At 70.2% G+C, this 41,623-nt stretch carries 40 protein-coding genes; 24 read left to right on the top strand and 16 right to left on the bottom strand.

Annotated elements, in window-relative coordinates; all coding sequences use genetic code 11:
* On the top strand, positions 1 to 490 hold a 490-nt coding region (locus G5C60_RS25500), incomplete at its 5' end, for a TrmH family RNA methyltransferase (protein WP_165263240.1).
* Positions 491 to 507: 17 nt separating this feature from the next.
* Here G5C60_RS25500 and paaN read toward each other — a convergent pair.
* Positions 508 to 2,202 (bottom strand): phenylacetic acid degradation protein PaaN, encoded by a 1,695-nt coding sequence (gene paaN / locus G5C60_RS25495; RefSeq protein ID WP_165263239.1) that lies wholly within the window; start codon positions 2,200 to 2,202, stop codon positions 508 to 510.
* 148 nt (positions 2,203 to 2,350) lie between these two features.
* Between paaN and G5C60_RS25490 the strand changes: the two genes are divergently transcribed.
* The gene (locus tag G5C60_RS25490; protein ID WP_165263238.1) at positions 2,351 to 3,865 is read left to right on the top strand and encodes a 3-hydroxyacyl-CoA dehydrogenase; all 1,515 of its coding nucleotides are present in this window, start codon (positions 2,351 to 2,353) and stop codon (positions 3,863 to 3,865) included.
* Complete coding sequence (locus tag G5C60_RS25485) at positions 3,862 to 4,452, top strand: TetR/AcrR family transcriptional regulator (protein ID WP_165263237.1); 591 nt, start codon at positions 3,862 to 3,864, stop codon at positions 4,450 to 4,452. Before G5C60_RS25490 ends, G5C60_RS25485 begins: the two co-directional genes overlap by 4 nt.
* Positions 4,453 to 4,477: 25 nt before the next feature.
* Here G5C60_RS25485 and G5C60_RS25480 read toward each other — a convergent pair whose 3' ends face one another.
* Positions 4,478 to 4,963 (bottom strand): Lrp/AsnC family transcriptional regulator, encoded by a 486-nt coding sequence (locus tag G5C60_RS25480; RefSeq protein WP_165263241.1) that lies wholly within the window; start codon positions 4,961 to 4,963, stop codon positions 4,478 to 4,480.
* A 188-nt stretch (positions 4,964 to 5,151) separates the two neighbouring features.
* On the opposite strand from G5C60_RS25480, the gene pdhA (G5C60_RS25475) reads away from it, so the two are divergent.
* From pdhA (G5C60_RS25475) to G5C60_RS25445, 7 genes are read left to right on the top strand one after another with little or no spacing between them, the layout of a single operon-like run.
* On the top strand, positions 5,152 to 6,303 hold the full coding sequence (pdhA, locus tag G5C60_RS25475; RefSeq protein ID WP_165263236.1) for a pyruvate dehydrogenase (acetyl-transferring) E1 component subunit alpha: 1,152 nt from the start codon (positions 5,152 to 5,154) through the stop codon (positions 6,301 to 6,303).
* Positions 6,300 to 7,304 carry an alpha-ketoacid dehydrogenase subunit beta gene (locus G5C60_RS25470; protein ID WP_165263235.1) on the top strand — a complete coding sequence of 335 codons (1,005 nt, stop codon included), beginning with the start codon at positions 6,300 to 6,302 and terminating at the stop codon, positions 7,302 to 7,304. The genes pdhA (G5C60_RS25475) and G5C60_RS25470 overlap by 4 nt, the downstream gene beginning before the upstream one ends.
* Positions 7,304 to 8,836 carry a dihydrolipoamide acetyltransferase family protein gene (locus tag G5C60_RS25465; protein WP_165263234.1) on the top strand — a complete coding sequence of 511 codons (1,533 nt, stop codon included), beginning with the start codon at positions 7,304 to 7,306 and terminating at the stop codon, positions 8,834 to 8,836. The genes G5C60_RS25470 and G5C60_RS25465 overlap by 1 nt, the downstream gene beginning before the upstream one ends.
* Positions 8,837 to 8,861: 25 nt before the next feature.
* Positions 8,862 to 9,815 carry an NTP transferase domain-containing protein gene (locus G5C60_RS25460; protein ID WP_338145920.1) on the top strand — a complete coding sequence of 318 codons (954 nt, stop codon included), beginning with the start codon at positions 8,862 to 8,864 and terminating at the stop codon, positions 9,813 to 9,815.
* A complete protein-coding gene (locus tag G5C60_RS25455) occupies positions 9,812 to 11,095 on the top strand; it encodes a molybdopterin molybdotransferase MoeA (RefSeq protein WP_165263232.1) in 1,284 nt (427 codons plus the stop codon). Before G5C60_RS25460 ends, G5C60_RS25455 begins: the two co-directional genes overlap by 4 nt.
* A 36-nt stretch (positions 11,096 to 11,131) precedes the next feature.
* The gene (locus tag G5C60_RS25450) at positions 11,132 to 12,238 is read left to right on the top strand and encodes a potassium channel family protein (protein WP_338145919.1); all 1,107 of its coding nucleotides are present in this window, start codon (positions 11,132 to 11,134) and stop codon (positions 12,236 to 12,238) included.
* 54 nt (positions 12,239 to 12,292) lie between these two features.
* Positions 12,293 to 13,273: an NAD(P)H-quinone oxidoreductase gene (locus G5C60_RS25445; RefSeq protein ID WP_165263230.1), complete on the top strand. Its 981-nt coding sequence runs from the start codon at positions 12,293 to 12,295 to the stop codon at positions 13,271 to 13,273.
* Between the two features lie 79 nt (positions 13,274 to 13,352).
* Here the strand turns inward: G5C60_RS25445 and G5C60_RS25440 are convergent, their stop codons facing one another.
* Complete coding sequence (locus tag G5C60_RS25440) at positions 13,353 to 13,925, bottom strand: hypothetical protein (RefSeq protein WP_241267055.1); 573 nt, start codon at positions 13,923 to 13,925, stop codon at positions 13,353 to 13,355.
* 167 nt (positions 13,926 to 14,092) lie between these two features.
* Between G5C60_RS25440 and G5C60_RS25435 the strand changes: the two genes are divergently transcribed.
* Positions 14,093 to 14,632, top strand: coding sequence for a bacterial proteasome activator family protein (locus G5C60_RS25435; RefSeq protein WP_165263229.1), 540 nt, complete (start codon positions 14,093 to 14,095; stop codon positions 14,630 to 14,632).
* A gap of 83 nt (positions 14,633 to 14,715) precedes the next feature.
* On the opposite strand, the gene G5C60_RS25430 is transcribed toward G5C60_RS25435, so the two are convergent.
* The gene (locus tag G5C60_RS25430; protein WP_165263228.1) at positions 14,716 to 16,365 is read right to left on the bottom strand and encodes a protein kinase domain-containing protein; all 1,650 of its coding nucleotides are present in this window, start codon (positions 16,363 to 16,365) and stop codon (positions 14,716 to 14,718) included.
* 334 nt (positions 16,366 to 16,699) lie between these two features.
* Between G5C60_RS25430 and G5C60_RS25425 the strand changes: the two genes are divergently transcribed.
* Complete coding sequence (locus G5C60_RS25425; RefSeq protein WP_165263227.1) at positions 16,700 to 18,271, top strand: protein kinase domain-containing protein; 1,572 nt, start codon at positions 16,700 to 16,702, stop codon at positions 18,269 to 18,271.
* Positions 18,272 to 18,401: 130 nt separating this feature from the next.
* Here the strand turns inward: G5C60_RS25425 and G5C60_RS25420 are convergent, their stop codons facing one another.
* The gene (locus G5C60_RS25420) at positions 18,402 to 19,427 is read right to left on the bottom strand and encodes a phosphotransferase (protein ID WP_165263225.1); all 1,026 of its coding nucleotides are present in this window, start codon (positions 19,425 to 19,427) and stop codon (positions 18,402 to 18,404) included.
* A 449-nt stretch (positions 19,428 to 19,876) separates the two neighbouring features.
* Between G5C60_RS25420 and pdhA (G5C60_RS25415) the strand changes: the two genes are divergently transcribed.
* From pdhA (G5C60_RS25415) to G5C60_RS25405, 3 genes are read left to right on the top strand one after another with little or no spacing between them, the layout of a single operon-like run.
* A complete protein-coding gene (pdhA, locus tag G5C60_RS25415) occupies positions 19,877 to 21,043 on the top strand; it encodes a pyruvate dehydrogenase (acetyl-transferring) E1 component subunit alpha (protein ID WP_165263223.1) in 1,167 nt (388 codons plus the stop codon).
* A gap of 2 nt (positions 21,044 to 21,045) precedes the next feature.
* On the top strand, positions 21,046 to 22,026 hold the full coding sequence (locus G5C60_RS25410; RefSeq protein ID WP_165263221.1) for an alpha-ketoacid dehydrogenase subunit beta: 981 nt from the start codon (positions 21,046 to 21,048) through the stop codon (positions 22,024 to 22,026).
* 10 nt (positions 22,027 to 22,036) lie between these two features.
* Positions 22,037 to 23,536, top strand: a complete 1,500-nt coding sequence (locus tag G5C60_RS25405) for a 2-oxo acid dehydrogenase subunit E2 (protein WP_165263219.1) — start codon at positions 22,037 to 22,039, stop codon at positions 23,534 to 23,536.
* A gap of 464 nt (positions 23,537 to 24,000) precedes the next feature.
* Here the strand turns inward: G5C60_RS25405 and G5C60_RS25400 are convergent, their stop codons facing one another.
* The gene (locus tag G5C60_RS25400) at positions 24,001 to 24,480 is read right to left on the bottom strand and encodes a peptidoglycan-binding domain-containing protein (RefSeq protein WP_206439983.1); all 480 of its coding nucleotides are present in this window, start codon (positions 24,478 to 24,480) and stop codon (positions 24,001 to 24,003) included.
* Positions 24,481 to 24,928: 448 nt separating this feature from the next.
* On the opposite strand from G5C60_RS25400, the gene G5C60_RS25395 reads away from it, so the two are divergent.
* Positions 24,929 to 25,924 carry an aldo/keto reductase gene (locus G5C60_RS25395; protein WP_165263215.1) on the top strand — a complete coding sequence of 332 codons (996 nt, stop codon included), beginning with the start codon at positions 24,929 to 24,931 and terminating at the stop codon, positions 25,922 to 25,924.
* A gap of 313 nt (positions 25,925 to 26,237) precedes the next feature.
* Here G5C60_RS25395 and G5C60_RS25390 read toward each other — a convergent pair whose 3' ends face one another.
* From G5C60_RS25390 to G5C60_RS25380, 3 genes are all read right to left on the bottom strand, one after another.
* Complete coding sequence (locus tag G5C60_RS25390; RefSeq protein ID WP_165263213.1) at positions 26,238 to 26,453, bottom strand: ATP-binding protein; 216 nt, start codon at positions 26,451 to 26,453, stop codon at positions 26,238 to 26,240.
* 50 nt (positions 26,454 to 26,503) lie between these two features.
* On the bottom strand, positions 26,504 to 27,304 hold the full coding sequence (locus G5C60_RS25385; RefSeq protein WP_165263211.1) for an inositol monophosphatase family protein: 801 nt from the start codon (positions 27,302 to 27,304) through the stop codon (positions 26,504 to 26,506).
* 183 nt (positions 27,305 to 27,487) lie between these two features.
* Positions 27,488 to 28,387: a D-alanyl-D-alanine carboxypeptidase family protein gene (locus tag G5C60_RS25380; RefSeq protein ID WP_165263209.1), complete on the bottom strand. Its 900-nt coding sequence runs from the start codon at positions 28,385 to 28,387 to the stop codon at positions 27,488 to 27,490.
* A 236-nt stretch (positions 28,388 to 28,623) separates the two neighbouring features.
* Here G5C60_RS25380 and G5C60_RS25375 point away from each other — a divergent pair, with 236 nt between their 5' ends.
* The 3 genes from G5C60_RS25375 (at position 28,624) to G5C60_RS25365 (ending at position 31,352) form a co-directional block, all read left to right on the top strand.
* Entirely contained in the window at positions 28,624 to 29,274 is a 651-nt protein-coding gene (locus tag G5C60_RS25375; protein ID WP_165263207.1) for a GntR family transcriptional regulator, read from the top strand.
* A complete protein-coding gene (locus G5C60_RS25370) occupies positions 29,271 to 30,584 on the top strand; it encodes an MFS transporter (protein WP_165263205.1) in 1,314 nt (437 codons plus the stop codon). Before G5C60_RS25375 ends, G5C60_RS25370 begins: the two co-directional genes overlap by 4 nt.
* 246 nt (positions 30,585 to 30,830) lie before the next feature.
* On the top strand, positions 30,831 to 31,352 hold the full coding sequence (locus tag G5C60_RS25365) for a hypothetical protein (protein ID WP_165263203.1): 522 nt from the start codon (positions 30,831 to 30,833) through the stop codon (positions 31,350 to 31,352).
* 71 nt (positions 31,353 to 31,423) lie between these two features.
* On the opposite strand, the gene G5C60_RS25360 is transcribed toward G5C60_RS25365, so the two are convergent.
* On the bottom strand, positions 31,424 to 32,248 hold the full coding sequence (locus G5C60_RS25360) for a maleylpyruvate isomerase family mycothiol-dependent enzyme (RefSeq protein WP_165263201.1): 825 nt from the start codon (positions 32,246 to 32,248) through the stop codon (positions 31,424 to 31,426).
* Positions 32,249 to 32,385: 137 nt separating this feature from the next.
* Here G5C60_RS25360 and G5C60_RS25355 point away from each other — a divergent pair, with 137 nt between their 5' ends.
* Positions 32,386 to 33,177, top strand: coding sequence for a nitrilase-related carbon-nitrogen hydrolase (locus G5C60_RS25355; protein WP_165263199.1), 792 nt, complete (start codon positions 32,386 to 32,388; stop codon positions 33,175 to 33,177).
* A 66-nt stretch (positions 33,178 to 33,243) separates the two neighbouring features.
* Here G5C60_RS25355 and G5C60_RS25350 read toward each other — a convergent pair whose 3' ends face one another.
* From G5C60_RS25350 to G5C60_RS25340, 3 genes are all read right to left on the bottom strand, one after another.
* Positions 33,244 to 33,477, bottom strand: a complete 234-nt coding sequence (locus G5C60_RS25350) for a hypothetical protein (RefSeq protein ID WP_165263198.1) — start codon at positions 33,475 to 33,477, stop codon at positions 33,244 to 33,246.
* A gap of 88 nt (positions 33,478 to 33,565) precedes the next feature.
* Positions 33,566 to 34,063, bottom strand: coding sequence for an LURP-one-related/scramblase family protein (locus G5C60_RS25345; protein ID WP_165263196.1), 498 nt, complete (start codon positions 34,061 to 34,063; stop codon positions 33,566 to 33,568).
* Positions 34,060 to 35,058, bottom strand: a complete 999-nt coding sequence (locus G5C60_RS25340; protein ID WP_165263194.1) for a GlxA family transcriptional regulator — start codon at positions 35,056 to 35,058, stop codon at positions 34,060 to 34,062. The genes G5C60_RS25345 and G5C60_RS25340 overlap by 4 nt, the downstream gene beginning before the upstream one ends.
* Before the next feature lie 52 nt (positions 35,059 to 35,110).
* On the opposite strand from G5C60_RS25340, the gene G5C60_RS25335 reads away from it, so the two are divergent.
* A complete protein-coding gene (locus G5C60_RS25335; protein WP_165263192.1) occupies positions 35,111 to 35,503 on the top strand; it encodes a cupin domain-containing protein in 393 nt (130 codons plus the stop codon).
* A 15-nt stretch (positions 35,504 to 35,518) separates the two neighbouring features.
* Here the strand turns inward: G5C60_RS25335 and G5C60_RS25330 are convergent, their stop codons facing one another.
* The 3 genes from G5C60_RS25330 to G5C60_RS25320 all read right to left on the bottom strand — a co-directional run bounded on the left by G5C60_RS25330 (position 35,519) and on the right by G5C60_RS25320 (position 39,183).
* Positions 35,519 to 35,773: a DUF6458 family protein gene (locus G5C60_RS25330; RefSeq protein ID WP_165263190.1), complete on the bottom strand. Its 255-nt coding sequence runs from the start codon at positions 35,771 to 35,773 to the stop codon at positions 35,519 to 35,521.
* Positions 35,774 to 35,927: 154 nt separating this feature from the next.
* Positions 35,928 to 37,226 carry a M18 family aminopeptidase gene (locus G5C60_RS25325; RefSeq protein WP_165263188.1) on the bottom strand — a complete coding sequence of 433 codons (1,299 nt, stop codon included), beginning with the start codon at positions 37,224 to 37,226 and terminating at the stop codon, positions 35,928 to 35,930.
* Between the two features lie 130 nt (positions 37,227 to 37,356).
* Entirely contained in the window at positions 37,357 to 39,183 is a 1,827-nt protein-coding gene (locus G5C60_RS25320; protein WP_165263186.1) for an acyl-CoA dehydrogenase, read from the bottom strand.
* 547 nt (positions 39,184 to 39,730) lie between these two features.
* Between G5C60_RS25320 and G5C60_RS25315 the strand changes: the two genes are divergently transcribed.
* From G5C60_RS25315 to G5C60_RS25305, 3 genes are all read left to right on the top strand, one after another.
* A complete protein-coding gene (locus G5C60_RS25315) occupies positions 39,731 to 40,204 on the top strand; it encodes an SseB family protein (RefSeq protein WP_165263184.1) in 474 nt (157 codons plus the stop codon).
* Positions 40,205 to 40,315: 111 nt separating this feature from the next.
* On the top strand, positions 40,316 to 41,287 hold the full coding sequence (locus tag G5C60_RS25310; RefSeq protein WP_165263182.1) for a pirin family protein: 972 nt from the start codon (positions 40,316 to 40,318) through the stop codon (positions 41,285 to 41,287).
* Between the two features lie 152 nt (positions 41,288 to 41,439).
* On the top strand, positions 41,440 to 41,623 hold a 184-nt coding region (locus tag G5C60_RS25305; RefSeq protein ID WP_165263180.1), incomplete at its 3' end, for an ATP-binding cassette domain-containing protein.

Below are 41,623 nucleotides of genomic sequence, written 5' to 3'. Positions count from 1 at the left end.
CCGCCCAGCCCCCGTCGTGGTCCTCGACAACCCCCGCAACCTGGGCAACACCGGAGCCGTGATCCGTCTCGCCGCCGGCTTCGGAGCAACCGGTGTGGTCACGACGGGCACGCTCGACCCCTGGCATCCCACGGTCGTACGCGGCGGAGCGGGACTGCACTTCGCGACGGCCGTGGAGCGGCTGTCCGTGGACGAACTGCCCCCGGGCCCGGTGTTCGCACTCGACCCGGAGGGCGAGGACATCCGCGGCCTGAAGCTCCCGGACGACGCCGTGCTCGCCTTCGGCTCCGAGCGCAGCGGCTTGTCCGCCGAACTGCGCGCCCGCACCGACCACTTGGTGTCCCTGCCGATGCGGCCCCAGGTCTCCAGCTACAACCTCGCGACCAGTGTGGCCATGACGCTGTTCCACTGGAGCGCGACCGGGGGCGGAGCCGGAAATGGGGCCGGAAGCGGGGCCGTGCCGGGCGGCCCTGACGCCCGCCCGGCATAGCGCCTCGAAGAGACGGCTCACGCCTCCCTGCGGACCTCCACCACCCGGAAGCGGTTCGCCACGAACGCCCCGTCGCACAGCGCCGAGTTCGCCGCCGGGTTTCCGCCCGAGCCGTGGAAGTCCGAGAAGGCCGCCGTCTGGTTGACGTACACCCCGCCGGTCAGGTTCAGCGAGAGCTGGGCGCACTCCTCCAGGCAGGCCTCCCGCACGGACTGATCGACCTCTTCCGAGGTCGTGTACGCGCCAACCGTCATCGCGCCCTTCTCGCTGATCGTCCGCCGCAGCAGTTCCACGGCGTGCGCGGCCGAGTCGACCGCGACCGCGAAGGAGACCGGCCCGAAGCACTCGCTCATGTAGGCCGCCTCGGCGTCCGGCTTGGCGCCGTCCAGTTTGACGATCACCGGCGTACGGACGACCGCGTCCGGGAACTCGGGGTTGTGGATCTCCCGTGAGGCGAGGGCGACTTCACCGAGCCCGGACGCGGCCTCCAGGCGGGCCTTCACGTCCGGGTTCACGATCGCGCCGAGCAGGGCGTTCGCGCGCGCGTCGTCCCCGAGGAGTCCGCCGACCGACTTCGCGAGATCGGCGACCACCTCGTCGTACGACTTGGGTCCCTCCTCCGTACGGATGCCGTCGCGTGGGATCAGCAGGTTCTGCGGGGTCGTGCACATCTGGCCGCTGTAGAGGGACAAGGAGAAGGCCAGGTTCGACAGCATCCCCTTGTAGTCGTCGGTCGACTCCACGATCACCGTGTTCACGCCGGCCTTCTCCGTGAAGACCTGCGCCTGCCGGGCGTTGTTCTCCAGCCAGTCGCCGAACGCCGTCGAGCCGGTGTAGTCGATGATCCGGATCTCCGGGCGCATGGCCAGCGTCTTGGCGATGCCTTCCGAGGGGCGCTCGGCGGCCAGCGCCACCAGGTTCGGGTCGAAGCCCGCCTCGGCGAGGACCTGGCGCGCGACCTGGACGGTGAGGGCGAGCGGCAGCACCGCGCGCGGGTGGGGCTTCACGAGGACCGCGTTGCCTGTCGCCAGGGAGGCGAACAGGCCCGGGTAGCCGTTCCACGTCGGGAAGGTGTTGCAGCCGACAAGGAGCGCGATGCCGCGCGGCACCGGCGTGAACTGCTTGTTCAGCGCGACCGGCTCGCGCTTGCCCTGGGGCTTGGTCCACTCCGCGGTGTCCGGGGTGCGGACCTGCTCCACATACGCGTAGGCCACCGCCTCCAGGGCGCGGTCCTGGGCGTGCGGGCCGCCCGCCTGGAACGCCATCATGAAGGCCTGCCCGCTGGTGTGCATGACCGCGTGCGCGAACTCGTGCGTGCGCGCGCTGATCCGCTTGAGGATCTCCAGACACACCACCGCGCGCGTCTCCGCGCCCGCGTCGCGCCACGCGCGCTGCCCCGCGCGCATGGCGGGCAGCAGGACGTCGATGTCCGCGTGCGGGTACGTGATGCCCAACTCGATCCCGTACGGGGAGGCCTCGCCGCCCACCCAGTCGTCGGTGCCGGGCTGGCCCAGGTCGAGGCGGGTGCCCAGGAGGGCGTCGAAGGCGGCCTTGCCCTCTGCCATGCCCAGGCTGCCGTTCTCGCCGTACGCCTTGGGGTGCTCGGGGTGCGGGGACCAGTACGCGCGCGTGCGGATCGCTTCCAGCGCCTGGTCGAGGGTGGGACGGTGCTGAGCGATCAGCTGGTGCGCGGTGAGTTCGGCGGCGGCCATCAGGGACCAACTCCTCGTCTCAAGAGCTCTCCGTTGAGCTCGCGACCTGGGCAGAAATGGGCGGTCAGGGTTAGAGTAACCGAACGATCGGTCGGGACAAGGGGGTCCGCTGAACCTGTGGAAAACCCCGTGCGGGAGGATCGCGAGCATGACAGCACTCGACCTCGCCGACCCGGTGGCCGTCGTCGGCACGGGCACCATGGGCCAGGGCATCGCCCAGGTCGCACTGGTCGCGGGCCACCCCGTGCGGCTGTACGACGCCGTTCCCGGCCGTGCCCGGGACGCGGCCCAGGCCATCGGCGCCCGCCTCGACCGGCTCGTCGAGAAGGACCGGCTGACCGGCGCGGAGCGGGACGCCGCGCGCGCCCGCCTGCGTCCCGCCGAGAACCTCGCCGAACTGGCCGACTCGCATCTCGTCGTCGAGGCCGTCCTGGAACGACTCGACGTCAAGCAGCAGCTGCTGCGCGAGCTGGAGGAGATCGTCACGGACGACTGCCTGCTCGCCACCAACACCTCCTCCCTGTCGGTGACCGCCATCGGCGGCGCCCTGCGCAGTCCCGGCCGCCTCGTCGGGCTGCACTTCTTCAACCCCGCGCCGCTGCTGCCCCTCGTGGAGGTCGTCTCCGGGTTCGCGAGCGACGTCACGTCGGCCACGCGCGCGTACGAGACGGCACGCGCCTGGGGGAAGACGCCGGTCGCCTGCGCGGACACCCCCGGTTTCATCGTCAACCGCATCGCGCGGCCCTTCTACGCCGAGGCATTCGCCGTGTACGAGGCCCAGGCCGCCGATCCCGCCACCATCGACGCCGTCCTGCGCGAATCGGGCGGCTTCAAGATGGGCGCCTTCGAGCTGACCGACCTCATCGGGCAGGACGTCAACGAGTCGGTCACCCGCTCCGTCTGGGAGGCCTTCTTCCAGGACGTGCGTTTCACGCCCTCGCTCGCCCAGCGGCGGCTCGTCGAGTCGGGCCGGCACGGCCGCAAGACGGGACGGGGCTGGTACGCGTACGGGGACGACGCCGAGCGTCCCGAGCCGCACACCGCGGAAAAGGCCCAGCCGCCCGCGTACGTCGTCGCCGAGGGCGGCCTGGGCCCCGCGGCCGAACTGCTCCCGCTGATCCGCGAGGCGGGCATCCAGGTCCGCGAGGACGAGGAGGACCACGGCACCCGCCTGGTGCTGCCCAGCGGCGGCCAGCTGGCCCTCGCGGACGGCCAGACCTCCGTCGAGTTCCGTGACGTCGTCTACTTCGACCTGGCGCTCGACTACCGGAAGGCGACCCGGATCGCCCTGTCCGCCTCACAGGACACCCAGCCTGGCACCCTCGCCGAGGCCATCGGGCTCTTCCAGGCGCTCGGCAAGGACGTCAGCGTCATCGGGGACGTACCCGGGCTGATCGTGGCCCGTACCGTGGCCCGCATCATCGACCTGGCGCACGACGCGGTCACCAAGGGAGTGGCCACCGAGGAGGACATCGACACGGCGATGCGCCTGGGCGTCAACTACCCGCTGGGGCCCTTCGAATGGAGCCGCAAGCTCGGCAAGGGCTGGGCGTACGACGTCCTGGAGGAGCTGCATCTGCGCGACCCCTCCGGACGGTACGCACCGTCCCTCGCGCTCTACCGCCACGCGTACGCATCCGAGAAGCGGGAGGGCACCCCATGACCACCGCCAAGCGCGACACGTACACGCCGGAGACGCTGCTCTCCGTCGCCGTGCAGGTCTTCAACGAGCGCGGCTACGACGGCACGTCCATGGAGCACCTCTCCAAGGCGGCCGGCATCTCCAAGTCGTCGATATACCACCACGTCGCGGGCAAGGAGGAGCTGCTGCGCCGGGCCGTCAGCCGGGCGCTGGACGGGCTCTTCGGAATCCTCGACGAGGAGCACGCGCGCGTGGGGCGTGCCGTGGAGCGCCTGGAGTACGTCACCCGCCGCATGGTCGAGGTGCTCACCGCCGAACTGCCGTACGTGACGCTCCTGCTGCGCGTGCGCGGCAACACCGGCACCGAGCGCTGGGCCCTGGAGCGGCGCCGGGAGTTCGACCACCGGGTGGCCGAGCTCCTGAAGGCGGCGGCCGCAGACGGGGACGTACGCGCGGACGTGGAGTTCGGGCTCGCCACCCGGCTGGTCTTCGGGATGATCAACTCGCTCGTCGAGTGGTACCGGCCCGACGGCCGGGGCGTGGGCGAACGCGAAGTCGCCGACGCGGTCGTGCGGCTGGTCTTCGAGGGGCTGCGCAAGGAGGGGTGACGTCCGGGCCGCGCGTCCCGGCAGGTCAGCCCTCCGGCTCCACGTCCTCCTCCTCGAAAACGAGCAGCGTCCGGGTGCTGAGCACCTCCGGGATGGACTGGAGCCGGGTCAGCACCAGTTCGCGCAGATTCCTGTTGTCCGGCGTGTGCACCAGGAGCAGCACGTCGAAGTCCCCGCTGACCAGGGCGATATGGGCCACTTCGGGGAGTGCGCGGAGCTGTTCGCGCACCGTGCGCCAGGAGTTCTGCACGATCTTCAGGGTGATGTACGCGGCGGCGCCCTGCCCGGCCCGCTCGTGGTTGATCCGGGCGCCGAAGCCGAGGATCACGCCGTCCTCGATGAGCCGGTTGATGCGCGCGTACGCGTTGGCCCGGGACACATGGACCCGCTCGGCCACGGACCGTATCGAGGCACGGCCGTCCGAGCGCAGCATCTGCAGGATGTCCTGATCGATGGCGTCCAGTGGACGCGGAGGCACGTCGGCGCGGCCGCCCTCCGGCTCCTCGGCCATTTGTTCAGGTGCCATGTCCCCCCGCCTCCATACCATGGACGTACTGCGTCCATCCCAGGCTGTGGAGAACCGTTTGTCCACAGCCTGAAGGTGCCTGTAGCCAAAATGTGCCGACGACCGAACAATCGGTAGGTGAGGCGCATCACAACCGGTGTGCCGCCGAACCACTCCCACGAGGAGGTGCCGTCATGACGGTCATGGAGCAGCGGGGCGCCTATCGGCCCACCCCGCCGCCTGCCTGGCAGCCTCGCACCGACCCCGCGCCGCTGCTGCCCGACGCGACTCCGTATCGCGTCCTCGGCACGGAAGCGGCGGCCGAGGCCGACCCCGGGCTGCTGCGCCGCCTGTACGGGCAGCTGGTGCGCGGCCGTCGCTACAACGCGCAGGCCACGGCCCTCACCAAACAGGGCCGCCTCGCGGTCTACCCCTCCTCCACCGGCCAGGAGGCCTGCCAGGTCGCCGCCGCGCTCGTCCTTGAAGAGCGCGACTGGCTCTTCCCCAGCTACCGCGACACGCTCGCCGCCGTCGCCCGCGGCCTCGACCCCGTCCAGGCCCTGGGCCTTCTGCGCGGCGACTGGCACAGCGGATACGACCCCCGTGAGCGCCGCATCGCGCCCCTGTGCACCCCCCTCGCGACCCAACTCCCGCATGCCGTGGGTCTCGCGCACGCCGCGCGCCTTCAGGGCGACGATGTGGTCGCGCTCGCCCTGGTCGGCGACGGCGGCACCAGCGAGGGCGACTTCCACGAGGCGCTGAACTTCGCCGCCGTCTGGCAGGCCCCGGTCGTCTTCCTCGTCCAGAACAACGGCTTCGCGATCTCCGTCCCGCTCGCCAAGCAGACCGCCGCGCCCTCCCTCGCCCACAAGGCGGTCGGCTACGGCATGCCGGGCCGCCTGGTCGACGGCAACGACGCGGCCGCGGTGCACAAGGTCCTCAGCGAAGCCGTGGCCCACGCGCGCGCGGGAGGCGGTCCGACGCTCGTGGAGGCGGTGACGTACCGCATCGACGCGCACACGAACGCCGACGACGACAAGCGCTACCGCGGCGACGCCGAGGTCGAGGCCTGGCGCGCGCACGACCCGATCGCCCTCCTGGAGCAGGAGCTGACCGAGCGCGGGCTCCTCGACGAGGACGGCATACAGGCCGCACGGGAGGACGCCGAGACGATGGCCGCGGACCTGCGCGAGCGCATGAACCAGGACCCGGCACTCGACCCCATGGACCTCTTCGCGCACGTCTACGACCGGCCCACGACCCAGCTCCTGGAGCAGGAGGCGCAGTTGCGGGCCGAACTGGCCGCCGAGGAGCGGCAGCACGAGTCGGAGGGAGCGTCGCGATGACCACGGTCGCGGTGAAGCCGGCCACCATGGCGCAGGCCATCGGGCGTGCGCTGCGCGACGCGATGGCGGACGACCCGACCGTCCACGTCATGGGTGAGGACGTCGGCACCCTCGGCGGTGTCTTCCGGGTCACCGACGGGCTCGCCAAGGAGTTCGGCGAGGACCGCTGTACGGACACGCCGCTCGCCGAGGCAGGCATCCTGGGGACCGCCGTCGGCATGGCGATGTACGGGCTGCGGCCGGTCGTGGAGATGCAGTTCGACGCCTTCGCGTACCCGGCCTTCGAGCAGCTGATCTCGCATGTGTCGCGGATGCGCAACCGCACGCGCGGGGCGATGCCGCTGCCGATCACGATCCGTGTCCCCTACGGGGGAGGGATCGGTGGCGTCGAGCACCACAGCGACTCCTCCGAGGCGTACTACATGGCGACTCCGGGGCTCCATGTCGTCACGCCCGCGACGGTCGCCGACGCGTACGGGCTGCTGCGCGCCGCCATCGCCTCCGACGACCCGGTGGTCTTCCTCGAACCCAAGCGCCTGTACTGGTCGAAGGATTCCTGGAACCCCGAAGAGCCGCCGGCCGTTGAACCGATAGGCCGCGCGGTGGTGCGGCGCTCGGGCCGGAGCGCCACGCTGATCACGTACGGGCCGTCCCTGCCCGTCTGTCTGGAGGCCGCCGAGGCGGCGCGGGCGGAGGGCTGGAATGTCGAAGTCGTCGATCTGCGCTCCCTGGTGCCGTTCGACGACGAGACGGTCTCCGCGTCCGTGCGGCGCACGGGGCGGGCCGTCGTGGTGCACGAGTCCGGGAGCTTCGGCGGACCGGGCGGTGAGATCGCCGCGCGGGTCACCGAGCGGTGCTTCCACTACCTGGAGGCGCCGGTGCTGCGGGTGGCGGGGTTCGACATCCCGTACCCGCCGCCGATGCTGGAGCGGCACCATCTGCCCGGCGTCGACCGCATCCTGGACGCGGTGGCGCGTCTGCAATGGGAGGCGGAGAACTGATGCCCCAAGTCCTCGAATTCAGGCTGCCCGACCTCGGCGAAGGGCTGACCGAGGCCGAGATCGTCCGCTGGCTCGTCGAGGTCGGCGACGTCGTCGCCGTCGACCAGCCGGTCGTCGAGGTCGAGACGGCCAAGGCACTGGTCGACGTGCCGTGCCCGTACGGCGGCGTGGTCACGGCCCGCTTCGGCGAGGAGGGGACGGAACTGCCCGTCGGGGCACCCCTGTTGACGGTGGCGGTGGGCGCGTCCGCCGCCGGCGGTGAGGACGAAGGGTCCGGCAACGTACTGGTGGGCTACGGCACGGGAACGCCGCCCGCCCGGCGCGGCAGGGTGCGGCCGGCAGGCCCCGCGGCTGCTGGGCGGCAACCGCAGGGTGAGCCCACGGAGGGATCCGCCGGCGCGGACGCCGCGTCCGCCGGTCGCGGTGCGGACACATCGGCCGCCGACCGCGACGAGGGCGGCGTTGCCGTGGGAACGGCGGCGCACGACACTGCCGCCCGCCGCCTCGCGCAGGACGTCGCATCCGCCGAGAGCCGGCCAGGTGCCGAGGACGGAAGCCGCATCGACGGCCCCGTGCCCGTGATCTCCCCGCTCGTACGCCGGCTGGCGCGGGAATACGGCCTGGATCTGCGGGAGTTGGCGGGATCCGGACCCGACGGACTCATTCTGCGGGCGGACGTGGAGTACGCGGCGCGGGCCGCCGGCGCACGCGGCCGGGCGCCGAAGACTGATACCGCGCCGTACGTGCCAGGGGCGCCCGAGTCCTCGGCCGCCCCTCACGCGCGCGTGCCTGCCGCGCCCGTTCACGAGGCACCCGCGTCCGCGCCGAGCGTTCCCGCGGCCGCGGGCACTCGCATCCCCCTGCGGGGCGTACGCGGTGCCGTCGCCGACAAGCTGGCCCGCAGCCGTCGCGAGATCCCCGACGCGACCTGCTGGGTGGACGCCGACGCGACGGAACTCATGCACGCGCGCGTGGCGATGAACGCGGCCGGGGGACCGAAGATCTCCCTGCTCGCGCTGCTCGCCCGTATCTGCACCGCCGCGCTCGCCCGCCACCCCGAGCTCAACTCGACGGTCGACATGGACGCCCGGGAGGTCGTACAGCTCGACGAGGTGCACCTCGGGTTCGCGGCACAGACCGAGCGGGGGCTCGTCGTGCCGGTGGTGAAGGACGCGCACACGCGGGACGCGGAGTCGCTGAGCGCGGAGTTCGCGCGGCTCACCGAGGCGGCGCGGACCGGAACGCTCACGCCCGGGGAACTCACCGGCGGGACCTTCACGTTGAACAACTACGGCGTGTTCGGCGTCGACGGCTCCACGCCGATCATCAACCACCCCGAGACGGCCATGCTCGGCGTCGGCCGGATCGTCCCCAAGCCCTGGGTGCACGAGGGCGAGCTGGCGGTACGGCAGGTCGTCCAGCTCTCGCTCACTTTCGACCACCGGGTGTGCGACGGCGGCACGGCGGGCGGATTCCTGCGGTATGTGGCGGACTGCGTGGAACAGCCGGCGGTGCTCCTGCGTTCCCTGTGATCGCTGCGGCACGCATACTCGGAGAGTGACCGCGTACCAGCCCCCCGGCGACCCCGACGCCGACGTCCACGACGCCGTCGTGCTCGCCGGAGGTGCCGCCCGGCGGCTGGGCGGGGCGGACAAACCCGGACTGCGCGTGGGCGGCCGCCCCCTGCTCGACCGGGTCCTGGCCGCCTGCTCCGGTGCCGCCACCACCGTGGTCGTGGCCGACCGCAGGACCACCACCCGCCCCGTGCGGTGGGCGCGCGAGGATCCGCCCGGCGCGGGCCCACTGGCCGCGCTCGACGCGGGGCTGCGAGGGACCACCGCGGAGTACGTCGTGGTGCTCTCCGCCGATCTGCCGTTCCTCGACGAGGGGACGGTACGGCGACTGCTGACGGCCCTTCGGTCGACCGAAACCGAAGGCGTGCTGCTCACCGACCCCGGCGGCCGCGACCAGCCGCTCGTGGCCGCGTACCGGAGTTCGGCGCTGCGTCGCGAGCTGGCGGCGCTCGGCGCCGAGCACGGCTCTCTGGCCGGGCTGCCGCTGCGGCGGCTCACCGGTGCGCTCGACCTCACCCGTATCGCCGACCCCGTCGCGTCCTTCGACTGCGACACCTGGGACGACATCGCTGCCGCCCGGGCACGTATCAGGGAGCATGGGCACGTGTTGGATGAATGGATTTCCGCAGTCAAGGACGAGCTGGGCATCGACCTCGACGTCGACACCGGCGTCCTGCTCGACCTCGCTCGCGACGCCGCGCACGGTGTGGCCCGGCCCGCGGCGCCGCTGACGACGTTCCTCGTCGGATACGCGGCTGCTCAAGCCAAGGGGGGCCCCGAGGCGGTGGCCGAGGCCGCCCGCAAGGCGACGGCACTAGCGCTGCGCTGGGCCGAGGAGGACACCACCGCGGCCCGGCCGGGCACGGCAGCCACGGACTCCGCGACCTCGTCCGGCGGCGGGGCCACGGAGCCCGACGCCCGCCCGGAAGCCGGATGACCGCCCGCGGGCACTACGAGGACGTCGACCTCGACGTCGAGGAGGCCCTCGCCTTGGTCAAGGACAGCGCTGCCCAGGGGCACAGCGATGCCACCCCCTGGCCAGAAGCCCGCGCCATCGCCGAGCGAGCTCCCCGCCCCCTGGCCGCCCTCGGCGCCGTCCGCCTCGACGCCGCGCTGGGCCTCGTCCTCGCCGCCCCCCTCACCGCCCTCACCGACCTCCCGTCGTTCGACACGTCCGCGATGGACGGCTGGGCGGTCGCCGGTCCGGGACCGTGGGTCGTCCGGGCGGACGGGGTGCTCGCGGGACATGCCGAGCCGGAGCCGCTCACCGACGGCGAGGCGGTCCGGATCGCGACCGGCGCGCGCATCCCGCAGGACGCCACCGCCGTCCTGCGCAGCGAGCACGGAAGCACCGACGACAAGGGGCGACTGCACGCGACCCGGGAGGTCGTGCACGGGCAGGACATCCGCCCGCGCGGCCAGGAGTGCCACTCCGGCGACACCCTCCTGCCGCCCGGGACGCTGGTCACCCCGGCCGTGCTCGGACTCGCCGCCGCCGCCGGATACGACACCGTCTCCGCCGTTCCCCGCCCGCGCGCCGAAGTCCTCGTCCTGGGCGACGAGTTGCTCACCGAGGGACTGCCCCACGAAGGCCTGATCCGGGACGCGCTCGGCCCCATGCTGCCGCCCTGGCTCCACGGATTCGGTGCGAACGTCATCGCGGTGCGCAGGCTCGGCGACGACGCCGAGGCCCTGCACAAGGCTCTGCAGAACTCCGACGCCGACCTCATCGTCACCACCGGCGGCACCGCCGCGGGCCCGGTCGACCACGTGCACCCCACCCTGCGCCGCATCGGAGCCCAGCTCCTGGTCAACGGCGTCATGGCGCGCCCCGGCCACCCCATGCTGCTGGCCCGCATCAAGAAGGACCAGCACCTCGTGGGCCTGCCCGGCAACCCCCTCGCCGCCGTCTCCGGCCTGCTCACGCTCGCCGAGCCCTTGCTGCGCACGCTCGCGGGACGCGCGGCCCCCGAGCCGTACACGCTGCCCCTCAAGGACGCGGTGCACGGGCATCCGTACGACACCCGGCTGATCCCCGTCGTGCTGCGCGAGGACCGGGCCGTGCCGCTGCACTACAACGGCCCGGCCATGCTGCGCGGCATCGCTGTCGCCGACGCGCTCGCGGTCGTCCCGCCCGGCGGCGGACGCTCCGGCCAGGAACTGGAGATCCTCGACCTGCCGTGGACGACGGCCGGGATCGGGGCATGCCTCACATGACCGGGTTGGGGTCTCTCACATGAACCGGATCGGGGAGTGTTTCACGTGAAACTTCCGGGCCATGACGCCATCGCCCGCCAGGCAGACGAACGTCTTGTGACCCACCGGGTGGCACTTCCCCGCAGAACGGTGGAGCGCCCGATACGGCAGGTCACCAAACGGGTCGCGATGGCGCTGCTGCTGCTCGTCGGCACCGCCTTCATCGTCTACCTCGACCGCGACGGCTACAACGACAACTCCGACGGCTCGGTCGACCTGCTCGACGCCTTCTACTACGCGACCGTCACCCTCTCCACCACCGGGTACGGCGACATCACCCCGGTCAGCGACGCCGCCCGGTTCACCAATATCTTCGTGATCACGCCACTGCGCGTGCTTTTCCTGATCATCCTGGTCGGCACCACTCTCGAGGTCCTCACCGAACGCACCCGGGAGGAGTGGCGACTGAACCGCTGGAGGACCGCCTTGAGGGAGCACACCGTTGTCATCGGGTTCGGCACGAAAGGCCGCTCGGCGATCCAGACCGTGTGCGCGACCGGGCTGAAGAAGGAACAGGTCGTGGTCGTCGACCCCAGCTCGAAGGTGATCGACGCGGCGACGGCGGACGGGTACGCGGGCGTGGTCGGCGACGCCACGCGCAGCGACGTACTCCTGCGGGCCGAGCTGCAGAAGGCACGGCAGATCATCATCGCGACCCAGCGCGACGACACCGCCGTGCTCGTCGCGCTGACGGCCCGGCAACTCAATCGCGGGGCGAAGATCGTGGCCGCGGTCCGCGAGGAGGAGAACGCGCCGCTGCTGCGCCAGTCCGGCGCCGACGTCGTCATCACCAGCGCGAGCGCGGCCGGACGGCTGCTCGGGCTCTCCGTGCTCAGCCCCAGCGCGGGCATGGTCCTCGAGGACCTCATCCAGCAGGGCAGCGGCCTCGACATCGTCGAACGCCCGGTCGTCAAGGCCGAAGTGGGGCTCGGGCCTCGGGAGGTGGACGACCTGGTGGTGAGCGTCGTACGAGGGCACCGGGTGCTCGGATACGACGAACCGGCCGTCGGAAAGCTCCAGTTGACGGACCGCCTGATCACCATCGTGCGGGCCACGCCGCATACGCAGATCGCACCCGACACCCGGCGGCTGCCCAAGGACTAGTCACCGGCAGGACCAGCCATCGGCCTGGCGAACCCCCGGGAGTAGCCTCGCCGCATGCGTGCGATCACGATTCCTGAACCTGGTGGACCCGAGGCACTGGTGTGGGACGAGGTCCCGGATCCGGAGCCCGCAGAGGGCGAAGTGCTGGTCGAGGTGGTGGCCGGGGCGGTCAACCGCGCCGATCTGCTCCAGCGGCAGGGGTTCTACGACCCGCCGCCCGGCACATCCCCGTACCCGGGACTCGAATGCTCCGGACGGATCGCCGCGCTCGGCCCCGGTGTCTCGGGGTGGGCCGTCGGCGACGAGGTGTGCGCGCTGCTCGCGGGCGGCGGGTACGCCGAGAAGGTCGCCGTACCGGCGGGACAACTGCTGCCCGTGCCCACAGGCATTGAGCTCCGCCAGGCTGCCGCGCTGCCCGAGGTGACCTGCACCGTCTGGTCCAACGTCTTCATGATCGCCCATCTCCGCCCCGGCGAGACCCTCCTTGTGCACGGCGGCGCGAGCGGCATCGGCACCATGGCGATCCAGCTGGCGAAGGCGGTCGGCGCGAAGGTCGCCGTCACGGCGGGCAGCAAGGAGAAGCTGGCGTACTGCGCGCAGCTCGGCGCGGACGTCCTCATCGACTACCGCGAGCAGGACTTCGTCGAGGAGATCAAGACCGCCACGGACGGCGCGGGCGCGGACGTCATCCTCGACATCATGGGCGCCAAGTACCTGGACCGGAACATCAAGGCCCTCGCGACCAACGGCCGCCTCGCGATCATCGGCATGCAGGGGGGCGTCAAGGGCGAGCTGAACATCGCCACGCTCCTCAACAAGCGGGCCGCCGTCACCGCGACCTCGCTGCGTGGCCGCCCCGTCGCCGAGAAGGCGGCGATCGTCGCGGCCGTACGCGAGCACGTCTGGCCGCTGATCGCCGGCGGTCATGTACGCCCGGTCGTCGACCGTGAGCTGCCGATGAGCGAGGCGGCCGAGGCGCACCGTGTGCTGGAGGAGAGCGAGAACATCGGGAAAGTGCTGCTGACCCTCCCGTAAGTCCCAAGTCCCAAGTCCCACGGCAGGCTCCCGCAAGGCCCACTCGGCACCGCCCACAGCGACGCTCACGTACGGCGTCTCAGCCGCGCCGTACGCGCAGGGCCAGGAACGCGAGTCCCAGGCCGAGCCCCATGAGGACCAGGCCGCTGCCCAGGGGAAGGATGCGCAGCACGGGTTCCGTGGGGGCCGGCGGCGCGGCGTGCGGTGACGGCTCGGGATCCATGTCGGAGCCGCTGGTGGTCTCCGGGCTGACCGGGACATCCGGCACCTCTGGCACCTCCGGGACGCCGGGGTCGACCTCCGGGCGTGCCGCGGCGGCGTCGTCCTCCGGCGCCGCCTCCCGCCCCGGCCTCTCCCGCCCCTCACCCGCGCGGCTGCCGGCGCGGTTGCCGACGCGGTTGCCGACGCGCGACTCGGCGGGGACGGGCTCGACGGCGTATGACGAGGCAGAAGGGGTGGACGGGGCGACGGACGGGGCGTACGAAGCGGTGGGCGAGGTGTACGAGGCATGGGCGGGGGCTGCCGCCAGGACGAGCAGCAGGCCGGCTGAACTCAGCGTGCGAAGCCACGGAGTCACGTCGATGACCCCCTCCCGAAGCTCGGGCGGCAAGATCGACCCCACCAGCGTCACACGGGCCACGCATTCCGGCATCTCGGTCACGTTCGGTGACACTCTTGGCGCCCACAGGCCCAACAACCGCCTGCCTGAAGCGAACCCCTGCCGTCCGCCCGACGCGAACACCGACTCCGTACACGGTGGATCACTTACTTGAGGGGGCACCAAGGTGGTGAGGTGTACGGGTGCGAGAGAATGGCGGCATGGAGATGCCGAGGAACGAAAGGTCGCCGGAGAATCCCCAGATCCTGGTCGTGGGCCAGGACGGGATGGCTCTCGGCGGCGGAGGAGACGACGACTCCCGCGAAGTCCCGGTGACGGAGATGGTGGAGCAGCCCGCCAAGGTCATGCGGATCGGAAGCATGATCAAGCAGTTGTTGGAGGAGGTGCGCGCGGCACCTCTGGACGAGGCGAGCCGGGTCCGCCTCAAGGAGATCCACGCCAGCTCGGTGAAGGAGCTGGAGGACGGTCTCGCTCCCGATCTCGTCGAGGAACTGGAGCGGCTGTCCCTGCCGTTCACGGAACAGGCGGTCCCCTCCGACGCCGAGCTGCGCATCGCGCAGGCCCAGTTGGTGGGCTGGCTGGAGGGCCTCTTCCACGGGATCCAGACGACCCTGTTCGCCCAGCAGATGGCGGCCCGGGCCCAGCTGGAGCAGATGCGCCGCGCCCTGCCGCCGGGCGTCGGCGGCGAAGGCGACGACGAACACCACCCGGGCGGCCGCTCGGGCGGGCCGTACCTGTAGGGCACAGCGCGCAGACGAAAGGGGCCCGGCACGGATGCCGGGCCCCTTCGCGTATCGCGTATCGCGCGTCCGGAGGATGAGGATCAGGCGGGGTTGCCGGACGAGACCCCGAGCTGGATCTTGGGCATTTCCTTCGGGTCGACGTCCGTGTCGGCCGCCGGGAACTGGTTCATGATCGTGCCGTCGCCGTAGGTGTTCTCCTCGACGGGCTTCTCTTCGAACTGCCAGCCCGCCTGCTGCAGGCACTTCTTCACCGAGTCGATGTTCTTGTAGGTGAAGTCGGGCATCTTGATCTTCTCGGGGTCGTTGTACGACTCCTCCGGCTCGGTGCACTCCGTCGCCTCGATCGTCTTCGAGGGGTCCGGACCCTTGTACCCGGCCTCCTTCGTCACCGAGGCCGACGCGTCGACCTCGCCGCCGCCCCCGCCCTCCTCTTCGCCGCCGCCACCGAGGTTCAGCGCCAGGATCAGGCCGACGACGGCGGCGAGCGCGACGAGGCTCGCACCGATGATCACCGGCAGGTTGCTCTTGCGGCCACCGCCGCCGGAGGCAGGCGTCGAGTGCTGCGGGGAGATCGCGTACGGCGGCGGGGTCGACAGGCCCTGCTGCGGGGAGTACGCGGCGGTCTGCGGCGGCGTCTGGTAGCCGCCCTGCTGCGGATAGCCGTACGCCGGGGACTGCGGCGCGGGCGAGGGGGTCGGCGGGCCGTACGGACCGGGCGTGTACGGCGTCTGTACGTTGCCCGCCGGACCCGGGGCCGGGGCCGACTGGCCGATCGGCGGGAACACCGCGGAGCCGACCCCGGCGCCGCTCGACGTCTGCACGCCCGGGACGATGCTCGGCGCGGCCGTGTGGAGCGACTGGGCCACGCGGTGGCACTCGTCGCGCATCGACTCGGCACTCGGGAAGCGCTCGTTCGGGTTCTTCTTCAGCGCGCGGGCGACCAGGGAGTCCATGGCCGGCGGCAGCGAGCGGTTGATCGAGGAGGGCGCGACGGGCTCCTCCTGGACGTGCGCATACGCGATCGCCAGAGGCGAGTCCGCGTCGAACGGCAGCCGTCCGGTGATCAGTTGGAAGAGCATGATGCCGACGGAGTACAGGTCGGAGCGCGCGTCCACGCCACGGCCGAGCGCCTGCTCCGGGGAGAGGTACTGCGGCGTACCGACCACCATGCCGGTCTGGGTCATGGACGTGACGCCGGACTGCATGGCGCGGGCGATGCCGAAGTCCATCACCTTGACGACGTTCCGCTTCGTCATCATCACGTTGCCCGGCTTGATGTCCCGGTGGACCAGGCCCATCTCGTGGCTGATCTCCAGCGCCGCCAGCACGTCCGCGGTGATCTTCAGAGCCTTGTCGGCCGGCATCGCGCCGTACTGTGCGATGTCCGCGTCGAGGACCGAGCCGAGCGGCTTGCCCTCGATGTACTCCATGACGATGTACGGAGTGGTCGCACCGTCAAGGTCGTCCTCGCCGGTGTCGAAGACCGAGACGATGTTCGTGTGCGTGAGTTTGGCCACTGCCTGGGCCTCGCGGCGGAAGCGCTCGCGGAAGGCCTGCTCCCGCCCCAGCTCGGTGTGCAATGTCTTGATCGCGACTTGCCGGTCCAGCACCGAGTCGTACGCGAGATGCACCGAGGCCATGCCGCCCTCGCCGAGCAGATCGCGGAGTTGATAGCGGCCGCCGGCGACCGCACGCCCCGCGTACCGGCCCTGTGCGCCGTCCTGGCTCATGTTCTGCGTCCCCCATCAGCATGCGCCGTCGCGGGCGAAAGCTGCTGGCGTGCTCCCGCGGTCGGTGATCCTTTGACCTATTCCCGGCCAAGTCTGCCGGAGGGCACTGACACGTCAAGCTCGGTGCCCGATCCGTGACCGTACGCGAAAGAAGAGTCGCGGAAGCGTTACAGGTGACGTGCGGCCGGTACACAGAATTTGCACCCGGAGACCTGCTACGGGTTTCATGGCCCGTCCATCTCGGACCGGCACCTCACGTGGAGGCTGTAGCGTGGCCCGACGGAGACCGTAACAACCACCGCGCGGACGCGGGCTGAAACGACGGCGAGGACTGATGGCACAGCAGCAGCGCGCTCAGGGCCCGTCCGACCCCGAGGCGACTGGCGGCGGTATGTCAGATGCGCCGGAATTGTGGGGCAACGGCGGGCTGGTCGGGGACGGCCGGTATCGGCTGACCAGCAGACTCGGCCGGGGCGGCATGGCCGAGGTGTTCGCGGCCGAAGACGTACGTCTGGGACGTACGGTCGCGGTCAAGCTGCTCCGCTCCGACCTGGCCGAGGACCCCGTCTCCAAGGCCCGCTTCACGCGCGAGGCCCAGTCGGTCGCGGGCCTCAACCACCACGCGGTGGTGGCGGTCTACGACTCCGGCGAGGACGTGATCGGCGGCAACACCGTGCCGTACATCGTCATGGAGCTCGTCGAGGGCCGCACCATCCGCGATCTGCTGCTCAACGCCGAGGCCCCCGGGCCCGAGCAGGCGCTGATCATCGTCTCCGGTGTGCTGGAGGCGCTCGCGTACTCGCACCAGCACGGCATCGTGCACCGCGACATCAAGCCCGCGAACGTGATCATCACCAACACCGGTGCGGTGAAGGTGATGGACTTCGGCATCGCGCGCGCCCTGCACGGCGCGCAGTCGACGATGACCCAGACCGGCATGGTCATGGGCACGCCCCAGTACCTCTCGCCCGAGCAGGCGCTCGGAAAGGCGGTCGACCACCGCAGCGACCTGTACGCGACGGGCTGTCTGCTGTACGAACTCCTCGCGCTGCGGCCGCCGTTCACGGGTGAGACCCCGTTGTCGGTGGTCTACCAGCACGTTCAGGACATCCCGGTCCCCCCGTCCGAGGCCTCGGACGTGGCGCCGCCGGAGCTGGACGGCCTGGTCATGCGCTCGCTCGCGAAGGAGCCGGACGACCGGTTCCAGACCGCGGAGGAGATGCGCGGGCTCGTCCAGTACGCGCTGCAGATGCTGTACGACCAGGGCGGCCACACCGGCACCTGGAACACCGGCCCCGTGGACATGCACGAGGGCGGGCACACGCCGGCGATGGGCATGGCGGGCACGAACGTGATGCCGCACCCCAGCGACTCCGGCACCTCGCAGATCCCGTCGCCGATCCTGCCGCCGAGCCGCGGCGGAGGCGGGGACGACGGAGGCTTCGACGGCAACGGCAACCGGGGCAGTGGCCGCGGCAAGCTGTGGATCCTCGCCGTATTCGCGGTGATCGCCATCGCGGCGGGCGTCGCGCTGGCCCTGCAGGGCGGTGACGGCGGCGGCGGCGGGGGCGGCGGCACCAAGGAGACGCCGACGACCTCGCAGACCGACAAGGACACGACGCCGAGCGAGAGCGCCACGGACGAGCCGACGGACGAGGCCACGCAGAGCGACGACGCCGGGACGGGTGAGAACCCGGACTACACGCCGTCGTACACGCCGTCGCCGAGCCTCACCAATGAGCCGAGCGGGCAGCCGTCCAAGCCGTCGGACGAGCCGACGGACAAGCCGACGGCCTCGCAGTCGCAGCCTACGGACCCGGAGCCGAGCAATTCGGAGCCGAGCGGCGTGGAGTCGAGCGACGTGGTGCCGACGGAGTCGAACGGCGCAGGCGGCGGCGAGAACTGACGCCGAAACACCCTCACACGCGCGCGTGCGACCCGAAAACGGGCTCCACGCGCGCGTGCCGTTCGCCGGCCGGTGGACGGGAGCCGCCTTGTGCACAGGGCTCGTGGACAGGGCTTGCGCGCACAAAGCCTCATCCCACGAACGCCTCGCACACCGAGCCGTACTCCCGGGTCCACCACACCGCCAGCGCGGAAACCGCCGGGAACTGCGGGTCCGCGCGGGTGTCTCCGCGCTCGTAGTGCCAGCGCAGTATCCAGAAGTCGTTGAGCCGCTCCCACCACACGCGGTGCACGGCGGCCGCGAGTTCGGCCGGGGTGGCATGCGCGGAGCGCCGGTACGCGCGCGCGTAGGCCCGCACTTTCGTCAGGTCGAGCGTGCCGGCGGGACGTACGAAGAAGATCACCGCGGCGCGTACGGCCTCCTCCGCACGCGGCTGGACACCGAGGCGGTCCCAGTCGACGATCGCGGCGGGAGCGTCCCCCTTGTAGAGCACGTTGAAGGGATGGAAGTCCCCGTGCACCCAGCCGACCGAGCCGCCCTGCGGAGGCCGCCGGTCCGCGTGTCGCTCCAGGAGGGCACGCCGTTCCAGGAGCCGGTGGCGGGCCAGCTCGTCGAAGGCGTCCGGCGGGCGGTGGCGCCGCACCCGGGCGAGCAGGTCGTCGATGAGCGCGAAGGTGTCGGCCGGATCGGCGCTCTCCGCCCGTGCCTCGGACCGGCGCGGTGGCATCACGTGCTCCAGGGACGCGTGTACGACGCCCAGGAGCGCCCCTAGGCGCCGGCACTGCTCCGTGGTCAGCTGGGCGCCACCGCGATGGCGTCCGTCGATCCAGGGGTGCAGCGCGTAGGCGTGGCCGCCGATGACGGCGACCGTACGGCCGTCGGTGCCGGCCAGCGGCGGGGCCACCGGGACGCCGAGGTCGGCCAGGCGCCGGGTCGCGTGGTGCTGGCGGGCGATCGCGGCCGGATCGGCGGTCTCGGGATCGAAGTGGTGCTTGAGGAAGTACCGGCCGCGGGTCGTGGCGAGCCGGTAGCCGCGATTGAGCAGCCCCTGGTCGACGGGTTCGCAGGCCAGGGGAGCCCCGGCGGCGTAACACCGCAGCAGGGCGCCGAGAGGGGGCGCGGGGGAGGGAGCGGAAGGTACAGATGAGCGCGGCACGCGCCAGATGTTAGGGCACTGGAGACGCCTTTGACCTTGCGTTTGTCACAGAGGGTGCCCATGTGGTTCTTGGTTGCACACCCGATCGGCCCCACGTGCGATCACCTCTTCCACACACGGCGAGCTCTTCCCGTCCCCGGGGTGACCGGGATAACGTGCCCGTGTTCCGGCCCCCTGCAAGGCTGTGACCAGCGGCTGTTCCCGACCTGAGCGATCTGTTAGGAAATCCGACTAAAAACTACTTGGATATCCAAGCAAAATCGCAGGTCAGGAGGGGTTTCCCACAGATGTGGGGCACTGGGTAACGTGCTAGTTGCAGGGCGCTCGCCGGGGCACCTGTCACGCCTGTTCCCGGCCGAGGGCACCAACCCCGTGCACGGGTACTGGAACAGGCGAGCCGCACTGGTCACCCGGCAACCCCGGGGGGCCGGACCGACGGAGGAGCACACGTGACCGTGGAGAGCACTGCCGCGCGCAAGCCGCGACGCAGCGCCGGTACGAAGCGCACCAGCGCCAAGAAGTCACCGGGCCAGACCACCGAACTCGTGCAACTGCTGACGCCGGAGGGCAAACGCGTCAAGCACGCCGAGTACGACCCGTACGTCGCCGACATCACCCCCGAAGAGCTGCGCGGTCTGTACCGCGACATGGTGCTCACCCGCCGCTTCGACGCCGAAGCCACCTCGCTGCAGCGCCAGGGCGAGCTGGGCCTGTGGGCCTCGCTGCTCGGCCAGGAAGCCGCCCAGATCGGCTCCGGGCGGGCCACCCGCGAGGACGACTACGTCTTCCCGACCTACCGCGAGCACGGCGTCGCCTGGTGCCGCGGGGTCGACCCGACGAACCTGCTCGGCATGTTCCGCGGCGTGAACAACGGCGGCTGGGACCCCAACAGCAACAATTTCCACCTCTACACGATCGTCATCGGCTCGCAGACCCTGCACGCCACCGGCTACGCGATGGGCGTGGCCAAGGACGGCGCCGACTCGGCCGTGATCGCGTACTTCGGGGACGGCGCCTCCAGCCAGGGCGACGTTGCCGAATCGTTCACCTTCTCCGCGGTCTACAACGCACCCGTCGTGTTCTTCTGCCAGAACAACCAGTGGGCCATCTCCGAGCCCACCGAGAAGCAGACCCGCGTCCCGCTCTACCAGCGGGCACAGGGCTACGGCTTCCCGGGCGTCCGCGTCGACGGCAACGACGTACTGGCGTGCCTGGCCGTCACCAAGTGGGCCCTGGAGCGGGCCCGCCGGGGCGAGGGACCCACCCTCGTCGAGGCGTACACGTACCGCATGGGCGCGCACACCACCTCCGACGACCCGAGCCGCTACCGGCACGACGACGAGCGGATTTCCTGGGAGGCGAAGGACCCGATCCAGCGCCTGCGCAGCTATCTGACGTCCGAAACTGACACGGATGAGGGATTTTTCGCGGAACTCGAAGCCGAGAGCGAGGCGTTGGGAAAGCGAGTGCGCGAAGTGGTGCGTGCCATGCCGGACCCGGACCACTTCGCCATCTTCGACAACGTGTACGCGGACGGGCACGCGCTCGTCGACGAGGAGCGGGCCCAGTTCGCCGCCTACCAGGCGTCGTTCGCTGAGGAAGGGGAGGGCGAGTAGCGATGGCAGCAGAAAAGATGGCGCTGGCCAAGGCGATCAACGAGTCGCTGCGCACGGCACTCGACGCCGACCCCAAGGTCCTGATCATGGGCGAGGACGTCGGCAAGCTCGGCGGTGTCTTCCGCGTCACCGACGGGCTGCAGAAGGACTTCGGCGAGGACCGGGTCATCGACACCCCGCTCGCCGAGTCGGGCATCGTCGGCACGGCGATCGGCCTGGCACTGCGCGGCTACCGCCCGGTGGTGGAGATCCAGTTCGACGGCTTCGTCTTCCCCGCGTACGACCAGATCGTCACGCAGCTCGCGAAGATGCACGCGCGGGCGCTCGGCAAGATCAAGCTGCCGGTCGTCATCCGCATCCCGTACGGCGGCGGAATCGGCGCCGTCGAGCACCACTCCGAGTCCCCGGAGGCGCTGTTCGCGCATGTCGCGGGCCTGAAGGTGGTCTCGCCGTCGAACGCGAACGACGCCTACTGGATGATGCAGCAGGCCATCCACAGCGACGACCCGGTGATCTTCTTCGAGCCCAAGCGGCGGTACTGGGACAAGGCCGAGGTCGACGCCGAGGCGATCCCCGGGCCGCTGCACAAGGCCCGTGTGGTGCGAGACGGCAGCGATCTGACGCTCGCCGCGTACGGGCCGATGGTGAAGGTCTGCCAGGAGGTCGCGGCTGCCGCCCAGGAGGAGGGCAAGTCCCTCGAGGTCCTGGACCTGCGCTCGGTCTCGCCCCTCGACTTCGACACCGTCCAGGCCTCGGTCGAGAAGACCGGCCGCCTGGTCGTGGTCCACGAGGCCCCGGTGTTCTTCGGCTCCGGCGCAGAGATCGCCGCCCGCATCACGGAGCGGTGCTTCTACCACCTGGAGGCGCCCGTCCTGAGGGTCGGCGGCTACCACGCCCCGTATCCGCCGGCGCGCCTGGAGGACGAGTACCTGCCGGGTCTTGACCGGGTACTCGATGCCGTCGACCGCTCGCTGGCGTACTGAGGAGAGGGTCGTGACGACGATGACTGAGACTGCCTCCGGCGTCCGCGAGTTCAAGATGCCCGACGTGGGCGAGGGCCTCACCGAGGCGGAGATCCTCAAGTGGTACGTCAAGGCCGGTGACTCCGTCACCGACGGCCAGGTGGTCTGCGAGGTCGAGACGGCCAAGGCCGCCGTCGAGCTGCCGATTCCGTACAACGGGGTGGTACGCGAGCTCCGGTTCCCCGAGGGGACGACCGTCGACGTGGGGACGCCGATCATCACGGTCGACGAGGCGGGGACAGGCGGGGCTGCTCAGGCCGGTGGGGCCGCTCCGGTCGCGGAGCCCGGTACGCCTGCCCAGGCCCAGGCCCAGGCCCCGGCCCCGGCTCCCTCCTCGCGCGAGGAGGAGCCCAAGCCCGAGGGCCGCAAGCCGGTCCTCGTCGGATACGGCGTCGCCGAGGCGTCGACGAAGCGGCGTCCCCGTAAGGGGGTTCCGACCCAGCAGGCGCAGCAGGCCCAGCAGCCCGAGGCGGCGGCCGCGGTCCAGAGCGAGCTGAACGGGCACACCACTCCGGTGGCCGGTCCGGCTGCGGTGGCCGACCCGGCCGCGGTGACCGGTCCGGCTCCGGCCGGCCGTCCGCTGGCGAAGCCGCCGGTGCGCAAGCTGGCCAAGGACCTGGGCGTGGACCTGGCGACGGTCACCCCGTCCGGGCCGGACGGGATCATCACGCGCGAGGACGTGCACGCGGCGGCGGCGCCCCCGGCGCCCGAGCCGGTGGAGACGCCCGTTGCCGCTCCTTCGGCACCGGCGGCGGTGTCGTACGACGGCGCCCGCGAGACCCGTATCCCCATCAAGGGCGTCCGCAAGGCCACGGCGGCCGCGATGGTGGACTCGGCCTTCACGGCGCCGCATGTCACCGAGTTCGTGACGGTCGACGTGACCCGCACGATGAAGCTCGTCGAGGAGCTCAAGCAGGACAAGGACCTCGCGGGCCTGCGCGTGAATCCCCTCCTGCTCATCGCCAAGGCGCTACTGGTGGCGATCAAGCGGAACCCGGAGGTGAACGCGTCCTGGGACGAGGCCGCCCAGGAGATCGTCCTCAAGCACTACGTGAACCTGGGCATCGCGGCGGCCACCCCCCGCGGCCTGATCGTCCCGAACATCAAGGACGCCCACACCAAGACCCTCCCCGAGCTGGCCCAGGCACTCGGCGAGTTGGTGTCGACGGCCCGCGAGGGCAAGACGTCTCCGGCGGCCATGCAGGGCGGCACGATCACGATCACGAACGTAGGCGTCTTCGGCATCGACACGGGCACGCCGATCCTCAACCCCGGCGAGTCCGCGATCCTCGCCGTCGGCGCGATCAAGCTCCAACCGTGGGTCCACAAGGGCAAGGTCAAGCCCCGCCAGGTCACGACGCTGGCACTGAGCTTCGACCACCGGCTGGTGGACGGCGAGCTGGGCTCCAAGGTGCTGGCGGATGTGGCGGCGATCCTGGAACAGCCGAAGAGGTTGATTACCTGGGCCTGAGGGCCGTCGGCCGGAAGGTTCAACGCAGAGAGGGCGCCGCAAGCTTGAATTGCGGCGCCCTCTCTGCCTGCGAAAACGCTGAGACCGTAAGCTCTGATTACGGTCTCGGGAATCTCTCCCCCGGCTGTGGAACGACACAGGGGTGGCGCTGGAACGCCTCGGCCGTGCTGACGAGGCGGCCACGGCCTTTGAACGCGCTCGCCGTGGCGAGTGGTACCTCAAGGATCTGTTCGTGACCGCGTCGCCCGGTTGCCGGCCACGATCAGGCTCGCCCCCGAACATTGCGACCACAGTGACGAGGTGCTTCGCCGCATCGGCGGCCCCGCGTTGCTCACCGTCCAGTTCCAGACCGACACCAACTGGCAGGTCCGTTACGTGTGCCAGTGCCTACGGTATTGGCCTGCAAGGCAGACGTCGACGCCGCCCTCAGGCACAGAGGTCGGCGTCGACAGACGTTGTGTTGACTAGAAAGGGGGGTTGAGGCAGGCGATAAAGCGACCGCCCTCGGTAAACAGCGGCCACTGCATCTGTTCACGGGTTGCCGGCCCGTAGTCGCCGTCGGCGCTCACGCCGAGGCGGTTGGCTTGGAGCCACCGAACGGCATCCACCGTGCCGGTGCCGTAGCTCCCGTCCACCCCTCCGGTGGCGTTGATCCGATTGGCGGCATAGGTACCGGGATAGCAGTCAGTGATGGCTCTCTGTAGCGCCATCACGGCGAGTGTGCTGCCCGTCTGATATTCCATGTAACAGCTCAGACCGTTACCGGTGCGCGCGGGGATTTTGTAGTGATTGCCCGGGTTGCCGCCACTGCCCAACCCATCGGTGCGCTTCACCGTCGTGTTGCACGGACCGTAGGCGGCGTGGGCCGGCGCAGTCATCATCGGGCTGGCCGTCAGGCCGGCGGCGAAGAGGAGAGCCAAAGCTCCCAACACTCCGATCCGCATGCGGAGCGTCGTTGATACTCGCTGCACGATGCAATCCCTCCGGTCGGTGATGTCGTCTCAGTGACGGCCTCTCCGATGGACCTTAGGGTTGTCGTGGGCTTCGGACTTTGTCGTCCGTGCAGGGAACTTTGTCAGCGGTGCACCGCCTCAAGGCCGCGCCGCTTCACGCGACCGCCATGGCCGGTGTCAGCCCCGTACGACGGGCACGGTAGTCCGGCTCGGTCGCTGAGTGTGCCGGTCGTTTGACCCACAAGGAACGGCCGCCGCGCACACCGGAATACGGCCAAGGCGGCGGACGAGACCGCCTCTGGTCTACAGCCCCGAAACCCCGGCCCGCCCGGTAGCGGCGGCGGGCCGTCCGGCCCGCTGACTCCGTTGAGACTGAGCACGATAGGAGTCGTATTTGCATGACAACTATGGTGGAAGCTCTGCCGGGAGGGAACTGCGGATGCGAGCGGACGAGTCGGTGCCGTTGGGCCGCACAGCCCTGCGGATCACCCGCCTCGGTCTGGGACTTGCCTCTCTCGGAGGACTGTTCACTCCTGTCTCTGACGACGACGCAGCGCACACCATCGACCGTGCCTGGGATGTCGGCGTCAGGCTCTTCGACACGGCACCCGTCTATGGCTATGGCCGGTCGGAGCGCCGTGCGGGGGCAGCCCTCGGCAGCCGTCCCCGTGCGCAGTACACGCTGTGCACCAAGGTGGGCCGCCTGATCGAGCCCGGGGGCCGTGACACCCAGCCCATCTGGGCAGACCCGCCGCCCGGTGTCGGGCCCCGGCGCGACTTCTCCTACGCCGGGGTCATGCGCTCGGTCGAGGACAGTCTGGAGCGTCTCGGGCTCGACCGGATCGATGTCCTCCATGTGCACGACCCGGACGAGGATTTCGCCATGGCCGTGTCGGACGCCTATCGAGCGCTGGCCGAACTGCGCCGCCGGGGCGTGATCGGCGCGGTGTCGATCGGCGTCAACCATGCTCCGGTGGCGGCCCGTTACCTCAAGGAGGTGGACGACCCCGGTCCCGACTGTGTCATGCTCGCGGGACGGTACAACCTTCTCGACCAGTCGGGCCTCGACGCGGTGCTACCGCTGTGCGCGTCTCGGGGCGTGGCCGTCATGGTCGCAGGGGTCTACCAGTCCGGACTGCTCGCCGACCCCCGCCCCGGCGCGCCGCACGGCTACACCAGGGTCCCGGGCGAACTGGCCCGGCGGGTCGCCGCGTGGCACGCGATCTGCCGAAGTTTCACTGTGCCCCCGACAGCGGCGGCCGTCCAGTTCCCCTTCGGGCACCCCGCGGTGACGAGCGTTGTGGTCGGCGCTCGGACTCCGGAAGAGGTGGACGCGACCGCCCGCATGCTCGCGTTCCCCATCCAAAGGGAATTCTGGGCCGCTGTGCGGTCGGCCGGGCTGCTGCCCGCCCGGGTGCCGATCCCCGATGGGTGACCTGTGCGAAGTACCGTGGCCTCGGCGCTGGGCCGCGTCGGCGAGTGCCTGGGGCCACCAGTGGTTGAGGAACGCGTCGAAGCGGGCGGAGTCGGTCAAGGTGCCCAGCTCCGTGGAGAAGTCGGCCCGGTGATCGAGGCGCAGGGCTGCTCCGATGCCGTCGACAGTGCGTTGGACGACCTCGCCCGTGAACCCGCTCGCTTCACGGGCCTCTGCCACCGCGACCTGCCACTCGGCTGGGGCTGCCATCTGCATCCCCTTTCGCCGTGGCGCCAAGGTACCGCTGCGGCACCCTCGCACACGGCCGAGCCGCCTACGCATCCTGTGCTCCCGGAATATCCAGCTCCGCCCACACTGTCTTGCCCACCGTGAGCTTCTCCACGGCCCAGCGCGCGGCGACTGTACGGACGATGAGCAGCCCGCGCCCGAACTGGTCGCCGTCGTCCGCCGCAGGGGGCTCCGGCAGACGCTCGCCCTTCGCGTCGGTGACGGCGACACGCAGCGCGTTGCCGGTCAGCGAGGTCTCCACCTGCGGGTTCCGGGCCGCCCGCCCCGCCGTGAACGTGCCCGGATTCGCAACTAGCTTCGGCTGCGGATCATCGACATCAGCAGCCCGTGGGTCTCCTCGTCGGCGGCGACCACAAGCCCACGACTCGCCTCGCCGATCGGGACACCGTCGATCCCGGTGACAACACAGCCGGCAGCCCGGCACAAAGCGATACCGGCCGCGAAATGCAAGCTCCCGGAGAGGTCGCCGCCATCGGTGACATAAGCGGCGCGCCTGCCGGCAGCCACCCAGGCCAGCGCCAGCGTCGTGGACACGACGCGCGGCCGGAAACGCTCGACGAACTCAGGGTGGGCCAGCAGATCCACGGCCCGGAATCCCGGCGCGTTAGGGAACGGCGGATCCAGGTTGACGTCCACCAATCGGGTGGCCGACGTGGGCGTCAGCAGTGCGTCGTCGGCCCCGTCGTGCCGCACCCAGGCCGTCTCCCCGTCGGTGAAAAAGACCTCGCCGCCGAACGGGTCGGCCACCGCTGCTGCCCCATCGCGCAGCGCCACGTTGACGGCCACCAGCATGTTGCCGACGGCGTAGTTCAGCGTGCCGCACAAGGGGTCCACCAGCCACTGGCGCACAGCGTCGGCGGCGCCCTGCTGCCCGCCTTCCTCGCCGAGCACCGCGTCATCGGGCCGGGCGGCACGGATGACGCCGAGGATCGTCTGCTCGGCCTCCACATCGGCGGCGGTGGCAAAGTCCCCGGCACCCTTGTCGATGCGGTTGAGCCGCTGGCCGTACATGCTGCGGACCACGTCCGCGCCAGCCCGCGCCCCGGCTGTCGCGACTGCAGCATCGTCGGCGCTCGCGTATGAGTCGATCATGCCGTGCAGACTATCGAGGCGAAGCTGTCGCCCAGGCGAACCTTCCCGGTCAGAGCACTGGCTGGATGATTGGTTCCAAGGTCAGTGGTCGTAGCCGTTCGCGTTTGTGAGAGAGGGAGGGGAGTTGGACGGGACAGCTTCTGCCCTCCGTCCAACTCCCCTCCCTGCCGTCCTACTGCCGCCCTACTTCTTGAACCCGTAATCCATGAGCTTCTTCGCATCCGTCGCACGCTGGGTCGCCGAAGTCGACGCCAGGACCGTGCCGATGACCGTCTTGCCGTTGCGGGTGGCGGCGAAGACCAGGCAGTACTTGGCCTCAGGGCCGGAGCCGGTCTTCACGCCGATGGCGCCGCTGTAGGTGCCGAGCAGGGTGTTCGTGTTCGTCCACGCCGCCATCGTCCGGGTGCCGCCGGTCTTCGTGGTCGTCTTCGCCGTGTACTTCTTTGTCTTGACGATCGCGCGGAACGTGGAGTTCTTCATCGCGCTGCTGGCGATCTTCGTGAGATCGCGCGGCGTCGAGTAGTTGGCGCCGTTGCCGATGCCGTCGAACGAGTCGAAGTGCGTGTTCGTCAGGCCGAGGTCCTTGGCCTGCTTGTTCATCTTGCCGATGAACGACTTCACGCGGGCGGCCCGCGTCGTGCCCGAGCCGAACTTGTCGGCGAGCGCGTACGCGGCGTCGCAGCCGGACGGCAGCATCAGGCCGTACAGCAGCTGGCGGACGGTGACTTTGTCGCCGACGATCAGCTTGGCGTTCGAGGCCCAGTTGTTGGCGACGATGTAGTCGCTGTACGCCTTCTGGACCGTGACCTTGGCGTCCAGGTTGAGGTTCGGCTGCGACAGCACGACCTTCGCGGTCATGATCTTCGTGGTGGAGCCGGTGGAGCGGCGCGTGTCCGCGGCCTTCGTGTAGAGCGTCTTGCCCGTGCCGTTGTTCATCACGTAGCCGCCCTTGGCGGCGATCGTGGGCGTGGTGAGGGCCTGCGCGGGCGCCGCGGTGAGGGCGCCGGTCGCGAGCACGGCTCCGGTGGTGACGACCACTGCGGCAGCTCTGCGAACGCGCATGCCCTTGATGCCGATCTTCAAGTCGAGTACCCCGATTACGTTAAATGCACCGCTTGGTGTCAAATGCAACGAGAAGGCGGCTACTTGAGAGATCCGCCTTCTCGTACGACACGTAACTAGCACAGAAAGTTGTGCTGTTCCGAGGCGGGGTGCCCAAAAAGATGCCGCGAAGCGGCCGTACAGGTGTCGCGAAACGGCCGCGTCCGCATCCTGGACGGTCCATGACCATGCGTACGTGTTGTATCTATGCTGTAGCCATGTCCCTCGACGTCAAGCAGCCCCCCGCCGCCGACCGTGTATACGCCCACGTCAAGCAGGGTGTCCTGGAGCGCCGGTACGAAGGCGGGACGCTGCTCACCGAGGGCGAGCTGGCCGAGGCGGTCGGGGTCTCGCGCACTCCCGTCCGCGAGGCGCTGCTCAAGCTGGAGGTCGAGGGGCTGCTCAAGCTCTACCCGAAGAAGGGCGCGCTGGTCCTGCCCGTCTCCGCCCAGGAGATCGCGGACGTGGTGGAGACCCGGCAGCTCGTCGAGGAGCACGCGATCCGCAAGGCGGTGCCGGCCTCCCCCGCGCTCATCGAGCGCCTCACGGAACTCCTGGAGAAGCAGCGGGAGCAGGCCGCGGCCGGAGACCTGGCGGCAGCCGCCGTCACCGACCGCTGCTTCCACGCCGAGATCGTCCGCAGCGGCGGCAACGCGATCCTCTCCCGCCTCTACGACCAGCTCCGCGACCGCCAGCTCCGGATGGGCGTCGCCGTGATGCACGCCCACCCCGACCGCATCACCAAGACGCTCACCGAGCACCGGGAGATCCTCGAGGCGCTGCGCTCCGGCGACGCGGAGGCGGCCGTCGGCCTCGTCCACCGGCACGTCAGCTGGTTCTCCAGCCTGGCGCGCGGGGACATCCGATGACGGCCGGGGGACGCTCGAAGGCCCCGACCCTCCCCGGCGACCCGCCCGGCGGCCGCCGGGCCGTCCTCGTCTGGTCCGTCGGCGTCGCCGTCTACTTCGTCGCCGTCATCTTCCGTACGTCGCTGGGGGTGGCCGGTCTCGACGCGGCCGACCGTTTCGACGTGGGCGCCTCCGCCCTGTCCACCTTCTCGATCCTCCAGCTCCTCGTCTACGCGGGCATGCAGATACCCGTCGGCCTGATGGTCGACCGGCTCGGCACCAAGAAGGTGCTGACCATTGGCGTACTCCTGTTCACTGCGGGGCAGCTGGCCTTCGCCTTCTCGCCCTCGTACGGAATGGCGCTGGCGGCTCGCGCGCTGCTCGGCTGCGGTGACGCGATGACCTTCATCAGCGTGCTGCGGCTCGGCGCGCGCTGGTTCCCGGCCCGGCGCGGCCCGATGGTCGCGCAGCTCGCGGGCCTGGTGGGCATGGCGGGCAACCTCGTCTCGACGCTCGTCCTGGCCCGGCTGCTGCACGGCGTCGGCTGGACCGCGGCCTTCGCGGGCAGCGCGCTCGCGGGCGTCGTCGTCCTCGTACTGATGCTGCTGTTCCTCAAGGACCACCCCGAGGGACAGGAGCCGGAGCCGTTCCCGCACCAGGGCGCCGCGTACGTGCGACGGCAGATCGCCGCATCCTGGCGGGAGCCCGGGACGCGGCTCGGGCTGTGGGTGCACTTCACCACGCAGTTCCCGGCGATGGTGTTCCTGCTGCTGTGGGGCCTGCCCTTCCTCGTCGAGGCGCAGGGCCTGACGCGGGCGTCGGCCGGTGAGCTGCTGACGCTTGTCGTGCTCTCCAACATGGTCGTCGGCCTGGTGTACGGGCAGATCGTCGCCCGGCACCACGCGGCACGGCTTCCGCTGGCGCTCGGCACGGTGCTGTCGACGGCGGTCGTGTGGGCCGCCACGCTCGCGTACCCCGCGGACCATGCGCCGATGTGGCTGCTGATCGTGCTGTGCACGGTGCTCGGCGCCTGCGGACCCGCCTCGATGATCGGCTTCGACTTCGCACGGCCCGCGAACCCGCCCGAGCGTCAGGGCACGGCCTCCGGAATCACCAACATGGGCGGTTTCGTCGCCTCGATGACGACGCTGTTCGCGATCGGCGCGCTGCTGGACGCCACCGGGGACGACTACGGCATCGCCTTCTCCTCGGTGTTCGTGCTCCAGGCGCTGGGCCTCAGCCAGATCCTGCGCCTGCGCCGCCAGGCCGCCCGCCGCGAGCGCGAACGGCTGGTCGCCAGCCGGGTGGAGACCGTGCACGTACCGGCGTGACCTGTGCATATGCCCACGTGGCGCACGACGGTTCACTGCAACTGCCCTTCACAGCCGAGGTGTTGCTCTGTCATGGCCCGGTGACAACGGTGTCGTGAAGCGGGGACGGGTGTGGACCTGAGGGACCCTCAGGACCTCTTATTGATCACACAGCGGGGGACGGCGGAAGCGCGCCGACGCTCCCCACCAGTGCTCGCAACTCCTCGTAACTCCTCGCAACTCCTCGCATCGGGAAGGGTTTCCGTGATGAACCGCCAGCTGCGCAAGGCCTTCGTCGTCACCGCCGCGATCACCACCGCCGGGGTCCTGATGACGGCGTGCCAGAACGACTCCTCGTCCTCCGGCAGTTCGTCGTCCAAGTCCTCCAAGTCGTCGGGTGAGCAGGACTCGGCCGCGGTGGCGAACAACGCGTCGGGCTCCAAGGCGGGGGCCGACGTGACGATGAAGAACGGCGCCGCCACCGTGGTCCGCGAACGGCACGACGCTCAGAACGGCACCACCGAGGGCGTCAACGGGACATGGCTCGGCAACGTCAGCTACCTCGCGCCGGGCAAGTACACGGTGTCCGAGATGAAGGGCGTCGAGCAGGCCTTCTGGGTCGCCGACGACACTCTCGTCTACGGCGCGGGCGCCATATGCGGCAGCCCGCGGTCCGCCGAGATGTCGCCGTGCACGCCGGCCGAGCTGGAGGCCGCCGCGAAGAAGGGCGTGTCCGCCGAGGTCAGGATCACCGACGGCATCGCGACGCGCATCACCGAGGACCGCTGAGCACCACCGCGACCGTACGGTGGCCGACCCCGACCCCGACTCCGGCGCACCCCCGAGCCTCCCTGGTGCGGTTACTGCGTGACCACGAAGTTCCGCAGGATCGCCGCCGCCAGCTCCGGGTCCCCCTCCGTCTTGATGCGGTCCGCCACCGCGTCGGCGGTGACCCGGCCGCAGGCCAGCCGGAAGTACGTCTCCCAGTCCAGCGTGAGGGTGGCCGCGGGGCCGAGCGACGGGGCGCCGTCCACCGTGCCGCGGCCCTCGGCGTCGACGCGGACCGTGCGGAGGAAGTCGACCGGCCCGTGCACGTCGAAGACGACCGCGGAGTTCGCGGGCGCGCCCGCGTCCTTGGCGACGACCTTCGGCAGCACACGGAGCAGCTCGTCCCGCACGACGTACGCACCCGGCGAGTCCAGGTTGCCCGGCCGGCCGAGGGCGGCGCGCAGGTCCTGCTCATGCACCCACACGTCGAACGCCCGGGTCCGCATGGCCTGTTCGAGGGTGACCTCCGTGCCCAGCGGGCCGCGTACCTTCGCGTCCGGCTGCCGGGACTCGTTCCGCAGCTGACGGTTGCGGCGGATGATCGTGTACTCCAGCTCCGACGTCATCTCGGGGGCCGTGTGGTGACGGCGTACGTCGACCTGCATCTCCATGTACCGCTGGTGCTCGTTCGTCACGTGGTACAGGTCGCGCGGCAGCGTGTGGATCGGGCGGGGGTCGCCGAGCATCTCGCAGTCCAGACCGATCACATGCGAGACGATGTCCCGGACGGACCAGCCCGGGCAGGGGGTCCGACGGTTCCACTCACCCTCCACGAGCGGCGACACCAGCTCGGATATCGCTTCCACTGAGTGGGTCCAGGCGTCGGCATAGGTCTGAAGGCTGGGATGGAGACTCACGGGACCCCTCGGGCGGTTCGTGCGCGGGCATGGGTGTCTTGGACCGCTAAGTTACGCTGCTGCAAGGCACCCCGGCAGTGCTTTCGTGTGACGATCGTAGGCCCGTTTCCCGGGTCGAATGTCAGGACGGTGGTAGTGTGCGCGCCTCCCTCATCCAGATCGGTGTATACGACGGCAAAGGGGCCGAATCGGTCGAAGCGCGCCGACGGCGTGCGGCCTCCCTCGTCCGTGAAGCCGGCGAAGAGGGCGGTGCCGATCTCGTCGTACTGCCGGAACTGTGGACGACAGGCGCTTTCGCGTACGAGTCCTTCGGGACGGAGGCCGAGCCGCTCGAAGGGCCGACGTACGAGGTGATGGCCAAGGCGGCGAGCGACGCGGGCGTGTGGCTGCACGCGGGCTCCATCCCCGAACGCGACCCGGACGGCCTCCTCTACAACACCTCGCTCGTCTTCTCCCCCTCCGGTGAACTGGCCGCCTCGTACCGCAAGATCCACCGCTTCGGCTTCGACAAAGGCGAGGCGGTGCTGATGGGCGCGGGCGCCGACCTCGTCACCGTACGGCTGCCGTCGACCACGCTCGGCCTGGCGACCTGCTACGACCTCCGCTTCCCCGAACTGTTCCGCCGGCTCGTCGACGCGGACGCCGAGATCTTCGTCATCCCGGCCGGCTGGCCCGAACGCCGCCGCTCCCACTGGACGCTCCTCGCCCAGGCCCGGGCCGTCGAGAACCAGTCGTACGTCCTCGCCTGCGGAACGGCCGGTACGCACGCGGGAGTTCCCCAGGCCGGCCACTCGATCGTGGTGGACCCCTGGGGCGAGGTGCTGGCGCAGGCCGGCCCCGACGAGGAGGTCCTCACGGTGGACTTCGACCCGTCGAAGGTCGGCGCGACGAGGGACCAGTTCCCGGTGTTGAAGGACCGGGTGCTCTGACCGGCTGGACCGGCTGCACCTCGGCGCTGACTCCCCGCACGGGGCGGGACCCCGGCACGGGGCGGGCTATCGGCAGACCAGTGTCTCCCCGGCCGAACTCGTCACGGTCTCGCCGACGTCATAGCAGCGATCACCCGGCTCGGAGGGGCCGGGATCGCAGGAGACGCCGAGCCAGATGAGCCCCCCGATCAAAGCGAGGAACACCCAGCAGCCGCCGCAGGTCCGCCAGTCCCTCGCGGTCATCCGCGGGCGTTCCGGCTGCCCGGAGGCACTGCCGCCACTGCCCGTATCCGAAGTCATGACGCCCCCCGTATGCCCCATGTGTCCTTTGTAAGGGGCGATTCCCGGGATGGTGGTCATTACTCATACATCTCGAAAGGTGCGGAAATCAGTCCGATTCTCGCTCCTTCTCCGCGAGGTGGATCACGCACACCGTCACCGCGATCAGCAGCGCCGGATCCGCGTCCTCCCGGACGACGTCGACCCCGTACGTCTCCCGCACATGCAGCCACCGCCGGGAAATGACGGCGAGCAGCTCGCCGTCGTACTCGATGGCGAACTCGCGGTCGAGGATCTTGCCGCTGACGTCGAGCTCCGTGCGGCCGTCCGCCAAGGACACCCGGTAGTGGTTGCGCAACAGCGACAGACGCCTGCGCCGGATCGTCGCGAGCGGCTCGCCCTCCCGCTCGATCACCATGGCGTCCCGCAGGGCGAACATCTTCTGGCGGATGTCGATGAGGACACGCCCCTGGGGGTCCTTCAGCTCGAAGGTGTCGCGCAGGCGCATCGCCTTGCCGTCGACGAGGAAGACCTTGTTGCCCTGGTCGTCCTCGATCCAGTAGTCGTCACCGAGGCCGAGGAGCCGGTCTCGTACCAGGAATCTCATGACACCAGGGCTTCCCCGGCGGACGGTCCGAAACGCCGCCGGTAGGCCGAAGGGCTGAGCCCGGTCTCGCGCCGCAGCCGTGCGCGGAGGTTCGCGGCGGTCCCGAGCCCGCTCCGGGCCGCCACCACATCCAGCCGCTCCTCCCCGCGCTCGATGAGCCGGCAGGCCAGCGCCACGCGCTCCCCCGTGAGCCAGGCGAGAGGAGTCGTCCCCGTCTGCGCGCGGAAACGCCGGTGGAGCGTGGCGGGGGAGACGGCCGCGCGGGCCGCCAGGTCCGCCACCGTCAGGGCCTCCCCCAGCCGCTCCTGAGCCCACGCCAGCAGCGGGCCCAGCGACTCGTCGGGCACGTCCGGTACCGGCCGCTCCACGAACTGCCGCTGCCCGCCGTCCCGGTGAGCGGCGAAGACGAGTCGCCGGGACACCGCGTTGGCCACCTCCACGCCGTGGTCCCGGCGCCAGATGTGCAGCGCGAGGTCCAGCGCGGCCGCGCTGCCGGCGGCGGTGAGGATGTCGCCCTCGTCCACGAACAGTACGTCCGGTTCCAGCAGGACCTTCGGGTGCGACTGCCGGAAGGAGTCCGCCCACAGCCAGTGCGTGGTGGCCCGCCGCCCGTCCAGCAGCCCGGCCTCGGCGAGCGCGAAACTGCCGGTGCAGAAGCTCAGGACGCGGGCGCCACGCGCGTGCGTGCGGCGGATCGCGTCGCGTACGGCGGCGCCGCGCGGTACGACATTGTCCGGACGGCCGGGTACGACCAGCGTGTCGGCGTCGTCAACGGCGTCCAGACCGCTCACCCCGGTCAGCGTGAAGAACCCGTGGTTCATCCGCACCTCGGGCGCCGGCGCGCACAGCGTCACCTCGTACGGCGGGCGGTCCAGCCTCAGTTCGGGCCGCGGCAGCCCGAACAGCTCGGTGGCCACACCGACCTCGAAGGGGTTCGTGCCCTCGTCGACGATCACGGCCACTCGATGAGGGCGCTGAGAGAATCCTTGCGGCATGTGCGATTTCTAGCACTCGTACGACGTGTACGGCGCACCTCACGATGGGCCCATGACCACCGAACCCGTCTCGCTCGCCGCCGCCCTCGCCTCCTTCGACGACCTGTGGAGTCCGCGCATCGTCACCGCCGTCAACGACTACGACGTACGCGTGGCCAAGGTCGAGGGCGAACACCTCTGGCACACCCACGACCACACCGACGAGTTCTTCCTGGTCGTGGAGGGCGAGCTGCACATCGCGCTGCGCGAACCGGCGGGCGAGCGCACCGTCACCCTCCCCAAGGGCTCCGTCTTCACGGTCCCGCGCGGCACCGAGCACAAGCCGTCCGCCCCGGCCGGGGCAGCCATCCTGGTGTTCGAGCCCACGGGCACGTCGACCGTGGGTGACCGTCATGACGAGGTCCCAGCCCACGTGGACGCCACGACGGGACATGCGCTGCGCTGACCGCGACGGTCGGGGTCAGTACTCGCCGTACCCCCCGTGGTACCTGCTCCCGTGGTGATGGTCCCGCTCCTCGTCGATCACCGGCGTCGCGGGCGGCACCACCACGCGCCTGCGCTTGGCGATGCTGCTGAACGTCGCGACGCCGATCAGCCCGACGAGCATCAGGATGACCCCGACCAGGTCGAGGTTGACTCCCTGCATGTCCCAGTCGGTCGCGAACGTGAGAATGGCCCCCACCGCGATCAGAATGATGCATCCACCCAGACCCATGAGTCTGGCCTCCCTGTCCTGTCCGTCTTCAACGGCTGTTGCGGACCCGGGCCGGGTACCCTCCGCCGGACCGGCCATGCGGAGGCGACCGCTCACTTCAGGCGGAAGCGCAGGGAACAGCGCAGGAAACGCTGAGGCGGAAGCGAGGGGAACGCTAACCCTCCAGAAACGCCACCATCGCGTTCGCCAGCAGGAACGGGTCGTCCGCGCCGCACAGTTCGCGGGCGCTGTGCATGGAGAGGATGGCCACGCCGATGTCGACCGTCTTGATGCCGTGACGGGCGGCGGTGATGGGGCCGATGGTGGTGCCGCAGGGCATCGAGTTGTGGGAGACGAACGACTGGAAGGGCACGTCGGCCTTCTCGCAGGCGGCGGCGAAGACGGCGCGGCCCGAACCGTCCGTGGCGTAACGGTTGTTGACGTTGACCTTCAGGATGGGGCCGCCGCCCGCGCGCGGGTGGTGCGTCGGGTCGTGCCGCTCGGCGTAGTTGGGGTGGACCGCGTGCCCCGTGTCGGAGGACAGGCAGACCGTGCCGGCGAAGGCGCGCGCCCTGTCCTCGTACGTACCGCCGCGCGCGAACACCGAACGCTCCAGCACACTGCCGAGCAGCGGACCGTCCGCCCCCGTGTCCGACTGCGAACCGTTCTCCTCGTGGTCGAACGCCGCGAGCACCGGGATGTACGGGAGGGCCTCGTCGCAGGCCGGTACGGCTGCCAGCGCGGCCGTACCGGCGTGCACGGACACGAGGTTGTCCATGCGCGGGCCCGCGACCAGCTCCTTGTCCCGGCCCAGGTACGACGGCGGCTCGATGGAGTGCACCATCAGGTCCCAGCCGGTGACCTCGCCCCCGGCCAGCCCCGACTCCCGCTCCAGGAAACGGATCAGGTCCCCGTCGCGTACGTCGTCACCGAGGCCCCAGATCGGCTGGAGATGCCGCTGCTTGTCGAGCTTGAGGCCTTCGGAGGTGACCGAACGGTCCAGGTGGATGGCGAGCTGGGGGACTCGCAGCAGGGCGCGGTCGATGTTCACCAGGCGGGTCGTGCCGTCGCGCAGCGAGAGCCGGCCGGCCAGGCCGAGGTCGCGGTCCAGCCAGGAGTTGAGCAGCGGGCCGCCGTAGACCTCGACGGCGACCTGGCGCCAGCCGTGCGCACCGCTGTCGGGCAGCGGCTTCACGCGCAGGTTGGGGGAGTCGGTGTGCGCCCCGACGATCCGGAAGGGCGTGTGCGGCTCGGCGCCCTCGGGCACGTACCAGGCCACGATCGCGCCCCCGCGCACCACGTACTTCCCGCCGCGCGCCCCCTCCCACGCGTCCGTCTCCGCGACCTGCCGGAATCCGGCCTTCTCCAGCCGCTCGGCCGCGTTCGCCACCGCGTGGTACGGCGACGGGCTTGCCGTCAGGAAGGACATGAGGTCGTCGGTGTGGCCGCGATCGAAGCGTGGGGGTGTGCGCATGGGTTCACCTTAACGACGTACGAGGGCCCGCTCCCTGTGATGGGAACGGGCCCTCGTAAGGGGTGTGTGGAGGACAGGGCCTGACCGGAAGGTCAGTCTCCGGTACGGCTCCAGTACGTACTGAGAGGTCCTAGAAGGCCGCCTCGTCCAGTTCCATCAGGTCCAGGTCGGTGCCCTCGGCGAGCTTGCGCGCACCGGTGACGCCCGGCAGGACGTTCGCCGCGAAGAACTTCGCCGCCGCGATCTTGCCGGTGTAGAACGCCTTGTCCTTGGCCGGTGCCGTCTCCAGCTTCTCGGCGGCGACGGCGGCACCCTTGAGGAGCAGGTAGCCGACGACCACGTCACCGGAGGCCGTCAGCAGGCGGGTGGTGTTGAGGCCCACCTTGTAGATGTTCTTGACGTCCTGCTCGGTCGCCGCGAGGTCGGTGAGCATGAGGCCGACGATGGCCTCCAGCTCGACGGCCGCCTTGGCGAGCTGCTCGCGGGCCGTGGCCAGCTCCTCGCCGCCCGTACCGAGCGCCAGGAACTTCTTGATGTCCTCGGCGAGCGAGTTCAGCGCCGCGCCCTGGTTGCGGACGATCTTCCGGAAGAAGAAGTCCTGGCCCTGGATCGCGGTGGTGCCCTCGTAGAGGGTGTCGATCTTGGCGTCCCGGATGTACTGCTCGACCGGGTACTCCTGCAGATAGCCGGAGCCGCCGAGCGTCTGCAGCGACTGGGCCAGCTGCTCGTACGCCTTCTCGGAGCCGTAGCCCTTGACGATCGGCAGGAGCAGGTCGTTCAGGGCCTCGAGCGCGGCGGCGTCCTCGCCCGCGGCCTCCTTGACGGCTATCTCGTCCTGGATCGACGCGGTGTACATGACGAGGGCGCGCATGCCTTCCGCGTACGCCTTCTGCGTCATCAGCGAGCGGCGGACGTCCGGGTGGTGCGTGATGGTGACCTTGGGGGCGGTCTTGTCCATGAAGTTCGCGAGGTCCGGACCCTGGACGCGCTCCTTGGCGTACTCGAGGGCGTTCAGGTAGCCGGTCGACAGCGTGGAGATCGCCTTCGTGCCGACCATCATGCGGGCGAACTCGATGATCCGGAACATCTGGCGGATGCCGTCGTGCTTGTCGCCGATCAGCCAGCCCTTGGCGGGGTGGCGGTCGCCGAACGTCATCTCGCAGGTGTTGGAGGCCTTGAGGCCCATCTTGTGCTCGACGTTCGTGGCGTACACGCCGTTGCGTTCGCCGAGCTCGCCGGTCTCGAAGTCGAAGAGGTACTTCGGTACGAGGAAGAGGGACAGGCCCTTGGTGCCGGGCCCTGCGCCCTCGGGGCGCGCGAGCACGTAGTGGAGGATGTTGTCCGACATGTCGTGCTCGCCGGACGTGATGAACCGCTTCACGCCCTCGATGTGCCAGGAGCCGTCCTCCTGCTCGACCGCCTTGGTGCGGCCGGCGCCCACGTCCGAGCCCGCGTCGGGCTCGGTGAGGACCATGGTCGAGCCCCACTGCTTGTCCACGGCGATCTTCGCGATGTGCTTCTGGACCTCGTTGCCCTCGTCGAAGAGGATGCCCGCGAAGGCCGGTCCTGAGGAGTACATCCAGACGGCCGGGTTGGCGCCGAGCACCAGCTCCGCGTACGCCCAGATCAGGGAGCGGGGGGCGGTGGTGCCGCCGATCTCCTCGGGCAGCCCGAGCCGCCAGTACTCGGAGTCCATGAAGGCCTTGTAGCTCTTCTTGAAGCTGTCGGGTACGGGTGCGGTGTTGGTCTCCGGGTCGAAGACGGGCGGGTTGCGGTCCGCGTCCGCGAAGGACTCCGCCAGCTCGTTCTCCGAGAGTCGGGTCAGCTCCTCGAGAATGCTCTTGGCGGTCTCGGTGTCCATCTCCGCGAACGGGCCGCTGCCGTACAGCTTGTCGCGCCCGAGCACCTCGAAGAGGTTGAACTCGATGTCGCGGAGATTCGACTTGTAGTGCCCCATGGCGACGGCTCCGTTAAGGGATCGGCGAGGCGGTGATTCCTCGTATCTGGTTCGCGTACCAACAAGTAGCTACTGATGATGCTACCCGTCGGTAATAAGAATCAAGCCCTAGTGGCCCAAGTGTGAGCCAAACCCTCCGGGGGTTGGGCGGTTGGGTTCGTTTTTGGGTGCGGGTGTGTGGGTGGCTGGTCGCGCAGTTCCTCGCGCCCCTGGGGTCCGGTGGGTGGGTCGGGGCCGTGGGCCGGTGCGTCAGCCCGTCGCAGGGTGGGCATACGGCCCTTTGCTGGTACAAGGGGCGGGTTTCCTGAGACAAGCCCTACGCGACGGGCATACGACGCACCGACCCACGACCCCTCCAGCCGGTGGGAGGCTGCGGGCACGTGGTGGCTGGTGAGCATGATGACTGACGGCTCCGGGAGCGCCCCTTCAGGGGCGCGGGGAACTGCGCGATCAGCCACGACGGGCCCGAAGTCGCCCACGAACCGAACCCACCACCCCCGTAGGCGCCCGGTCCAACCGCCGGCGGCACCCCGCTACGCTGGGGCCCATGTACGGCTACGACCAGACCGCGGGACCAGGGCAGCAGTATGCGCAGCCTCAGCCGCCGCCGCAGCAGCCCGGTGGGTACGGCCAGCAGAGCGGCCCGCTGTACCCCGAGCCGTCGCCGCCCTCGCTCGCGGACGCGGTGCGCGCGTTCACCACGGGGACGATCTCCGCCGAGGACTTCCAGCAGGTCTTCGCCACGTCCAAGGTCTACTGCCCGCGCGGTGACAACCCCGGTTTCCTCGCGCTGCACAACACCCAGCAGCCCGTGATCCCGATGTTCACCTCGCTCAAGGAGCTGCGCCGGTACGCCGGCAAGGAGTCCAAGTACTTCGTGATCACCGGAGCCGAGGTGATCGACCTGCTCCCCACCGGCTACGGCTTCGTCCTCGACATGGAGGGCGAGCACCGCATGGTCTTCGACGCGAAGGCGGTCGAGCAGATGGTCGACTTCGCGATGCGCCGAATGTACGGCTGACGTGCCCCGACATCGCGGGACGCCCGGAGGGAATTCCCTCCGGGCGTTCTCTGTTCCGGGTGGCAGGAAGTTCAATAATCAACTAAACTCGGAGCACAAGGAGGTACCGACATGCCTGCAGTGACCGTCGAGAACCCGCTGACCCTGCCCCGTGTGGTGGCGTCGGCCGAGGCCGTGGCACGTCCCGTGCTCGCCGTGAGCACCGCGCCGAGCGGCTTCGAGGGTGAGGGCTTCCCGGTTCGCCGCGCGTTCGCCGGGATCAACTACAAGTACCTCGACCCGTTCATCATGATGGATCAGATGGGCGAGGTGGAGTATGCGCCGGGGGAGCCGAAGGGGACCCCGTGGCACCCGCACAGAGGCTTCGAGACCGTCACGTACATCATCGACGGGATCTTCGACCACCAGGACTCCAACGGTGGTGGTGGCACCATCACCAACGGTGACACTCAGTGGATGACCGCGGGTTCGGGGCTGCTCCACATCGAGGCGCCGCCGGAGTCGCTCGTCGTGTCGGGCGGGCTCTTCCACGGGCTCCAGCTGTGGGTGAACCTGCCGGCCAGGGACAAGATGATGGCCCCGAGGTACCAGGACATCCGTGGTGGTCAGGTGCAGCTCCTCAGCACACCCGACGGCGGCGCGCTCCTGCGCGTCATCGCCGGTGAGCTGGACGGCCACCAGGGACCCGGCATCACGCACACGCCGATCACCATGATCCACGCGACCGTGGCGCCGGGCGCCGAGCTCACGCTGCCGTGGCGCGAGGACTTCAACGGTCTCGCGTACGTGCTGGCCGGGCGCGGCAGCGTCGGTACGGACCGTCGGCCCGTCCACGCCGGGCAGACCGCGGTCTTCGGCGCGGGTTCCTCGCTGACCGTCCGCGCGGACGAGCAGCAGGACTCCAACACCCCGGACCTGGAGGTCGTCCTCCTGGGCGGGCAGCCGATCCGGGAGCCGATGGCGCACTACGGGCCGTTCGTCATGAACACCAGGGAAGAGCTTCAGCAGGCGTTCGAGGACTTCCAGAAGGGGCGGCTGGGGACGATTCCGGCCGTGCACGGGATGTCTGAGGGCGGACTGTAGGGCCCGTCGGCATCACACAGAGTCACACAGGGACGAGTCCCGTCCGGACATGGACGGGGCTCGTCCCTGCTGTGTGGTGCGGTTCGCCGGTTTCAGGGCGCTGAAAGCGTCCTGAAACCGCGTTGAATGCGCCCCGCCGCAACCTCTGCGGCATGACGACAACGACATCGCTCTCTCCCGCCATCGCGGCCAAGGGGCTGCGCAAGGCCTACGGCGACAAGGTCGTGCTCGACGGCGTCGACCTGGCGGTTCCGGTCGGGTCCGTGTTCGCCCTGCTCGGCCCGAACGGTGCCGGCAAGACCACCGCCGTGAAGATCCTCTCCACGCTCATCTCCG

The sequence above is a fragment of the Streptomyces scabichelini genome (genome assembly GCF_011045015.1).
In the GTDB taxonomy this organism is placed as follows: domain Bacteria; phylum Actinomycetota; class Actinomycetes; order Streptomycetales; family Streptomycetaceae; genus Streptomyces; species Streptomyces scabichelini.
This window is presented reverse-complemented; position numbering and strand designations above follow the sequence as displayed.

Bases quoted from the DNA above. Each gene is read 5' to 3' on its own strand.
- paaN (WP_165263239.1), bottom strand. From the start codon at position 2,202: ATGGCCGCCGCCGAACTCACCGCGCACCAGCTGATCGCTCAGCACCGT.
- G5C60_RS25490 (WP_165263238.1), top strand. From the start codon at position 2,351: ATGACAGCACTCGACCTCGCCGACCCGGTGGCCGTCGTCGGCACGGGC.
- G5C60_RS25485 (WP_165263237.1), top strand. From the start codon at position 3,862: ATGACCACCGCCAAGCGCGACACGTACACGCCGGAGACGCTGCTCTCC.
- G5C60_RS25480 (WP_165263241.1), bottom strand. From the start codon at position 4,963: ATGGCCGAGGAGCCGGAGGGCGGCCGCGCCGACGTGCCTCCGCGTCCA.
- pdhA (WP_165263236.1), top strand. From the start codon at position 5,152: ATGACGGTCATGGAGCAGCGGGGCGCCTATCGGCCCACCCCGCCGCCT.
- G5C60_RS25470 (WP_165263235.1), top strand. From the start codon at position 6,300: ATGACCACGGTCGCGGTGAAGCCGGCCACCATGGCGCAGGCCATCGGG.
- G5C60_RS25465 (WP_165263234.1), top strand. From the start codon at position 7,304: ATGCCCCAAGTCCTCGAATTCAGGCTGCCCGACCTCGGCGAAGGGCTG.
- G5C60_RS25455 (WP_165263232.1), top strand. From the start codon at position 9,812: ATGACCGCCCGCGGGCACTACGAGGACGTCGACCTCGACGTCGAGGAG.
- G5C60_RS25445 (WP_165263230.1), top strand. From the start codon at position 12,293: ATGCGTGCGATCACGATTCCTGAACCTGGTGGACCCGAGGCACTGGTG.
- G5C60_RS25440 (WP_241267055.1), bottom strand. From the start codon at position 13,925: ATGCCGGAATGCGTGGCCCGTGTGACGCTGGTGGGGTCGATCTTGCCG.
- G5C60_RS25435 (WP_165263229.1), top strand. From the start codon at position 14,093: ATGGAGATGCCGAGGAACGAAAGGTCGCCGGAGAATCCCCAGATCCTG.
- G5C60_RS25430 (WP_165263228.1), bottom strand. From the start codon at position 16,365: ATGAGCCAGGACGGCGCACAGGGCCGGTACGCGGGGCGTGCGGTCGCC.
- G5C60_RS25425 (WP_165263227.1), top strand. From the start codon at position 16,700: ATGGCACAGCAGCAGCGCGCTCAGGGCCCGTCCGACCCCGAGGCGACT.
- G5C60_RS25410 (WP_165263221.1), top strand. From the start codon at position 21,046: ATGGCAGCAGAAAAGATGGCGCTGGCCAAGGCGATCAACGAGTCGCTG.
- G5C60_RS25400 (WP_206439983.1), bottom strand. From the start codon at position 24,480: ATGCGGATCGGAGTGTTGGGAGCTTTGGCTCTCCTCTTCGCCGCCGGC.
- G5C60_RS25395 (WP_165263215.1), top strand. From the start codon at position 24,929: ATGCGAGCGGACGAGTCGGTGCCGTTGGGCCGCACAGCCCTGCGGATC.
- G5C60_RS25385 (WP_165263211.1), bottom strand. From the start codon at position 27,304: ATGATCGACTCATACGCGAGCGCCGACGATGCTGCAGTCGCGACAGCC.
- G5C60_RS25375 (WP_165263207.1), top strand. From the start codon at position 28,624: ATGTCCCTCGACGTCAAGCAGCCCCCCGCCGCCGACCGTGTATACGCC.
- G5C60_RS25370 (WP_165263205.1), top strand. From the start codon at position 29,271: ATGACGGCCGGGGGACGCTCGAAGGCCCCGACCCTCCCCGGCGACCCG.
- G5C60_RS25365 (WP_165263203.1), top strand. From the start codon at position 30,831: ATGAACCGCCAGCTGCGCAAGGCCTTCGTCGTCACCGCCGCGATCACC.
- G5C60_RS25350 (WP_165263198.1), bottom strand. From the start codon at position 33,477: ATGACTTCGGATACGGGCAGTGGCGGCAGTGCCTCCGGGCAGCCGGAA.
- G5C60_RS25345 (WP_165263196.1), bottom strand. From the start codon at position 34,063: ATGAGATTCCTGGTACGAGACCGGCTCCTCGGCCTCGGTGACGACTAC.
- G5C60_RS25340 (WP_165263194.1), bottom strand. From the start codon at position 35,058: ATGCCGCAAGGATTCTCTCAGCGCCCTCATCGAGTGGCCGTGATCGTC.
- G5C60_RS25335 (WP_165263192.1), top strand. From the start codon at position 35,111: ATGACCACCGAACCCGTCTCGCTCGCCGCCGCCCTCGCCTCCTTCGAC.
- G5C60_RS25330 (WP_165263190.1), bottom strand. From the start codon at position 35,773: ATGGGTCTGGGTGGATGCATCATTCTGATCGCGGTGGGGGCCATTCTC.
- G5C60_RS25325 (WP_165263188.1), bottom strand. From the start codon at position 37,226: ATGCGCACACCCCCACGCTTCGATCGCGGCCACACCGACGACCTCATG.
- G5C60_RS25320 (WP_165263186.1), bottom strand. From the start codon at position 39,183: ATGGGGCACTACAAGTCGAATCTCCGCGACATCGAGTTCAACCTCTTC.
- G5C60_RS25315 (WP_165263184.1), top strand. From the start codon at position 39,731: ATGTACGGCTACGACCAGACCGCGGGACCAGGGCAGCAGTATGCGCAG.
- G5C60_RS25310 (WP_165263182.1), top strand. From the start codon at position 40,316: ATGCCTGCAGTGACCGTCGAGAACCCGCTGACCCTGCCCCGTGTGGTG.